This window comes from Dehalococcoidales bacterium, from assembly GCA_028716225.1.
GTDB lineage: Bacteria > Chloroflexota > Dehalococcoidia > Dehalococcoidales > UBA5760 > UBA5760.
In genome coordinates, this window is record JAQUQE010000004.1 from 57,672 (window position 1) to 115,342 (window position 57,671).

Genomic DNA, 57,671 nt, shown 5'->3' on the forward strand with positions numbered 1-57,671 from the left:
GCGTGATATTGATCCGACACCCGGTTACCGTCTCTGACGTCGAGCAATCCATCATAATCATAAGAGAATCATATACATAACGAGGAGGAATACCTTGACCAACTCAGATACCCCGGGGAGAGTTGACAGCAAAAACATCCTGTCTTCCAACGGACAGGCTCCCGATGAGCCCGCCCTGCCGGGGCAAGGTTACCGGATGGCATTCAACTTCAACTCCGCACTGTTTAAGGTCCTGGTAGACTATCTCAAGCCGGAAGAGAAAGAGATGATCCTGGATTTGGGCTGCAGCCGAGGCTACTATGTTAAAGCAATGGAGGACTATACCAGCGGCGTAATCGGTGTGGATATCAGCGAAGACTCCTTGAGGAATGCGGTTACCGCCAGGGTGGAGTATGGGGATATTACCAATCTTGACTTTGCCGAAGGCAGTTTTGACAAGGTCTATTCACTGCACACGATTGAACACCTGCCGGATCTGGAGCGGTTCTTTTCCGAGGTCGCCAGAGTCCTCAGGCCGGGGGGGACCGCTATTATTATCTATCCCTGGGAGCTCTTCCGGGGAATGCAGGCTATCGGCGCTGCGATAAGGCAATACCGGAACCCGCTGCTGGCGAGGAGGATACACCTGCACAGATTGACGCCAAATATTATCAAGAGACTTATTGCCGGTACGCCTCTTGCCCACCGGCAAAGCAAGCTCGTTTTTGCTATGGGTATTCAGTACATGACGATACTGACCAGGACATCTTAGGTCTCCTGCCCCATAGCCTCTGCTAACAGCCTGCTGCTTCCCCCACCGGCTCACTTCTCTTCGATGGTTATCCTTATGATGACATCACCCTGCTCGATCTGCTGCAGGACATCCATCCCATCGATGAGCTGGCCGAATACCGAGTGCTTGCCGTCGAGGCCATGCTGTGGGGTCAAGGTAATGAAAAACTGGCAGCCGTTGGTATCCGCACCGGAATTGGCCATTGACAGGGCGCCGGCAAGATGAGTATGCTCGCTGAACTCGTCGGCAAAGGAGTAACCGGGGTTACCCCTCCCCGTACCGGTGGGGTCACCCCCCTGAATGACGAAGTCCGGTACGACACGGTGAAATGTGGTCCCGTCATAGAACCCGTCATTGGCGAGAAAGACGAAGTTGTTTACCGTATTGGGGACATCGCTGGCAAATAGCTCTAGGACCATGTTCCCACGCCCGGTTTCGATGGTGGCAATATACTCCTTGCCGGTATCAATCACCATCGCCGGTGGTGCCGAGTAGGTCTTCGGTTTTGCCGCCGGTCCCGGCGTTGTGTCGGACGCCTGACTGGCACACGATACCAGAAAAAGCGCACCGGCAGCCATAACGGCGATTGCTACTTGGGATATTCTGGTTTTTGTCATCACAGCATCTCCAAGACGTTCATTAGCTAGTATTTTAACCCATCCTTTAATCGTCACGCAATTACGCAATTTTCTTGCATCCACCGAAATGAAAGCGGCTAGACTTATGTTAGCTTAGTACAACCGCCGGTATTTGCCAGCCGACACTCTTTGTGCTAAATTATATTCATCCGCGTGGGGCTGTAGCTCAATTGGGAGAGCGTTTGACTGGCAGTCAAAAGGTAGGGGGTTCGAATCCCCCCAGCTCCATTTTTCTTTTGGTGAACTTTAGTGTTCTGCAGTTGCTAAAAAGCGTTCAAGCAGTTGCCTGTTAGCTTCAGCCCTGATATTTCTTTATGGCCAGAACTCATGCTTCTATTCAAACTGATGCCTATAATGCTTACAATTGGGGGAATAATTTGGAACTATCATCACCACATTTTCAACGTAACATTAGAATCAGATCACACAACACCTTTCTTAATGAAGTTACTATTCTCTTAAGGAGGCTTGAATTATGGAATTTTTTGACCTTATGAGTATCTCACACCGCTATATGGAGATATTAAACCCTTCTACGTCTGAAAAAATCATCAAACTTGGTAAAATACTCAAATTGAAAAAAGGAAACCGGGTCATTGACTTCGGTTGTGGTTGTGCTGAGCCTCTCGCTCTCTGGGCTGAGGAATTCGGTATCGTTGGTATCGGCGTGGATATATCCGAAGATTTCTGCGACCGGGCCAGGAAAAAGCTAGTCATGAGAGGGCTGTCGGATCAAATCGAAATCGTTTGCTCCCCTGCGGCTGACTACGTATTTGAAGAAGGGGCTTTCGATGCCGCAACATGTATCGGGGCAACGTTTGTTTTTGGCGGTTACCAGCATTCGATCCAGGAAATGAAGCGGGCTGTTCGTCAGAATGGACGCCTTGGTATCGGAGAAACCCACTGGCTTAGCAATCAGGTACATCCGGAATATGCCCAAAAGCAGACAACAACCCACACAGAAGCGGAACTAGCTAAATTTACCCGGGATGAAGGCTTTGAACTCGAATACATCATCCGTGCCAGCAACGACGACTGGGATAGGTACTATTCGGATAATTGGTATGGACTGATACGTTGGCTCGAGGAAAATCCCACCCACCCTGACCATGAACAGGTATTCAAGCATTTCCGTACTGACCAGGATGATTATTTACAGTTCCAACGCCAATATATGGGTTGGGCTATGTACTGCATCGCCCCCATCAAATCTCATTCGATTGGTAAATAGGAGCTTATAACAGAAATATGAGGCTACTCAATTAAGTGAAAACTTAACTTGAAATCCTTTAGAGGTCCAACTATTGATACCCCAGCTCCACCAAGGGGTACGATAGACAGAACTTCGACTACCCCTCTTTCTTTCCATTCCTCAATAGTACATAGCGGAGTACATGTCTGTACGGAATTTCCATTAGCTATTTTATGAAGACAATTACTCTAGAAACCGCCTGGTTTTACATTCTTTATTCTTAATATAGTCCTGATATAGTCCTGGCGTTATCTAAGAGCCCCCTGATCATCACGAGAAGAAGCTCAACCTTTAGAATTACCTGGACATCCGTTTCACTGAGCAGGCATTTCGCCTGCTCCTTTAGTTACCTTTGCTTCTTCTATAGGCCGGCCCGGATTAAGAAACTCGAATGTCCTACCCCGTACCGTTTCCAGTTGATCGATTAGTACTCGCAAATCCTCTTCCGGGATCTCCCCCAAAATGTCTTGGATGAGCTGCCATCCCAGCGCAGTAGCCTTATCAATGGTCTCTTTACCTTTACTGGTAAGAACTAAACGTACTTCCCTACGGTCACGGCTGCTTCTCACTCTCCTAATAAGTCCATCCCTTTGCATACGATCTAGCAGCATACTAACGGCGTTATTGTTCCGATCCAACCAGTTCGCAATGATGGTAGCCGTAACCGGGCCGTCAGTATATCTCGTCGCCATAAGGACGCCGTTATACTGAGGGGAAATTCCTATTTGCTTGAATACGTTTTCCTCAACTTTCAATACCAGATTGTAGGTTTGGTGCATTAGTAACCATGTCCTGAGCATAGGATTATCAAATCCAAACTTAACCGGCATTTCATATATCTCCGATCGACTATGTCACTATTTGTTCATTCACTAATACATTTTATCACACCTGAATCCCACCACTAAATGCTTTAGCGTTTACCTTGCTTCTGAGGGAATCAGTTTCCCAAATACACCTTCTCCAAGCTGGTGCTCGGGGGATCCTGCCGACCTCTCTGCCCTGTAGTGGTAGCATCACTCAAGATATTTTCCAGGGCTTATCTAGATACGACCATCCGTTTTCCTCCAAGCCTGATCACCCTGACCGGCAATTCGTCTCTATTGGCCAGTTGATGCGCAAGATTCCCACTCATCCCCAGTGCCCCGGCAGCTTCCGGCATTGTCACTGTTAGACTGTCAGTGCTCATTTTGTGAAATTCCCCTGAATTCATTGATTCTTACCCACTACCAATTTGCGGCGAGCCTTCTTAATTTGGTGCGGCATTGGCATTTTTCTTTATTCCTAAGGCACTATAATGATCTCTAGCCAACCGTATGCCTTCACTTTGATTTGTAGTTTCACAAGGTATATGATACGCGTGAAAAGATTTATTAACAGGATAATGTCGCCAACTAAAGTAATGTGATAGGGGGAAAATATGGAAGAGAGAAGATCAGATTTCGAAGAAAAAACCACCAGCATAGTACCTATCGAAGAGATGAACCTGGAAGAATCGCAATTGGCGGAGCAACTATACAGCAGCGCGGGGCTAGGTCCGGTGGTTGAGGCCGGGTTGAAAGACTACGATAATAAGCTGCGCAAAGAGGATAAGTTAATAAGTAAGGTCTTCGGTGCCCGGGGTAGCGACATAAAGAGCTACGGGGAGTCTGTAGCCAAAAGAGTTGCCTTTGCAGTATATACCCTGTTGAACAAGCAGTACGGGGGTAAAGTAGGAGACTTGAGGTCGTACATCATGACACTACAGGAAGAACGGGACCGGGCAAATACCAGGTATGACGACCTAATGGGAAGAGTGGTTGGAATACTGGGAGAGGAATACAAGAATTTAAGAACTGATTCAAAAGAATTCATGGAGAGGCTGACCACAGTACTGGGCGAAGATCTCCAGGAATCAAGGATTGATAAGAAAGAACTGGCGGAGAGACTGGCTGACATAGATGGTCTGAGATTGAAAATAAGGACGCTGGAGGAAGAAAAGGTACAGTTAAACGAAAACCATGAATCGCAGATGACCGCTCTTAGAAAAGAGCATGGCGAGGCAGTGGAAGACCTGAAATCAAATATAGCCGAGCTCGATTCGAAAATAGAAAAGATGGAATCGGAGAAAACGGCTCTGTCAAACGACCTCGGACAGCTGGAAAATAATCATGAGCGACTCAAGAAATCCATCGCGGATCTTGCCGGCTCAGTACCTGATGAAGAGATAGGGAAGAAGCTGAGAGACGAGCTGTATCGTTTTATTCTGGAAGACTCAAAAGTCCCCGATAAAATAATAGGCGGCGTGGGAAAATTCATCGACTTCAAGAAATACCTTGGATTGGCTGCTGATAGAGGGGCTGAAGAGCTAGGCAAGCGCGTGGAGGAAATACTTGGTAGTAACCCGTAGAACATGAAGAGCTCTATTCAACGTGGTTGATTATGTCGACCTGTCAATCACAAAAGGCAGAGCATCAAAGAGATCGATCGAATTCCAACAGATTGTTTTGCTTAACTTGTGCGAGTCTAAGGTTTACAGATACAGACCGAGTGTCTTAGAAGGTTAAAGGTCTTTCGTATCTATAGAAAAAGAGGTATCAATAATCAGAGCTTCAGTTGCCTCTCTTTTACTCTTGTTTTGCATCACCTGACTCATCCACAATATCGCCGGAAGGGATGCACTGTCCGTCACTGTCCAGATGACATATGCCGACAACCTTTTCTACGGGGACCACGAAGGCGATACCCTTGCCCGGTTTATCAAGCTCGGCGGCACGGACGATTTCTTCCAGTATTGCCTCTTTCTTATCGGGGAAGGTTACCGACAAGACGATTTCCTTTTCCGGCTCAATAGGGATACCCATGATCGTCTGCTTCTCACGAATCCCAACCCCACGTCCCAACAGGACAGTACCCCCCTCGGCACCCGCCTTCATGGAGGCGTCTAAAACTGTTTCACCCCAGCCCTTACCCACGATAGTCATGATTAGAGCGATCTCCAATGACATTGATATTACTCCTTTCTCTGCCGATATTCTCGATATTTTAGTACAAGTATTTTTCTTAGTCCACTTTTATAAATAAGTCCCAGTATCAGTATTGATAGTATTGGAGCCAGTGCTATCAAGGCTATCAGGCCAAAGCCGTCGACGATCGGGTCGCGCCCTTCAATTGCGGAGGCAACACCGAGCGCAACCGCCATCAGGAAAGTTACCGCCAGTGGGCCGGTTGCTACACCACCCGCATCAAAAGCAATAGACAAAAATGTCTTATCACTAAGCCACATTAGTCCGATAGCGAGCGCATAGCCGGGGATAATGATGTAGGTCAGGGGAATACCATAGATAATTTTAGCCATTCCTAAAGCGACAAAGGAGGCAACGCCGAGGGCAATGATGAGCAGGATGATATTCTTGCGGATTGAACCGGCTGAGGCCTTCTCGACTTGGTCGCTGAGCACACGGACCGCAGGTTCTCCCCAGGTCGTCAGAAAGCCAAGGGAAAAGCCGATGGGGACAAGAAATGGTTTTACGCTTATCGAGGTAAATGCCTCTCCCAGAGCTTCTCCGGCCGGCAGAAATCCAATATGCACTCCTTGAAGAAAAAGTATCAGGCCTACCGAGGCGATTGCGACGCCCTTTACCAAATTCAGGACGTAACTCCTCGGCAGCTTTAAAACCCGCAATTGAAACACGACGGATAACACCACCAGCGGCGCAAGTGCTCTTAGCACACCGAGAGAAGTCTGTCCTATACCAGTAAACATACTCGACATATCAAAACAGTATAATACCCATTGTCATAACACCGATTATCGGACCAACGGAAGCCAGACCAATCAGTCCGAATCCATCCGATATTGCCGACCTGCCGGCGATAACGGAACTAAATCCTAGTCCCAGCGCCAGGATAATCGGCACCGCCATCGGGCCGGTGGTTACCCCTCCTGAATCAAAGGCGACCGGGACGAACTCACGCGGGGTAAAAAACGACAGCACTATCACAGCAGCATAGCTGATGGTCAAGAGGTATTTCATGGGAAAATTGCGGATAATACGAAGCATGGACATGGATACAAAAAAGGCTACGCCGATAGCGATGATATAGATGAGAAGATTATCCGAAATAGCCCCCTGTGAAACAAGATCGATTTGCTTCGTCAGAACCATTACATCCGGCTCAGCCACCGTAGCGGTGAAACCAACCAGAAAGGCGATACCGATCACCAGCGACAGAGACCCCCGCTTGGGAAGCTCACTACCCACGGCTTCTCCGACGGGTAGAATTCCGATATCAATCCCTACCAAAAAGAGAATCATCCCACCGATAACCATGGCTACGCCACCCAGGAATTGATAAAAAGTATGCAAGGGCATCTGCAGAGGAGTAAACTGAAAGGCTACAATTACCAGCACCAGGGGAAGTATAGCTTTGATAACTTCCAGGGATTTTACCTTGATTGCGCCTGGCATATCTGAACCGCCTTAGGCCAAACGGCCAAGCAAGTTACTTGCTAGGATAGCCGGAGACTTAGCCAGTAATACGGGGGAATGTACTACCCTGCTTTATAGCCTCATATTACAGGTTTTTCATAATTCAATCAATAGATGACTAACCTATCCAGGTTCACAGGTTCTTACCCCTGTAAAACCACCCAGTCTCTAACCGGATCGCCTCATTAGCTCGTCCTGACCTTCCGCCAATTTATGCTACAGCAAATTTCATATTGACAAGCAGCACAACCGGGTATATATTAAGTGTCAAAACTAAACGGGAGGTGATAGTAGATGGATATGACATTACCATTCATTGGAGCGTTGTCTGTCCCACAATTCATACTTGCCATTATCGCTATTGTCTTCGGAATCATCATGCTCATTAAGCCGCAAATAGTTGCGTACCTGGTCGGCATATACCTTATCATATGGGGGGTGCTCTTCTTTATAAGCTGTTAAAATCGGGGGAGTTTAATAATTTCTTATCGCCGTGGGTGTGGTCCTTTTCGGCATAGCCCTTTTCATCTGAAGATGAAAAGTAATGGGCAGCCCCATAGCTCGAGCTAATACTCTGTTAGTGCTGGTGGTCGTTAAAGTGGCGTCAGCCCACCAGTAGGTGTTGTGTTTCGCCACAGATCCTTAGATCCTGTGCTTTCGTCGCCGTTCATCTACACTTGTATATTATTTGTTATACATATAATACGCCAGCCCACCGCGCAGTTTAGGCTCCCCGGCATCGAGTTTAGTACACCAAAGCCGCTTTTTACCGAATTCAGAAACAATTAGGTAGCAGTATTACTACCGGCGAAAGCCAATCGGACCTGACGACAAATTGACAGACTCTGGACCGGGGGCTTAACATCTAAATACAGCCACCAAGTTTAGCAAAGCCGGGTATGTCATGACAGATATTATTAAACCTTTTAAGGTCCTCTTCGCGGCGACCGAGGCCAGCCCCCTGGTCAAGATAGGCGGCCTCGGCGACGTGGCCGGATCATTGCCGAGAATTCTGAGATTGAACGGGCATGACGTCCGGCTGGTGATGCCTCGATACGGCAGTATCAATCTGGAAGGTTATCAGAATACTGCGATCGGTAGCTTCAGACTAACGTTCATGGGTAGGGAAGAAGAGGTCTCTATTACCGAGGTCTTACTCAAGCACGGGACACCCGTCTACCTTATGGGTAACAGCAGATATTTTGACCGGGCCTCTGTATATGGCGACGGAGACGATTCGGAGCGTTTTCTACTCTTCTCAATGGCAGTTCTGGAGATGCCCAGGATACTGAACTGGTGGCCGGATATATTCCACTGTCATGACTGGCATACGGGAGTGGTGCCGGCTATGTTGAGCGGGTCGCTGCGCAGCGACCCTTTTTATTCTTCCTGTGCTTCCGTATTTACCATTCATAACCTGGGTTATCAGGGATGGTTCGATGACAATTTTGCCCGGAGCGCCAATCTTTACGACTATCTGCCGCCTGCAGGCGATCCCATGCGTGAAAAAGCCTACAGCATGCTGGCTCTTGGCATCTATCATAGCGACATTATCTCCACTGTCAGCGAAACCTATGCCAGAGAGATTCTGACCCCCGAGTACGGTATGGGACTTGACCCGCTGCTGCAGCACCGCAGGGACAGTCTTTTCGGCATATTGAACGGCCTGGATTACGGCCAATTCAACCCGGCCAAGGACCCTGCGATAGAAGCACATTACACCGACTACCTTCCCGACCGGAGAGTGAACAACAAGATCGCATTGATGGACAGGGCCGGGCTACCAGCCCGAGGAGATGTTCCATTAGTAGGTATGGTGGGAAGAATCGTTTGGCAGAAAGGCTTCGATATTGCCATAGAGGCCATTAGAACTTCTTTAGCCGAACTCGATATTTATTTCGTGCTGCAGGGCACAGGCGAATGGGGTTACGAAGAACAACTGCGGTCGCTGGAAGCAGAGTACCCCGGCAAAGCCCACATGTTTCTTACCCTTGACTTCTCATTAGCCAACCTTGTCTTTGCCGGTTGTGACATCTTTCTCGCCCCTTCCCGTTACGAACCCTGCGGCCTGGCCGTCCCTATCGCCATGCGTTATGGCGCCGTTCCCACCGTAAGACATACCGGCGGCCTTGCCGAAATAGTGCCAGATTGCTCGCCGGATTTATCGCAGGGACTCGGCTTTGCTTTTCAGGACTATGATACCAAATCACTCCTGGCCGCCATACGACGGGGGCTCGACGCCTTCCGGAATAAGGAAAAATGGCACGGCCTGATAACTCGCGTTATGAAAGCCGACTTCTCATGGGAACACTCCGCACCCAAATACGAAAGACTCTACGAACTGGCCAAGCAACGCAGACTTCAGGCAATCCGGCCGAATTAGAGGCAGGCCGCCGTTTACCTGAAGTCCCGAGCATTAATGAGTATAGCTCTTTCGGTCCTTGTTTCCACATGTTCATCCTGATCACTTTTCTACATGCCCGATGGTCAAGATTCAACCATCGAACAAACTGGTCTAGTCCTACCCCGATAGAGTATAATTCTAACAATATACTCACGTTAAACAAAGGAGAAGTTCCACATGACTACTGCCAAACTACCGGAACGAATCAGCAGGCTCGACGAGCTTGCCAGCAACCTGTGGTGGAGTTGGCACGAGCCGGCACGCAAGTTGTTCCGTATTCTGGATTACTACCGCTGGAAGCTTAGCGGTCACAACCCAATGCGGCAGCTCAACGAGATGTCACCGGATGCCCTGCAGGCAATGGCTCACAATACCGATTTTGTTGCTCTGTATGATTCGGTGCTGAAGGCTTTCGATGCGGATATGGCATACTCGACTCACTGGTTCGCCACCACCCATCCCGAATGGCAGAACGGACCCATTGCCTACTTTTCCATGGAGTTCGCCGTACATAGTTCGCTCCCTATTTATGCCGGTGGTCTGGGGGTACTGGCCGGTGATATCTGTAAAGAAGCCAGTGACCTCGGCCTGCCCTTGACAGCGGTCGGATTCATGTACCCTCAGGGGTATTTCCATCAGCAATTCTGCCTTGACCCCAACAGCTGCCAGACTGAGAACTACCAGAATCTCAACTTCGATGAAGCACCTATCAGCCGGGTGCTCTCTCCCGACGGCAAGCCGTCACTGGCTGAAGTTAAGCTGGGTGATGTTGCCGTCGCCGTCGGAGTGTGGCAGGTACGGGTAGGACGCACCAATATCTATTTACTTGACACCAATCTTATGGAAACGCCGGAGCAATATCGGGAACTCTCCTCACGGCTTTATGTTGCCGACGGTGACTTACGTCTGAAACAGGAGATCGTACTTGGTATCGGCGGGGTACGCATCCTCCGCAAAATGGGTATCAACCCGGCTGTCTGGCATGCCAACGAAGGACACGCCGCTCTGATGATGTTAGAGCGTACCCGTGAAGAGATGACAAAAGGGGCTTCGTTTGAGGATGCCGCAAACAGGGTGCGGGCAGCCACCGTCTTTACCACTCATACGCCCGTGCCGGCCGGTCATGATGCCTTCCCGGTAGAATGGGTGGAGACATACCTGAAAGGATACCTGGAAAATGCGGGCATCGATCGGGGAACCTTCTTACGGATGGGACAGCGTGATGAATCAGCACATCAACCCTTCGACATGACGGTATTCGCACTACGGATGGCTAACCAGCGCTGCGGCGTAAGCCAGCTTCACGGCGAGGTTACCCGACGGATGTGGCAGGTGCTCTGGCCACAGGTTCCCGAAGAGCAGGTGCCCATATCGTATATCACCAACGGGATACACGTACCAACATGGGTTGCGCCGGAAATAAAATCGCTGTACGAAAAGTACCTGGGATTGGAATGGATGGAGGAACAGGATGATGCCAGGTTGTGGGAACGCATCTCCGATATTCCGGACGGCGAACTCTGGGCAGTTCGCCTGTACCTGAAGCGTAAAATGTTGCGTGCTATCCAGCGGCGTATACGGAGTCGATGGTTGAAGGATGATGTGCCCTGGAAACAAATCATGGCTCTGGGTGTACTGCTCGATTCCGAAGCGCTCACCATCGGCTTTGCCCGCCGTTTCACGGAATACAAACGGCCGGCATTGGTCTTCCGGGACATCGAACGGTTAAAGCGACTGATTAACAACAGACTTTTTCCCGTTCAGATTGTATTCGCCGGCAAGTCCCACCCGGCTGATTTACCATCCAAGCACCTTCTGCATCAGGTTTATACCATAGCTACGGAAAGGGATTTTGAGGGTCGAATTGCTTTTGTGGAAGACTATGATATGCACATGGCCCACTATCTGGTGCAGGGAGTAGATATCTGGCTGAATACCCCGCGCCGGCTGCGAGAGGCCTCCGGTACCAGCGGGATGAAGGCGGCGTTGAACGGGGTGCTTAATCTGAGTGTTGCTGATGGCTGGTGGCACGAGGGGTACAACGGTTCTAACGGATGGGTGCTTGGCGACAGTACGGCAAGACCGGAGCCGAATGATGAGGATACCATGGATGCCGAGGCGTTCTATCATCTCCTGGAAACAGAAATCGTACCTCTCTACTACTCCCGGGATTCCAAAGGTATCCCCAGGGGCTGGATACACATGGTTAAGAAGTCAGTTAGCTCTACCGTACCCGCTTTTTGCACCCGGCGGATGATCAAGGAATATGCCGACCGAATGTATAAGCCAGCTTTTCAGTCGATGATAGGCACAAAACCACGCTAGGCATCAGTTAGCAGGACGTTCAGCATCTCAGTAATGCTTACCAAACGGAAGCGGTATCCATGAGAAAAGGCGAGGTTGATCTCACTGTTTAAGAAAACTACCCGACGGCTGCGGGAATAAGTCTGCTCAGGTCGTCAATCTAGCTAACCCTTATCGAGAGCTGCTGCCCGATAGAGATAAACAGATCGGACCATCCTTTGGCTTTCCCTTCTCCCCGAGATGCCCTTTCCCGAAATGCAGGGTAGGTATCCCGGATCATTTTATGGTACAGGTTCTGAACCTGCCACAGGTTTGTTTCAAAGGGAAACGATCGGGAAAGAGCCAGCGCCGCCTTGAGATTCTCCATTCTCTCCGTGTCGCTGGGATCGGATACCAAGTGATTCATCGTTTTCACCAGATTCTGCTCGAACAAACGGGACAGTCCCTCTGTATCAAGATCAATGTCCCATAGCTGACTATCATCCAGAAGAAAACTGACCCGTTCCACATCGATGATATCATTCGCCAGCGCCTGGCGCAGGTCGGTATTCAATATGAACCCGGATGTGGTACGAAGGGCCTCGGGCATTGGATTGCCGAGGTCGGCCAGGAAGCGCATTAACGGATAGTAGGTTTCATGCAGTTGGCGATACGATGATTCGACGTCAGCCAGCATGTTCTCCAGAATACGATCCAAAACACAGCGCTGCTCGTCGCGGAAGAGTGATTTTATAGAGTAGGTTGATCCTCCGAAGTGTTTGTCCAGAAGACGGGCGACTCCGGAGAAATCGGCAGCAACACAGGTCTCGGTTATCTCCCGGATCATGTCCCGATAAGCCTTCTCGCCTTGATAATCCCGTATGCCGGCATTGATATTATGTCCGCCGAGATGAAGAACACCGAACGTAAGCCGTTTAGTATCCTTGCTGATCACAGAACTTATCGCTGCCCTTCCTGCCACCAGCCGGGTTTTGCCGCAATCAGTAGTCTGATAGTCTTCCCTGTCTACATCGTAGCAGTAGATCCTGGTGTGCTTTCCATAATCCTCGAACAGTGAGCTGATGGCATAATGAGCACCAACCCTGGTAAGATTCACCATTGCCGTTTTCACTAACTTATCGTAGATGAGGCGACCATCACCATATTTGGGGATGTTGCTCCTGGCCAGTTCCAGATGTGCCAGAAAATTCGGCTCGGTATGATCACCAAACAATTCTTCCGCCAGCTGAACCGCCCGTCCGGCGTATTGGATCACCTGTACCGTCTCGATACCGGACAGCTCGTCAAAGAACCACCCGCAGCTGGTGTACATGAGCATGGCATGGCGTTGAAGCTCAATCATTTTAAGAACCGTTACCGACTCCGTATCGTCCAGTTTACGTGTACCATGCCTCTCCAGGAAGCTCTGGATATTATCCGATGAGCGGTTAAGGACTACCTCGATATAGGCGTCACGGGCTGCCCAGGGGTCTTTCAATAATTCCCGTGCTCTCTCCTCATATTTAGCAGCCAGCGTATCACGCAACCAGTCCAGTGCCTCCCGCAGCGGGGCCCGCCAGGATTGCTTCCATCCCGGATTTCTCCCTGCGTTGCACCCGCAGTCGCTACGCCAACGTTCTACCCCATGCCGGCAGCTCCAGGAAGTATTCTCATTAATCTCAACCTCATCGGTAGGAGGGCATTTCTCCAGGTATTCACCATAGTTGGTGATACGGGCAAGGCCACTACCCTCAATATGATTTAAAGCATAAGCCAACGCCATATCACCGAAGCGGTGATGGTGGCCATAAGTCTCCCCATCGGTAGCAATGTGAACCAACTGGGGCCGGCTGTATCCTTCACGCAAGGAACCGGCAAGGCGAGACGCAAAACTGTCACCGCTTTTAAGGAGGTCCTCAAAGGCAACACTACGGGCAACCGGACCGTCGTAGAAGAAAAGGTTCAGCTTCCGCCCCGAGGGCAGGTTAAGCTGATAAGGCATCGTGGGGTCGATACTGGCATCATTAACCTGATGCCAGGTATCGGTACCAATACGGCGCACGCGACTGGCCTGATGGGGAGCCAGGATAGTAAAGATGATGCCCTGTTCAGCCAGGATATCTAGTGTTTCCAAGTCGACAGCGGTTTCCGGAAGCCACATTCCCTCGGGGTGTCTTCCGAAACGGTGCTCGAAGTCCCTGATGCCCCAGATTACCTGTGTGATCTTGTCACAACGGCTGGCCAAGGGCATAATCATATGGTTATAGGCTTGAGCGATGGCTGATCCATGCCCGGAAAAAGCGCTCTGGCTCTCCCGGTCGGCATCCAAAATAGCCTGATATGTATCCGGCGCGTTTGCCTGCATCCACATCAGTAAGGTTGGCCCGAAGTCAAAGCTGATTTTAGCATAGTTGTTCACTATATCAGTAATATACTTGTCCTTATCCAGAATGCGCGAGACCGCGTTGGGTGCGTAGCACTCCGCCGTAACCCTTTCGTTCCAATCATGGTAGGGGTAAGCGGAATCCTGCATTTCCACATACTCCAGCCAGGCATTCTCTCGCGGCGGCTGGTAGAAGTGGCCATGAATACAGATATAGCGATCCATATTACTCTCCTTCGAGAAAAGAAGTACCCCCAGGGACTGGGTGATCCCCCAAACAGAACCCTGTGATCACTTATCTTTACTTCCTGCTTTTGAAGTAGACCATAGCGAGTGGAGGCAACGTGATCCTGATAGCATAGGGACGACCATGAACTGAAGACCGATGTGCCCTTAAGCTTTCCGGATTATCCTGCCCGCTACCGCCGTACTCGCCGCTATCGCTGTTCAGTAACTCCTTCCAAAAGCCACCGCGCGGCACACCCACCTGGTAATCCTGATATGTAACCGGAGTAAAATTACCGACGACCAGCAATATATCATCAGTCGATTTTCCCTTGCGTACAAAACTGATGACACTCTGCAGAGCAGCGCCGGCATCGATCCACTCAAAGCCGGCAGGATCACAGTCCGATTCGTAAAGTGCGGGCTCAGCCCGGTATAATCTATTTAACGCCTTCACCCAGCTATGGATACCACCATGGCGCCGGTAATCAAGGAAATGCCAGTCGATACTGCCGTCATGATCCCATTCCCGCCATTGTCCCAGTTCTGCTCCCATAAAGAGCAGCTTCTTCCCCGGCTGTCCATACATATATGCCAGCAGCAATCTCAGATTGGCTAACTTCTGCCAGTCGTCACCGGGCATCTTCCCAACCAGAGAACCCTTACCGTGAACCACTTCGTCATGGGATAAAGGTAGAACGAAGTTCTCGTTAAAAGCATAAATCATGCGAAAGGTTAAAGCGTTGTGGTGGTATTTTCGGTGGATCGGATCTCTCGACATATATTCAAGAGTATCGTGCATCCAGCCCATATCCCACTTCAGACCGAATCCCAGACCCCCCAGATAGGTCGGACGCGATACCATCGGCCAGGCAGTAGAATCCTCAGCAATTGTCTGCACATCGGGATAATTTGCGTACACCTCCTCATTCAACCTGCGCAGGAAGGCAATCGCTTCGAGGTTCTCCCGACCCCCATATTTGTTAGGAATCCATTCCCCTTCCTTGCGGGAATAATCCAGATAGAGCATCGAAGCAACCGCATCGACACGCAAGCCATCAACATGATATTTATCCAGCCAAAACAGAGCGCTGCTAATGAGAAAGCTCCGCACTTCAGCACGCCCGTAGTTGAAGATATAGCTTGTCCAGTCATGATGGAACCCCTTCCTGGGGTCCGCGTGCTCGTAAAGGTGAGTTCCATCGAAGAGTCCCAGTCCATGCTCATCAGTAGGAAAATGCGAAGGGACCCAGTCTAGAATTACCCCGATCCCGTGTTGATGAAGATAGTCAACCAGGTACATAAAGTCCTGCGGGGTGCCATAGCGACTGGATGGTGCGAAATAACCGGTCGTCTGATATCCCCAGGAACCGAAGAAAGGGTGCTCCATAACCGGAAGAAACTCGACGTGAGTGAAGCCCATTTGCCGAACATAGTCAGTAAGCTGAACCGCCAGCTCTCGATAGGAAAGGGAGCGATAGCCTTCTCCGGGCACCCTTTTCCAGGAACCCAGGTGTACCTCGTAGATAGCAATTGCACTGTCGAGCGCATTGCGATTACCACGCTGTGCCATCCACTCACCGTCGCCCCAGTCGTATTCAAGGTTCCAGACTATGGATGCCGTTTTGGGAGCTATTTCACTATAGACGGCGAAGGGATCGGCCTTTTCTCTACTGCGCCCACCGTAGCGAGGGGTGATATGGTACTTATACAGGGCACCCTTACCGACGCCGGGAATAAACGCCTCCCATATGCCTGACTGGCCCCGCGGCCGTAACGGACTACCCGCGCCGTCCCAGCCATTGAAGTTGCCGATTACAGACACCCCTCTGGCATCAGGAGCCCACACTGAAAAATAGGTACCTTTTTGCTCATTAACGGTGATGGGATATGCTCCCAGCTTATGATACAAGCGGAAGTGATTACCCTCATTAAAAAGATAAAGGTCGTCTTCCGTGAGGAGTGTTATTTGTGATGCCTTTAAGGGGGGTCCCAGTTTCAAGTCAGGGTTCTGCCCCCGATTACTACCGTACGAAACCTCTTTCTTCGCCATTACCGGTATTTCCTCCGCTTACGGAGCTGGCCTATAGTTAGTAGTGTATCAACTACCTGAGGCAATTGGCAAAACTGCCCGAGAGCGTATCGTGCTCGGCGCCGCCAGTTCGGATGTTCTCCCGTGGTACCGGGTATGTTCTGTGGTTGTGTCTCGAGCCAAAGGTCTTCCAGATTAACAATAACTATCCGGGCCTTACTGGCAGCTAAAAATGACAGACTGGACTTGATAATGGCGTAGATATCATCCTCCGGACCGCAAAGCCACCCGCTATCCTTCAAAACAGAGAGCAGAGCCTCTTTCATTCGCAGTAGCTTGTCCTGCTCCGAGTTTACACCTGCGCTGTCCAGCAGTCCGAGTCTTCTACGTTCTTCGATATCCAGACCCTGCCATAGTGAGGCAAATGGCGGCATATCATGTGTGTTAAGGCTGGTTACCGCACCGGAGGAAACCGGATGCAGCCCTTTCGGCGAATCAGCAGCAAGCTCGTAATGTAATATATACATACGGGAGAAGTTGTGCCTACCCATGGCGGGCCGGATATATGATGGCACCGTACCCAGGTCTTCACCGACGATGATTACCCGGTTTCGATGCGATTCCAGCGATAGTATCGCATAGAACTCCTCGGCCCGGTAACGTACATATACTCCCTGCCCGGCCTCTATACCCCGTGGGATGCAGAAAAGCCGATGCAAACCCATCACATGGTCGATACGAAGGACTCCGGCATACCTGAGGTTATGGCGTAGACAGGCAACTATATAACGGTAACCCTCCTCTCGGATTCTCTGCGGGTGCAGGGGAGGGAACCCCCAGTTCTGCCCGTTGGTAAAAACATTGTCCGGAGGCGCGCCAACCGAGGCGCCTGAAACGAAAGTGTTCTGGTTGTACCACACATCATAACTGTCGGGATGGACCCCGACAGGCAGGTCCAGATAAAGCTTCAAGTTCTTATCCTGGATCTTCCCTGCAATATGTTGAATCTGCTGATGGGCCAGCCACTGCACATATAGATGATAACGTCTGTTTTCTTCGTCATAGTCGTTATCTCTGATAACACCGCTGCGCAGTGGTTCCGGCCAAAATCGCCACGAAGTACCCTGTCTCTCCATAGCGGCACGAAACCGGGCATAGCTCTCGACTATCGGATTAGTATCGACAAAGTGCTGAAAATCACCGAGGCGACCGGATGACTCAGTAAAAAAGAAGCGGCAGAGTTCCTCCAGTACGGTACGCTTCAGCGCCATCTGGCGGCGGTAGTCAACCAGAGGCAGCCTGCGCAGGGCGGTAATCTCTTTCTCAAACACAGCCGACTTTAGTATCGCCTGTGCCGATGAACATCTAGGGAGCTCAGGTATCCTGTTGACGTCCAGGTAGAATTCATTCCATAGCTGCCGACTGGCAGGAAGATAAGGACTGGGTTCGCAAATACCATCCAGAAACGTGGCTAAAAGAGGCAAAGTGGCTACGACATCCCCCCCCATTTCAGCCAGCCATTCTACAAGTGCTTCTAAATCGGAGTAATCACCCCCTCCCCAACCTTTATCCCTGTATAGGGCATACAGAGGCAGGAAGGCTCCCCACATCCCGGAATTGTCCTTACCTCCAGGAACATAGGACTGGCGGGGTGCCGAGACTATCAAGGACTCGGCATGATTGCCCTCCAGATATATCGTGAACCGGTGGTATCCCCAGGGTAACCTTACCGGCACACCAAGCTGTTTGACAACATAGCCGACTCCCTCTATCTCCGAGTGATCCAGCACGGGCATCTCGGTTCCAGACTGGCGCCAGTTCACTTCCTCACCCCCCTCCAGATCTATATGACAATCAAGAAGAGCCCCTGCGAGAGACGAGGGAATCCTGATCCTGATTGAGAACGGGGTGTCATCCCAGGCTATTAAGACCGGCTCTACTATCCGCTGCCAAAGCTCCTGGCATCGCTGCCGCAGCGCGAACGGGACATCCTGTAGACCGGTGATAGGCACCCCCAGAGACCGAAGCACCGTCAGCAGGGATTCCACAGGCGCATGCTGCCTGCGGCGTTTCACATCATAATAAGCCGACTGTATACCGTATAGACCGGCGAGATGGTGCAGTGATCGACTACCAGTGGAGGGCGTCATTCTTTAGGCTTCTTCCTCTCTGGTATGACTGATTCATCGGTTGGCTCTAACATCTGCAATATACCCCGCAGCGGTAAGCCCACCCATTTGGGACGATTATTCAACTCGTAGTTTAGCTCATAAATAGTCTTATCCAGAAGATAGGTATCCATGATAACTTTCATATCCTCGCGATTTTGGGGTATTATCAACGTATCTGCCATCAGGTCCAGATAGGACTTTACATACGTCGCCGATACACAAAGGTACCAGGCATGCGCCCACTTCTCCAGCAGTGGTATATCCTCAGGCCTGACTACTGTCGACGCTTGGCCCTGCAGGGCAACGTAAGCAGCATAGTGAAATGAACGTACCATCCCGGCGACATCACGGAGAGGAGAACGTTTTATCTTACGCTCTCCCAGGCGCCGAGCCGACTCACCTTCAAAGTCGATAATAACAAAATCATCACCGGTATACAGCACATGTCCCAGATGGTAGTTGCCGTGGCACCGGATGCGCATACCGTCAATCTTATGCCTGGTAATTTCCTTGAAACGACCGATAATGGCATTCTCCAGCCGGAGAACCCTCTCAGCATCCATCTTTGTTTCTTCAGGAAGATACTGAAGGCGCCGGGACAACAGCCATAAAACCTTTTTGGCAAAACCCCTCATACCATGGTAAAGAGAGCGCTGGTAGGTTAGGGAGAAGGGTTCGGGGACAAAGTCCTGACCCTCCAGGGCGGAAGCCAGTGTCAGGTGAAGTTCGGCAGTGCGCTGGCCCAGTAGTTGCGCCGAAACCAGATAAGCCCCGATTGTATCGGTGATCAAGGAAGGCATCTCTTGGCCGGTAACATCCAGCAGAGAGCCTCGGGAGAGCGCCGGTATTTCTCCAGCCGGATGCAAAAGAGCCGACTCGAAGTAACGCCCCAGAGAATCCATAGTATACTGCCACGCATCACCCTCGTTAGTGACGTATTTATGAAACACCCCCAATGTGACCGGTTTACCACGACTGGTATGGTACTCAATAAAGCCGGCAACTGGCGGAGTGTTATCAAAACGCTCGGTCTCGGTAAGGAAGCGCCCGATCTCCAGTTCGGGACTAATGCCTTCTTCCAGACGCCGAAACATCTTAAGCTTGAGTCGTTCGCCATAAACCACCGAAGTGTTAGTATGCTCCCCCTTGACTAGGCGTGACTCCAGGACTTCTCCTGACGCCCCGCGTATCCTTCGAAATACTTTTGGAATACGAAAGGCGATAGCCTCTCCCCTATCGCTTTTGAACCGACGGCGCCAGTCCACTGCATTGAGCAAGGCGTCACGAAAATCAGGGTTAATCAAAGCATCGTAAATGACCCCTTTTTCTTCGAACTCTTTCTCCTTACGTTTTAACTGAGCCACTACGGCCTGGGGAAATTCGGCAACTACTCTGCCGGCATTTTCCCCCCAAGCCAGGGCAACCGGCAGAAAATAGGTCTCGGGTTCTCCTTCGTAGTACTCTACCTGGAACATAAAGCAGTACCCCGTAGTAGTTCTCCCGGGTACCTTAATCACGTCCTGTATTTGCCCCGACCGGGCGTAGCGAGACTTGCCAGCAAACCAATGGCGCTGCCTTACGTAGCGTAATAAAACTGTTTCTAAAGGCATCTGCTGACCACTTTTATATAGATCCGAGAAATCCCTGCTCAAGGTAAGCGTTGTCACCGGAACACCTTCTCTTGAAACACTCAGATCAATCTGCTCAGGGCGAACCGACCGCAGGGAAAACCAGTAGAAGGCGTACGGGCTTAAGGTGATCGGATACAAGGCTCCTTCAATTAAGGGGAATTCCGTTTGCCCGAACATCTCGGTAGGTACTTTGCCGATGAATTCGGAGAGATTAAGCCCGGTATGCTGCGACAACCGGGAGAGATTTGCCACCACCAGAATAGTCTCATCCCCGTAACAGCGTAGAAAGGCCAGCACTCTACGATTTTCCGGTTGCAGGAACTGCAGATTACCCCGGCTGAAAGCCCTGAATCGCTTTCGCAGGGCGATCAGCCGTTTCATCCACCACAGGAGAGAGTCCTGGTTATTTTGTTGTGCCTCCACATTGATAGCTTCGTAATGATATTCAGGATCAATATTAACCGGAAGATACAGCCGTTGCGGATTGGTGCGAGAGAAACCGGCGTTCCGGTCTGCGCTCCACTGCATCGGGGTACGGACGCCATCCCGATCACCCAGGTAGAAATTATCACCCATGCCGATTTCATCGCCATAATAAATAATCGGCGCCCCGGGCAGGGAAAAGAGAAGGCCGTTCATCAACTCTATTTTCTTACGGTCGTTGTTGAGCAGTGGCGCCAGACGGCGACGAATACCGAGGTTAATCCGGGCCTGGGTATCGTACGCATAAACCCGATACATATAGTCTCTCTCTTCGTCGGTAACCATCTCCAGAGTCAGCTCATCGTGATTACGGAGAAAAAGACCCCACTGGCAGTTCTCGGGAACAGACGGCGTATTTTGAAGAATATCAACAATAGGGAAACGGTCTTCCATACGAATGGCCATAAACATCCGGGGCATGAGGGGAAAATGGTAGGCCATATGGCACTCGTTTCCCTCACCGAAGTAGGCAACGGCATCCTCCGCCCACTGATTCGCCTCAGCCAGCAACATTCGGTTTGTATGCTTTTGATCTATTTGCTGACGCAATTCTTTGAGAAAAGCATGCGTCTCCGGCAGGTTCTCGCAATTAGTACCTTCCCGTTCGTACAGATACGGTACCGCATCCAAACGAATTCCGGAGACCCCCAGGCTGAGCCAGAAGTCAATCGCCTTAAACATGGCCTGACGCACCAGGGGGTTGTCATAATTGAGATCCGGCTGGTGTGAGTAGAAACGATGCCAGTAGTAGGCTTCTGCCACCGGGTCCCAGGCCCAGTTCGATGACTCGAAATCCTTGAATATGATACGGGCATCCTTGTATTTGTTCCAGGTATCGCTCCAAACATAGAAATCACGCTTTTCGTTACCCGGTGCCGCCTTACGGGCTCGCTGGAACCACGGGTGCTGGTCTGAAGTGTGGTTAAGCACTAGCTCGTTAATAATGCGCAGGCCGCGATAATTAGCTTCTCTGAGCAGTATCCTGAAATCACGAAGTGTACCGTAATTAGGGTGGATATTGGTGTAGTCCGATACGTCGTAACCATCATCCTTGAACGGAGAGGGGTAGAAAGGAAGAAGCCAGATGGCAGTGACTCCCAGGTCCTGAAGATAGTCGATTTTCTCGGTTAACCCCGGGAAATCGCCGATACCATCTCCGTTACTGTCGTAAAAGGCGCGGACATGCAGTTCGTAGATGATTGCATCCTTATACCATAGCGGGTCAGCATCTCGCCAGAAATACTTCGAATCACCGGCTTCCATAACAACACCACACGGATATATTACTTCGACATTTTATTCCCTTACCCACCCTTTATCAAGACCCGAGGCTACTGACTTGACGTCGACACATTGATAGCGAGTTCCGCCAGACGGGTCAAATTGACAAATCCTGCCTTTAACATTATCATCTTAATATTATGGCAAAGACAATCGCAGAGATAAACGAGAAGATAAGAGAGGGTAAGGCGGTAGTGGTTACCGCCGAAGAGATAATCGATATCGTCAAGGAGAAGGGCACCAGAAAGGCAGCCGATGAGGTGGATGTAGTTACTACCGGTACCTTCGGTCCGATGTGTTCCTCCGGAGCCTACATTAACATCGGGCACTCCAAGCCGAGGATAAAGCTGGGGGGCGGGCGGACCTACCTTAATGATGTTCCGGCTTACACCGGGTTGGCTGCGGTAGACCTTTATATCGGGGCCGGCGCTATTCCTGATGACGACCCCAAGAACAGGTCCTATCCCGGTGATTTCAACTACGGCGGCGGGCATGTCATCGAAGAACTGGTAGCCGGTAAGGACATCAAACTGATAGCCACCGCCTATGGTACGGACTGCTACCCCCGGAAAAAGCTGGAGACATGGATAAACATCCAGGACCTTAACGAAGCCGTACTGTTCAATATCCGCAATGCCTATCAGAACTATAATGTGGCGGTGAACCTCTCGGACAAGACGATTTACACCTACATGGGGGTACTGAAACCCAACCTGGCTAACGCCAATTTTTGCAGTGCCGGACAGCTCTCCCCGCTGCTCAACGACCCGTACTACAAGACCATCGGCATCGGTACCAGGATATTCTTGGGCGGCGGTACCGGCTTTATCGCCTGGCAGGGCACACAGCATAACCCCAATGTACTCCGCTCGGACAACGGGACCCCGAGAAGAGGGGCCGGCGCCCTGGCCGTAATCGGCGATCTGAAGCAGATGAATCCGCGCTGGCTGGTCGGGACAAGCATGATGGGGTACGGCTGTAACTTAACGGTGGGGATAGGAGTACCCATCCCGATACTCTCTGAGGAAATCCTGCGCTACACGGCAGTGAGTGATGAGGAAATCTTCGCCGCCGTAGTAGACTACTCAGAGGCATATCCAAACCTGAAGCCGGATATCCTGGCCGAGGTCAGTTACGCCCAGCTAAAGAGCGGCACGATAGTAATCCGGGGGGAGAAAGTACCGACCGCTTCGCTGTCCAGCTACTCGAGAGCGGTAGAGATTGCCGATACTCTCAAGGAATGGATACTGAATGGGGAGTTCCTGCTGACCGAACCGGTAGCCCCCTTACCCGGGGTAGGCTCGGATGTGAACTGCAAGCCGCTTCCAGAACGCCCGATAATAGAATAACGGCTGCGGTCACCGGAGACCGGGAGGTTAATTTTTGTGCCGGGTTATGTTAAAATAGGGACTGCGTAGGAGTGTAGCTCAGTTTGGTAGAGCAGCGGTCTCCAAAACCGCCGGTCGGGGGTTCGAGTCCTCCCACTCCTGCCAGATTTAGGCCGAGGTGGCGGAATTGGCAGACGCGCTAGCTTGAGGGGCTAGTGAGCGCAAGCTCGTGGGAGTTCAAATCTCCCCCTTGGCACCAGGAATCCGGCTCTACTACCGGGAAAAAGAGAGGGGGGAAGGGCTCCGGTATATTTTGAACATGCGGAAGTAGTTCAGCGGTAGAATGCTTCCTTGCCAAGGAAGAGGTCGCGAGTTCGAATCTCGTCTTCCGCTCCAATAGAATAAAGCTGTGGGGCGACGTAGCCAAGAGGATAAGGCGGCGGTCTGCAAAACCGCTATTCACCGGTTCGAATCCGGTCGTCGCCTCCAAATTTTTGCCGGGGCGGCGGAACTAGCAGACACAACGTAATTATGATAGTTAGCTCTGAGATTGACCGATACTGACCAAAATAATCGTCATTTAAGATTAGTGCGTTGGAATGTTATTCCATGTGAGCGTCAAGGAAGCGGTCAATACCGGGAGGGGAGCGGTAAGCTTCTCTAGAGATAATGACTTACCCCTGCGGTGGCATCTGGCTATTGCCTCGTAGGGCTTCCCACCGCTCTTCACCCAAACACTGTCGGGCTGAAGCGCACCATTCAATACAAGAAGACACTTGCTCCTGGTAAACGTACTGGCCGCATTGCTTGCATTTAATCCTGAGCTCGTCGGAAAACATCTCGACTTCATTACCGCAATTCGGGCACTTGTAAATTGCAGCCCTCAGATTCCTCATATCCTGTCCCGGGCATTTGCCGATCACGATTAATACCTCCCGCTACTTGTATTCTCCTCTTCAACTATCCTTGATCATAACCAGCATCATCTTAAATCTTTCGACCGCTTTAAGGGCATGAGGCCTGTTAGCCGGCATGATAACCGCTTCACCTGCTCCCATCCGAATGCTTCGGCCGCCGATAGTAATGTCAGCTTCACCATCGATCATATAGACCAAGGCATCGAAAGGAGCGGTATGCTCGCTCAATCCCTGCCCTTTGTCGAAAGCGAACAAGGTGACCGATCCCGCATTCCGTCCGATTATTGTCCGGCTTACTACCGTGCCGCTCTGGTAGTCGACCAGAGCGGCTATTTGTGCCGATTCAGCTATCAAAACATCCCCAGGGTTATTTTCTATGTCCATAGGGTTACTAACCTCCTCAGTCGGAATCATAGACTCTCTGATTACCCTAACATAGCCTTCATATCAGCCTCCGGAGTCGATATCGGTTTCAGATTGAATTTTTCAACCAGGACGCTGAGCACGGTGGGAGATACGAAGGCCGGTAGCGAAGGACCCAGATAGATGTTCCTGATGCCAAGTGAAAGGAGAGTAAGTAAGATACAGACTGCCTTCTGCTCGTACCAGGATAAAACCAGTGAAAGAGGCAATTCGTTAACACCGCAATCGAAGGCTTTAGCCAATGCCACAGCTACTTGAATGGCCGAGTAGGCATCGTTGCACTGCCCCATGTCAAGTAACCGGGGCAGACCGGAAATTTCACCGATTTTAAGATCATTGAAGCGGAACTTACCGCAGGCAAGTGTCAGCACTACCGTATTGTCTGGAGTTTGCTTCACGAACTCCGTATAGTAGTTGCGTCCCGGTTTAGCACCATCACAACCACCAACGAGGAATATGTGTTTGAGAGATCCTGATTTCACCGCCCCAATGACCTTATCAGCTACTCCCATCACGGTATTTCTGGCAAAGCCGGTCATCAACTCGGTGCCTCCATTGATTCCAGTGAACTGCTTGTCTTCATCCCAGCCACCCAGCTCAAGCGCCTTTTCAATAACGGGAGTGAAATCTTTCTTGCCATCCTTGTCAGGTATATGTTTCAACCCCGGATAACCGACCACCGACGTGGTGAAAATATTCCCGGCATAAGACTCTCTGGGCGGCATGATACAGTTGGTAGTATAAAGAATCGGCGCGGGGAGATTATCGAACTCCTTCTGCTGGTTCTGCCAGGCAGTTCCGTAATTACCCTTCAGGTGGGAATACTTCTTCAGTTCCGGGTAGCCGTGGGCAGGCAACATCTCTCCATGGGTATAGATGTTAATACCCTTTCCCTCCGTCTGCTCCAAAAGTTGCTTCAGATCCAGCAGATCGTGACCGGTCACCACGATAAACGGCCCTTTTCCCACTTTCATACTCACTTTGGTAGGTACGGGATGACCATAGGCTGAAGTATTGGCTTCATCCAGCAGGGCCATGCACTTGAGGTTAACCTGCCCGAATTCCATGATCAAAGACAACCACTCATCTACGCTATGGTCTTCCCCGACGGCCCGCATGCCCTTGTAGAGCCAGGCGGTAACCTCCGGATCATCCTTACCCAGTATATGAGCATGCCAGGCATAGGCGGCCATGCCTCTCAACCCGAAAAGCAGTGTCGAGCGAAGCGAAACGATATCGGTATCTCCATGGAAGAGTTTAGCCGGGTCGAAATCTGCGGCACCACCCAGTTTCTCCTTTGCTGCTTCCACTCGAATTTTGAGTTCAGCAATGCGCACCGGGTCGAAGTTAACATTAGTCAGGGTAGCGAAAAGTCCCTGCATCATCAGTTCATCTGCTTCTTTGCCCGGTGTTTTCCCTGCGGCGACACGTGCCAGACCTACCAGGGCGCAAACCAGCTCATCATGCTTATTGGCTACCTCAGGTTTCTTACCACAGACGCCCGCTTTGGTACAGCCCGTGCCTTTGGCTGTCTGCTCGCACTGGAAACAAAACATGTCAGTCATTCGATTACCTCCTACTTGATTCTGGCAGCAAATTATTTGCGCTGCTAAATATAATATAATACAATGACGACGTGAAAGCGGTAACGTAGGTTACCAAAAAGAAGTTTTTCAATGTATTTGGAATGGATTGATACCTTGAAGTCCGCTTTGCTGTTTCGCGGCATCGGCAGCGATTCTTTAAATATCATGCTCGATTGCCTAAAGCCGACTGTACGCCGGACCAAACAGCGTGAGATTATCGTAGCTTACGGTCAGCCGTTTCAGGGTATCGGGATTATCGCCAGCGGCAAGGTGGCTCTTAGCAAAGAAACGTATTCCGGTAATCGCATTATCATGGAGATACTAGAAGCCGGCGATGTTTTCGGAGAAGTGGTGGCCTTTTCAGACCGCAGAATCTGGCCGATGACCGTTATCGCACAGGAAGATTGTGTCTTACTTTTTCTCCCGCCGGATAAGATAACCGGTGCCTGCTCAAATATCTGTTCTTCTCACAGTACCCTGATTATAAACATGCTGCGAATCTTATCCAACCGGGCTGCAATGTTGGATAAGAAGATAGAGCACATTTCATCCAAGAATATCAGAGGTAGAATCAGCAGCTATTTGCTGGATATCTACCTCCAGTCGGGTAATAAGGAACTCACGCTCACGATGAAAAGGCACGAGCTCGCGGACTATCTCAACATACCCCGGCCTTCTTTATCCCGAGAAATGGGTTCGATGCGTGATGACGGGATCATTGAATTTGAAGGCTCACATGTTACCGTCAAGAATGTACTGAAACTGGAGAAGTCAATCCAGTAATTTCCCATCGCCAACTGTGGCCTAAGACCAGTAACTGCTGCAATGCTGATACCAGTGTGGTTTCTTCCCAAACAAAAGTGAATCAAAGGGCGCCTCGATTGCTGAGGCGCCCTTTTCAAGCATCTTCATCTAAAGGCTAAATTAGTCTTCAAATGCCTGGCTTACCTTCCAGACTTTCCAAACGTTGCCCACCAACTCCGGACCCGGCTTCAGTGTCGGCTTACCGGGCTTCCAGCCCGAAGGAGTGGCTTCTGTTCCCTTGGAATTCCGTACCAGTTGGAACGCTTTGATTTGCCGGATAGATTCACTAACATTTCTGCCCACCGGAGGTGTTAACACTTCGAATCCCTGTATATTGCCATCGGGATCGATGATGAACCTGCCTCTCGTTTCGACGCCGCTATCCTCGTCGTATATGCCATACAATTTTCCTATACTGCCGTCCTGATCGGATAACATCGCGAACGGAATGTCCTTGTTAATCATCTTGGAAAGTTCATGTTCATTCCACATCTTATGTACAAAGACACTGTCCACACTGACCGACAGTACTTCTACACCCAGGTCTTGCAGTTCGGCATACTTTTCAGCAACTGCTGAAACTTCCGTCGCTCAGACAAAGGTGAAGTCACCCGGGTAGAAGCACAGCAATACCCATTTCCCTTTATATTCGGAGAGACTGGTATTCATGAACTTGCCTTTGTAGAAAGCGGGGGCGGTAAAATCGGGGGCTGGTTTTCCTACCTTTACCATCGCTTGTTTCGCCTCCTTTACATTCAACTCGGTATTAGGAGCAGTCTCAAGAGTCGGCTTCTTAATAGGTGGCCTCTGGCATCCTGGCTTAAACTCTTCAGGCATAAGCAAACCTCCTTACTGACAACTATATATTATTATACTATTTTTTCGGGCCGTTGTGTGGTAAATAAGACAAAATGATTGGGGTAGTGAATGAGCCATGCTACAGCTTATGAGCACCTCAAGCCAAAGGTGCTTCGGAAGCTCTGGGCCATACATCGGTAGCGTTTACAACGGGCACCTATTCTCATATAATATCTGGTATACAAGATCATGGCGTTACCGGACGACGTGATTCCCGTAGCAGTTCGACGTCAAACCTGACATAACGCTGGAGTCCTCATCGTAATGCCGGGGTGGCGGAATTGGCAGACGCAGCGGACTTAAAATCCGCCGGAGCAATCCTTGTGGGTTCGAGTCCCACCCCCGGCACCAGCTACAAAGCGGTAAGCAACTAGTAACAATTCCCTCAAACCTGGGTACGGTGGTCCTGTTTCCCACTCCGTAGCGTTCTACAATGACTATTTAAGCCCTGCCGCCTCGGTAATCGGGTAAATTTTATTACAGGACAGGATATTGCCCGTTTCCTGGACAACCTGGAGTCAGGTTAGTTAGCTGCCATGACGGCTTGAAGCCTTTTAAATCACCAATCTCTTCAGGAAACCTGTATACCGGCGGCGAGACATGATATGTTAGCCCTGTATTTGCTTACCAGTTATCCGGGTGATGTCAATTCTGATTACGTTTACAGTGGCAAGTGACGTTTTTCCGAATGTGAAATCCCCTTTATCGTAGTGGTTCATTATTATATTAAGACCATGTGACTTTTTTTCATCATCCAAAATATGGGCCTTGCCAAATCCAATTACACTCCGATATTTCATGGAGCAATCACAGGGAGTCTCTGCCCTAGTAAACTCCAAATCAATCGCCATTTCAAAGCAAACCTTAGGGTTCTTATTTATGATATCAATCTTCCGTCCATCAAGCCTGCTGTGAAAATAGAGCTTGCCCCTTTCGTAACCGAAACAGACTGGCACTACGTATGGTTCGTCACCATCGGCAAGACCAATATGGCAAACCATGGCCCTCTCGATTATTTTCTCAATTTCGCTGATATCATCAAACTTCCTATTGCCCAAGATCACCCCCACGATTTTTGTTAAGTATAAACGAAGGTCGCAGCCATAAACAACCGCTACGATATCAACTATGGTGTGCCCTCACCATCTCGTAACATCACCATACCCCACGAATCCCACACAACCCAAAGTAAATGAAAAGATATGGCCCTACTTACTGAATTAGAAAAAGAGGAGCAGGTTAGGATATACCGTGTACGAAGAGAAACCGGCTAACCCGCTCCGGTGTCATGCTGACTCTGTTGCTTACGGCGCTGCTGCCGGGCCGCAATGTATATCAAAACAATGCCTAAAGCGATTGCGGTTAGTATCTTAGCCGGTCTCGGTATATCCATGTTCATAAAGAAAACGATGGCATAGATACCGGATAGGGCACAAAGCCCGTACATGACTAAATGTATGCTTAGCTGCTTTCCCTTGACTGCTCTCCAGATCAGCCAGCCGACAAAACCGGCAGCTAATATTATCGCCAGGGCAATAAACATCTAAATCACCGACCTCTCTCTTCGAAATACTTGCCCAACGCACCGAAAAGACCTACCAGCAGAAGGAGACAACCCAATTTACCAGGCTCAGAGAGGTATTTCACATATTCCCACGCCAGATAACCTAGTCCGGCAATAGCAGAGACTGTCCCGACAATATAGAGGATATATATTTTTATCTGTTCCCCCACTGCTATTTCACCTCGTAATATTCCGGCTTGTAGTACGGACTTTCCTGCGGATTATAGAAGCTTACTATTATCCTTCGCTCAACGTCTCCGCGATTGACCCGCACGGTATAATCATAGGACTGTCCGGCTATCGGGTCAACGATTCCGAGGTCTTCGCTCGATAGTACCCACTCCATTCTTGTCTCTCCGAACGGCTTAACCGATACATCCTGAGATAACAAGTCAACGATCTTTTCATTACCCTTCCATAGCGAGGCCTGAACATCAGCCGAATAGGATGCAGATTTGTGGTTTTCAATTACATACTCGAAGGATATATCCTGGCTCCAGTCCGCACCTATGCAACAGTATGAGTATTTGTCTCCCTCGCTTCCAACGGGGCGCTCCGGAGTGTAATATTCACCGGAGCCTTTATGCAGCCAGTAATCCGCCTCTATGGTTTGAGGAGGATACTCCCCTACAGATATATGAAAGGTGTCATAGACACCCAGATAGCCATCCACTATGAATATGGCAATCAGCCCGGCAAAGCAAGCTATGGCAAGATATAGGAATCGACGCTTCGGTTTCTTCTTCATGTATTTAGAGTCCCGGCCCTCCCAAAATGGCTATTAATCTTATTTATTACTACACTCCCCATACCAAGCAGGTTATTGTTGCACACGACCTACTGCAAGTGTAGTGATTGTAGACCCGCCCGAGGAGGTTGTCAATACCTTTTTCGATTGAATCGGCAGCGGCAGGTGTTGCTGATATATGTCAACAGAAGTATGGGCACCCTTGGAGCGAAGAAATGACAGGCTTCAACGCTCTCACCTATCAGGTTATCGCGGTTAGAAGATACATTGGGCTAACGCCACGGCTTATCGGAAAATCTCGGCAGATTAGTACGTATGATATGCCACCCAGAAAACGCCCGGGCAATTTATCTTACTTCTTGCGCGCCATCACCGAGCGGACTGCGGCCTCGATACCATCAGCAGTCAGCCCGTATCTCTCGAGAAGCTCTCTATCCTTACCTGACCGGGCATAGGTGTCTTTGATGGCAACGAACTCCAGCGGCACCGGCTGATGTCTGCCCGTCACCTGAGCCACCTCGCTGCCCAGCCCGCCGTGTTCCAGGTGCTCCTCGGCGGTAACGATGGCCCCGGTCTCACGGGCCGCCTTGATAATAGCCTCTTCATCGATAGGCTTAAGGGTAGACATATTAAGAACACGGCAGTCAACACCCTGCTGCTCCAACCTCTCAGCAGCTTCCAGAGCGGCCGATACCATAATACCGATGGCGATTATAGTGACGTCCTGCCCCGGCTTCATAGTTGCCGCCTTACCCAGTCTGAAGCGGTAGTCTTCACCGAAGACCAGCGGCAGTTTCGGCCGGCCCAGTCTGATGTAGAACGGCCCGCAGCAGGATACCGCCGCCCTCACCGCCTGGGCGGTCTCAACAGCATCGGCAGGAACAATAACGGTAAAACCGGGTAGCGCACCGATTAAGGCCAGGTCCTCGATAGACTGGTGCGATGTGCCGTCCTCCCCGACGCTGATGCCCCCGTGAGTAACCACCAGCTTGACGTTAAATCCCGGCTGGGCAATCGACATACGCACCTGATCGAAACAGCGTCCCGGTACAAATACGGCAAAGGTACTGGCAAAGGGCATTTTACCCGAAGCGGCCAGTCCGGCGGCAATACCAACCATATTCTGCTCGGCGATGCCGCAGTCAAAAAAGCGGCCGGGGAACTCACTGGCGAAGAAATGGGTCATCGTCGACTTGGACAGATCGGCGTCCAGCACGACAATGTCCGGGTTCTCTCTACCCAGCTCAACCAGGGTCTTACCATAGGTCTCCCTTAAGGAGACGAGCTCGGACACTTCTATTCCAGCTCCTTCAGTGCCATTGCTACCTCGGCGGCATTAGGGGCTTTGCCGTGAAAATCGACCTGGTTCTCCATAAAGCTGACCCCCTTACCCTTGACGGTACGGGCAATAATAACTGACGGTTGCCCCTTGACCGACCGCACCTGCTCAAAGGCGGCGTCAAGCCCGGCAAGGTCATGCCCGTCAACACTGACGGTATGCCAGCCGAAAGCCCGCCATTTCTCGACAAACGGAGCCAAGTTCATAATATCACGGTTCCAGCCGTCAAGCTGCAGGCCGTTATTGTCCACAATAGCCACCAGGTTATCTGTCTTGAAATGGGCCGCCGCCATAGCCGCTTCCCACACCTGACCCTCATCGCACTCCCCGTCCCCAACCAGAACGTAGACCCGGTAGTCTTTTGAGTCGAGACGACCGGCCAGGGCGACGCCAACGGCAAAGGACAACCCCTGCCCCAGAGCGCCGGCGGTCATCTCTACTCCGGGAATCAGCCGGCAGTCGGTGTGGCCCTGGAGACGGCTTTCCAGCTTTCTTAAGGTGAGCAGCTCTTCAACCGGGAAGTACCCGCATTCAGCGAGGGTGGCATAGAGCAGCGGGGCGGCATGGCCCTTGCTCAAGACGAACCTGTCCCGATCCGGCCAGCAGGGGTCAAGCGGCTTATGCCTGAGCACGCGGAAATAGAGGGCGGTAACAATCTCTACGGCAGATAGAGAGCCGCCGGGGTGACCGCTGCCCGCTTCACCTATCATTGAAATGATGTGGCGGCGCAGCCTTTTCGCCACGGTCTTCATATCTTCCGGTGAGAGCGACGAAAAAACCCCGGCTTTTATCTTATCCGCCGAGGTTCTCGATTTACTACTTGGTTCCGACAATTACGGCAACACCCCCGAGAGTCTGGCCTATTATACTATGGCCGGCAACGCCAAGTCTATCGATTGCGCCGGGCGCCTTACCCGGCCCCGGTAGGACCACTTAGACATCTGAATTGAATTCTTGCTACGATTTCTTCTATAATTACCCTTGGTGTGAGTAGTGAGCAAGCTGATAGATAAACTAAACCGGACGGCAAACGGCGGCCCACAGGCCATCGGATTCCGGGCCAGACAGGCATCCCCGCCCAAGCCAGGGATGCTGCTGATTGCCATTTTAACCCCGGCTGATGCCGGCGAAGCAGTTGACCGTATCGGTGATGCCGATGCCGGGCTGCTGTCTATTTCCAGAACTAAGGCTGATGCCAGGGCTCTCCGGGAATGCTCCCAGGCTGTACCCGGTATACCCTGGGGCGTCTGGCTGAAAGACGCTGGGAGAGGTAAAACAGACCTGAAAGGGATCGACTGCGACTTCATCGTTTTCCCAGCCAGCACACCGCTGAGGGACATTCAGGATACCAAAGCAGGCAAGATACTGGAGGTTAACGCGTCGATAAGCGAAGGCCTGCTGAGAACGATTAACAAACTGCCGCTGGATGCGGTACTCATTGTTGACGGCCAGAGTAACAGCTCACTGCTTACCTGGCAGTACTTGATGCTCGTCCGGCACTTCGCCGCCTCGCTGGTGAAGCCCTTGCTGATCCCGGTGCCGGCAAAAGTAACCGCTACCGAGCTTGGGGCGTTGTGGGAGGCCGGAGCGGACGGCGTAATAGTGGCAGTGGGTAATGGACAGCCGGCAGAGGCATTAAGTGAACTCAGGAGAGCGGTTGATAAGCTGGCCCTCCCGGCACGGCGCCGGCAGGATACGGTTAAGGCCCTACTGCCTCGGATTACCGGGAAAATCTTGAGCGAAGAGAGTGAGGAGGGGGAGGAAGAAGAAGAAGAAGGGGAGGAGGAGTAAGGAACTGGCTTTAAGAAGGTTGCCCGTCCAGCAGGCTCTTTATCAGTCTGAGTTCATCTCTAATCAGCCTGGGGATCAGGAAGTTTTTCGCAACGATTCTCTTACCCTCTTCACCTAACCTGTGACACACCTCCGGATGGTACAGAAGGAATACTATCTTCTCAGCGCATTCCTCAATGCTGTTTACCAGGTAGTTGCTAAGTCCACCGGTCATCTGCAGGGGTATGCCCCCGGCATTACCGGCTACCACCGGAGTTTCTTTCCATAACGCCTCGGCTACCACCAGCCCGAACCCCTCTCTGATCGATTTCTGAACGACAACGTCGCTAGCCCGCTGAAAGGCGTTGACCTCCATATTACCCATCCCGGTCAGGTTGGAATAGATGAACATATCATCATCCTTATTGGCTTCGGTATTGATAGCGGCATACATATCCCCGGACTCAGGGTCATCCTGAGCAAAGCTACCTATCATAGCCAGCTGCAACCCCGGCACCTTTTTCTTAGCCAGCCGGTAGGCGGCTATGGTACCGAAGGGGTCTTTCCAACGGTCGAAGCGGGATACCTGGGTAATGATAGGACGGCTACGATCGAAACCGAGGTTCTCCAGCAGTTCCCGGCACAGTTCCCGATCGATAAACATATTCTTCGAGGTAAAGGCACAAATCGCCGGCGCCATAGTAGCAATCCTGGCTAGACGGAGGTCTTTCGGGACGAACTCCCCGGTGGTAAAGACGGCAGCATCATACCCTTCAATATACGGGCGCAGGAAGTTCCACACCATAGCATCTGGCTGCGAGCTATCGACATGGCAGCGCCATATCCATTTGGCACTGTTGTGCTCGGGCAGGAAATGACGCAGGGCGGCCGGCTGAGGGTCGTTGATAATAAAGACATCATAGTCGGCGTCCAGCTCGCGGGCGTTAGCCAGATTATTGGCCAGATAAGCCCTTCTGATGCTCTCCTTTTTAATCGCTTCAAAAGGAGCACCCTGCAGAGCATTATGCAGTCCCTTGGTAATGGTAAAGAACCGTTGGTCGCCACGTATCACCTGCCAGTCGGCATTAATACCTAAGCCCCGTAACAGCGGAATGAAAGAGACCAAGAGTTCGGCTACGCCGCCACCGAAGGGAGTTGAATTGATATGGCACAGACGCAGTCCCTTTAGCTCTTCCCCCAGACTGACAACTTCATCGATGAGCTCCCGGTGACAGACACGGCGATACCTGTCAATATCAGATATCCCCAGGGAGATTTTATGCAGCATTTCCAATACCCCTGCGTGCTGTGCAGATACAAAGTGTGGCCGGGGATATCACCCTAACGCTGCGACAGTTGCCAGGACTTTCCTTCTGTGGTAATCGCCGGAGCCACTACCATCTCAGCCTGATGCATTTCCTGCATATTCAAAGCACCGCAGACACCCATCGCGGTTCGGATTGCCCCGACCAGGTTCTGGCTGCCATCGGTAACCGAGGTAGGGCCAAAGAGGATCTGTTCCACTGAACCGGTGGTGCCGACCTTTATCCGGGTACCCCTGGGCAACGCCGGGTGCGGATGGGACATACCCCAGTGATAACCCCGCCCCGGAGCTTCTTTAGCCTGAGCCAGGATAGACCCCAGCATTACCGCATCGGCTCCGGCCGCCAGGGCTTTGCACAAATCTCCGCCTTTGCGAAAACCCCCGTCGGTGATTATCGGCACATACCGGCCGGACTCACGCTGGTACTCGTCCCTGGCAGCAGCACAGTCCATAGTGGCTGTTATCTGAGGAACACCGATACCGAGCACTTCCCTGGTAGTGCAGGCAGCGCCCGGCCCGATACCAACCAGTACCCCGGAGATTCCCGTTCTCATCAGCTCCAGGGTTGCATTGTAACTGACACAGTTACCCACGACAACAGGCAGCGTTATTGCTTCACAAAGCTCGGAAAAGACCAGCCCGCGATAGCTTTTTGAGACGTGTTTGGCAGTGGTAACCGTGGACTGGACAAAAAGGACGTCGGCTCCGGCTTCAGCAACTATAGGAGCAAAGCGCTTGGCGTTGGCCGGCATTACCGACACAGCGCATACCGCCCCTGCTTCCTTAATCCCCCTTATTCGTTCACCGATAAGGTTCTCCTTTACCGGCTGGGAGTAGATCTTCTGGAGCAGAGCGGTTACCTCGGTATTCGATGCCCGAGTGATTTCGCCAAGAATATCATCCGGGTTATCGTAACGAGTCTGTACACCCTCCAGGTGGAGAACGGCCAGACCACCGAGCTTGCTCATCAGAATAGCGGATTTGACATCGGTCACCGCATCCATCGCTGAAGCGATGATGGGAATAGAAAAGGTGAGGTTCCCTATCTTGAAATCTATGTTTGTCTGGTCGGGATTGATGGTTACCTCTCCGGGCACTATCGCTACTTCATCAAATCCGTAGGCACGCCGTAGCTGTTTAAACTGGGCAGAAGCCATATTACCATCCTTTCTTAAAGAGAAACTATACCAAAGAGAGCAATTCAAAGTCAAGGAACTATAACCGCAGGCACCTTGCCGGGCCGGGTTTGCGATTCGCCGGGCAGGCAGAGGGTGATCAACTGATTCAACAGACCGTCCGGTAGTCGAGTTTATGCCGTGGATGGGGGACCTTTGTTCCTGGTATGTGTATTATAAAGGATATCAAAGGGAAATAACAGATTTGGTAGCCGATGATATACACCGGTGTGGACGGGTGATCAAGTCTCGGTTTATAATATCTAGGCTGAGGAAGATAATAGGCGATGCCGGTTCTTTACCTGGTGGCGACACCGATTGGTAACCTTGAAGATATTTCCCTGCGTGCCCTGCGTACCCTGAGGGAAGTGAATCTGATTGCGGCTGAGGATACCCGCCGGACGAAGCAGCTTCTCACCAAATATGATATTAAGACATCGCTAACAAGCTATCACGAGCATAATAAGAAGGCCAAGCTGGATTACCTGCTGGAACGTCTCGGCAGTGAAGATGTGGCCCTTGTTTCCGACGCCGGGATGCCGGGGATGTCCGACCCCGGCTATGAGTTGGTCGTAGCGGCCAGTGAGCGGGGTGTCCCGGTGGTGCCCGTTCCCGGACCTTCGGCGGTCATCACGGCGCTGGCTGTCTCAGGACTACCAGTACAGAGGTTTATCTATCTGGGCTTTCTGCCTCGCCGGGCGAGCAGCCGGGTTAAGCTTCTGGAGTCGGTGGCTGGTGAATGCGGCAGCATCGTCGTCCTGGAAACACCTCATCGGCTGAGGGCCAGCCTGAACGATATCAGACTCGCTCTGGGAGACAGAAGGATAGCCGCTTGCCGTGAACTGACCAAGGTATATGAAGAAGTCTTCCGGGGTACGATAAGCGAGGCGATAGAACACTTCACCCAGCCGAAGGGAGAGTTTACCCTGGTCATTGCCGGCAGGGATGAAGAGGACAAACCACAGTTGACCACTGAGATCGAAGAACAGCTAAGCGGTATGCGTCAGTCCGGAATAAGGGCCAGAGAAGCGATAACCAGAACAGCCTCGGAGACGGGACTGTCACGGAAGGAGCTTTATCGTGCCTGGCTTAAGCTGCCCTGAGTCTCCGGAATAGCGTAGAATTATATCACTGAACCGAGGAGGAATGATAAAATGCGTCGGGGTTGTATCTCTCTGGGCGATGTCCGGTGCGATGATTGTCAGCGTATTATTTCCCACTCCGGACATTATCTCATCATTGAAGAGGAAGGCAGCATGAAGCGTCTCTGTCAGCATTGCAGCCTGGACAAAGGCTATGCCCACTACAAAGAAGAGAAGGGGGAGCGGGTACTGACCTTCTTTTCGGAGTGAGATTTAAACCGCTCTGGTTTTTGGCTGGTATTAATAAGGAGTGCTGCCGGATGGCAGTAAATTCAGTTTTTTAAGCAAGGGAGAGCCTATGGGTGAGAGAATTTTTATCGGGGTTGCCTGGCCCTACGCCAACGGTTCATTACACCTTGGTCAGGTTGCCGGGGCATATCTACCTCCGGATATATTTGCCCGCTACCACCGTATGAAAGGCAACCAGGTCTTAATGGTATCAGGGTCTGACCAGCACGGCACACCCATAACCCTCCGGGCAGAGCGGGAAGGCGTCGAACCGGGAGCTATTGCCACCCGGTACCACCAGGAATTTATCGAATCGTGGCAGAAGCTGGGGATTTCGTTTGACCTTTTTACTTCGACCGGCACGGCGAACCATACCCGGGCAGTACAGGAGATCTTCCTCACACTTCTTGATAATGGCTACATCTACCGGGGTATCGTTTCCCAGCCCTTTTGCCCCCGCTGTCAACGCTTCCTGACCGACCGCTATATCGGGGGCACTTGCCCCTACTGCCAGTCGGAAAAGGCCCGTGGCGACCAGTGTGATGATTGCGGCAAACCATTGAATGCCGCTGAGCTTGTTCAACCACGGTGTTCCTTCTGCGGCGAAGCTCCCGAGTTCAGAGACTCGGAGCATTTCTTCCTCAAACTATCCGCATTCCAGAACAGGCTGCTGGAATGGGTGAAGAAGAAGGACTACTGGCGGCAGAACGTCCGTAACTTTACCCTGAGCTACCTGGAGGGCGGGCTAAACGATAGGGCGATTACCCGTGATATCGAATGGGGAGTACCACTGCCGCTACCGGGATTTGAAGGCAAGCGTATCTATGTCTGGTTCGAGGCCGTCATCGGGTACCTTTCGGCAACGAAAGAGTGGGCCCAGCTCGGTGGTAACGAGGAGAAGTGGCGCGATTTCTGGCAGGGTGACGAGGCTAAGGGCTACTACTTCATCGGTAAAGACAACATCGCTTTCCATACTATTATCTGGCCGGCGATGTTGATGGGCTGCGGAAACCTGAATCTGCCCTACGATGTGCCGGCTAACGAGTTCCTGACTATTGAGGGGAAGAAGCTTTCTACCAGCCGGAACTGGGCGGTGTGGCTGCCTGACTACCTGTCGCGCTATGACCCCGACCCGCTGCGTTACCTGTTATCCGTCAGTATGCCAGAGACCAACGATACCGATTTCTCCTGGAGCGAGTTAATCCGGCGTAACAATGATGAGCTGGTGGCGACCTACGGGAACCTGGTACACCGGGTGCTTACTTTCACCTACCGTAAATTCGACGGCTGTGTGCCGGAGCCCGGGGAACTTGATGACACAAGTAATAACATGATGAGAGAAGCGGAGATTACTATCGGAAAGGTGGAGGAGCTTATCTCAGAGTGCCACTTCAAAGAAGCGGTAAAGTCAGCGATGTCCTTAGCCCAGGAAGCTAATCGCTACCTGGATATGAAATCTCCCTGGAAGGTAATCAAAGATGACCGGCAAGCGGCTGCCACCGCCCTGTATGTTGCTACCACCGTTATCTCATGCTTGAGAACGGTTTTATATCCCTTCCTGCCCTTCAGCTCCCAAAAGCTGCACGAATATCTTGGCTTTACCGGCAGCGTCGGGGACGACGGCTGGCGGCTGCATGTCCCCGCACCGGGGCAGAAGCTGCTTCCACCCGAGGCACTGTTCTCCAAGCTGGATGAAGAACTAGCGGAAGAGGAGAGCAACCGCTTGCGCCAGAGTTCCGCTAGCCAGTAGGGCTTATTGGATTAGCAAGGAGCTTTTACCATAGGAGGGATTGTTGTCGTTAGATAAAATCTATGCGCCTATCCGGGAAGACCTGGGTAAGATAGAGGACGGGCTACGCTCAATCTATCAGGATAGCCCCCCCCGGATTTCTGAGCTGTTGGCGCATAGCCTGGGAGCTAGCGGCAAGAGGGTTCGCCCGGCCCTGGTCCTCTTATCGGGTAAGTCCTTTAGCTACAACCTCGAGTGTCTTTTACCTATGGCACTCGCTGTTGAGGTCCTGCATACGGCCACCCTGGTCCATGATGATGCTATCGATAATTCTCCGGAACGCCGCGGCCGTGCCACGATTAACAAGCTGTGGGGCGAGGACAAAGCAATACTACTCGGTGACTATCTGCTGGCTAAGGCCGAGGAGCTTGCCGCCGCTGCGGAAAACCTGCCGTTAATCAGACTCTTCGCCCGGACCATAAAGAATATCGCCAGCGGCGAGCTGCATCAGTCTTTCGATGCGTTCAGGCTTGAGCAGACCAGACAGCAGTATTTAGAGAGGATTTCGGGAAAGACCGCCTCCCTGCTCTGCCTGGCTACCGAGTCAGGTGCCATCTTGGGCCAGGCACCGCCGGAAATGGTTACCGCACTAAGGGAATACGGATACAACCTTGGCATCGCCTTTCAGATTGTGGATGATATCCTGGACTTCATCGGCGATGAGAAGGAGATGGGCAAACCGGTAGGTTCAGACCTGACAGAGGGGACGCTCACCCTGCCGGCGATGCTGATTCTCGAGCATCATCCCGATGACAACCCGGTAAGGAGGCTGTTTCAGAATGAAGGCGACAGGCAGGAGAATATCAGACGGGCAATAGAGCTGTTTCGCGACTCGCCGCTCGTTGAGGAATGTTACCGGATCGCAGCAGAATATCAATCTAAATGCTGCCTCAGTCTCAAGGTGCTGCCTGACAATGCCAGCCGTCGTTCTCTTCAAGCACTGGCGGAGTATGTGCTAGCCCGGAAGAAATAGTTACTGCTTAACCCTTTTATTTCTCCCCATCGGTCCAGACACTACCGTCGAGATAGGTCTCCCTTTTGGCAGTGGGCAGCTTCTCCTTGAAGCAGTCGATAACATACTGGCAAGCAGCAAAACCCTCCCTGCGGTGGGCACTGGCTATGGCTACCACCAGATTGATATCGCCTACCTTCAGCCTGCCTGTTCTGTGACAGATGGCGATAGCATTGAGCTGCCACTTTTTATTCGTTTCGTCTGCTATCTCCTCCAGCCGGCTTGCCGCCCTACCGTCAATGTCGCGATATTCCACAGAGGCAACTTCTTTGCCCCGTGAACTTTCCCGAATCAGACCGACATAAGTAACGACACCGCCGCTACTTTCACCCTTAACCCGGTTGATGATAACCTCCGGCGATATAGGCCCTACTGTAATCTCTACCATGCCGTGACTATCTCCCAAATTATCGTATTACAGCCTTGATATCAGGGAATTCTTTTTACCCGAGATGCCAAGACAGCCTTATCTATTGCTAATCAAGCGTAGCCGGGGCCGTTTTGGGCAGGATATCGAGGGGTATCACCGGCGCTTTCTTTATCCCCGGCTTGGCTTTAGCCGTAGCCTTTTCCTGTCTAGGGGCGGCTTCCGTCCTGGCCTTCCTTACCGGCGTAGCGACGGTCTTGCTGAGCAAAGCCTCGAGCTCCTCACCCTCCAGAGTCTCCTTAGCGATGAGCTCTTCGGCAATCTTTATCAGTTTCGGCTTGTTCTTGGTTAGAATCTTCCTGGCTACCTGATAAGCATGATCAATGATTTGATGGACCTCATCATCAATCTCTTCAGCCACCTTCTCACTGTAGTTCCTCTGTTCGGCAATTTCACGACCAAGGAAGATTAGCTCCTCCTTGTGACCGAAGGTTCGCGGGCCCAGTTTATCACTCATTCCATAATCGGTAACCATCTTGCGGGCGATTACCGTAGCACGCTCGATATCGTCGTAAGCACCGGTGGTCATTTCATCGAAGATTAGTTTTTCTGCCGTATGACCGGCGAGAAGGGTGGCCAGCATATCGTTAAACTGAGAGCGTGTCATCAGGTAGCGATCCTCTGCAGGCAGCTGCCGGGTGTGGCCGAGCGACATACCGCGTGCCACTATCGATATTTTATGCACCGGGTCAGCGTTGGGCAGCATCTTGGCAACGAAGGCATGTCCGGCCTCGTGATAGGCAGTGATTTCTTTTTCCTTGGGGCTTATTCTGCGACTCTTTCTCTCCGGACCGGCGATTACCCGGTCGATGGACTCCTCGAGCTCATTCATGCAAATGGTCTCATTACCCCGACGGGCCGCCAGAATAGCCGACTCATTAACCAGATTGGCAAGGTCGGCACCGCTGAAGCCGGCAGTCTGTTTCGCCAGCACTTCGAGGCTGACTGTTTCCGCCAACGGCTTGCCATTGGTATGAACCTTCAGGATCGCAGTCCGTCCGTTAATATCAGGTCGGTCCATGACTACCCGGCGGTCAAAGCGCCCCGGACGCAACAGGGCCGGGTCAAGTATATCGGGCCGGTTGGTGGCAGCGAGAATGATCACATTGGTATTGGTGTCAAAGCCGTCCATCTCGGTTAGAATCTGGTTAAGGGTCTGTTCCCTTTCGTCGTGACCACCACCAAGTCCGGCACCGCGGTGACGGCCCACGGCATCGATTTCATCAATGAAAATAATGCAGGGCGTATTGCGTTTTGCTTGCTCAAAGAGATCTCGCACTCTGGAGGCACCAACGCCAACAAACATCTCCACGAACTCGCTGCCGCTGATTGAATAAAAAGGTACTCTGGCCTCACCGGCGATGGCCCGTGCCAGCAGCGTTTTTCCGGTACCGGGCGGCCCTATCAGCAAGAGCCCTCTCGGAATACGAGCGCCCAGTTTCTGGAACTTCTCGCGCGACCTGAGGAAATCGACAACCTCACGAACCTCCTGCTTCGCTTCATCTGCCCCGGCGACATCGTCAAAGGTTACTGTCGGAGTGTTAGTGGCCAGCAGCCGGGCCCGGCTGCGACCAAAGTTCATTGCCTGGCTGTTAGCACCCTGCGCCCGGCGGAACAGGAAGAACAACAGACCACCAAAAATGATTAGGGGAAGGAAATTCAGCACCATACTGCCCCAGTTAATGCCTGATGGAGTTACTTCCCAGTCTACTCCTTCCAGGTTAAGGCCCAGTTCCCTGAGGTCAACCAGGCTCAGGGCTCCGATTACCGCTTTTAGCTCCGTGCCGCTAGTGCTGGTAATCAGTAATGCCTCGCCATCCACGACAATCTTCTCAATCTCCCCGTTCTGGGACATAGCAATCGCTTCTTCTGTACTGATTTCCTCCGGTTTATCATCTGCCATCGGTAAGAAAGAGAAAAGGGCTATTGCAACGCCCAGCATAACTATGAATATTATCAGGTTACGGTTTAAGCCAAAGTTCATTCTGTGTCCTGCCTTATGGTCAGCTATCCTTTTTCACTACCTGATAAGCCAACCTCAGGTTCATTATACCAGAAATAGCCGTAAACAGGGAAACCAAGCGGTTTGCCTCATTTCTATCACTATGGCCGGTTTTATCCTGCCGGCTCTTGCCCAAGTAATCATTCCGTCTGGAGCAGTCTGCTATAAGTCTCCTGCAGTAGAAGGGCATCTGACTCCAGGTTGGGACTTTCGCAGATGACCAACCCCTTGATGCCATAGTCCCTGAAAGCACGCAGAAGTTCGACATAATCCAGGTCAGACTCTTTCAGATTCAGGTGATTCAATTCGCCCTTCTTCCCGTAGGCAATACCAGAGATGTGGATATGCATATTTCCCAGGGCAGTTTGCCCCAAACGTTCTTTGACCTGTTCCAGGATAGTGCAAAACTCGGGGTAGGAATTAGACTCCCCCGTCCGGGCATGCCAGTGGGCAAAGTCCAGGCAGGGAGCCAGCCCTTCCAATTCACTGCTTAGCTCAAATATTTCGTCCATTGTTCCGAACTGAGCAACCCTACCCATAACCTCCGGTCTGATTAAGACCCGATTATTCTCACTCTTCAACCGATCCAGGGTTTCTTTCAGGTATTTCTTGACAGTCTGATAGACCTCACCAGGAGGGTTACCTAGGTAAAAAGCGGGATGGAAGACAACGCTTTCCGCCCCGCAGAGAGCGGCAATGCGTGCTGTTGCCAGTAGCCGCTGCTGGCTGGCTTTTATCTTTGCCAGCTCGTGGGCGTTAAGATTAATGAAGTAGGGAGCATGGGCGGACAGCCTTATCCCCGCTTTAGCGGCTGTCTCGGCAACCTGGTAGGCAGTCGCTTCACTCATCTTGACCCCCCGAACGAATTCCATCTCCATACAACCGAGCCCAAGCTCAGCGGATCGCTCGATTCCGCAGACCGCAGACCGCAGGCTGGTGCTGTGAGGAATACCGGCAGTACCAAAAAGCAACCCCGCCATCTATTTCCATCTCCCTCTTGATTATCCCGAATATGATGGTATAGTATATCACAACCGCAATTAATTAACGGAAAGGGGATCAGGCATACTTGTACCGAGCAATCGGCAGATAAAGGGCTTGATAAAATGGAATAAATTAGATACACTAATGGTAGTTGTACCCTGGTGATTCCCAGGGTTTTATTTTAGCTAACATAACAACTTACTTTTCAACTCAAAGCAAGAAAGATAAAAGGAGTGCCTCGAGATTTGACAGGTGAGTTGGAGGAGGTCAGTGTGACTGAGAATTTTGATATCCTTCGTTCTCGATTGGAGAGCGAGCGTGAACGCTTAAACCGTGAACTGGAGCAGATGGAGGCCAACGCTCTGGTTACGGATGAGAGGCGTGAGGGTAGTCCTTTCGGCAAAAGAGAGGAGGAGGCTACCGAAACCGCTGAGCTAGAGACCAGGTTAGAGATGGAGAAGCGTACCAAGGACCAGTTGATGGCGGTTGAGAACGCCCTCGATAAGTTTGCAAAAGGAACCTACGGCTTGTGTGAGGTTTGTGGTAACCCGATACCCCTGGCCCGATTGGAGGCGCTTCCTGAGGCAAGGCTGTGTTTGGATTGTAAGGCTGGTCAAGCAAAGAGTGCGAAAGGTTAGTAATCTTCGGGGTGAGCGGTGGCAGAATATCGCCTTTTCCCTTATCGCTCTGTCGCTGGTACTCGCAGATCAGTTCAGCAAAGCGTGGGTAAGGTCTAACATAGCCGTGGGGCAATCAGTGCCGGAGGGGGCTTTTCTCCACATAACCCATACCCAGAATACCGGCGCTGCTTTCGGCATCTTCCAGGGTCATGCTCCTTCTCTAACGGTAGTCAGCTTTATCGGTGCCGGTATCATTCTGGTCTATACCTTCTATCTGTGCCGCCGTTTTACCTTCTTGAATAACATCATAAGCAAGGGAGCCCTGGGTGCAATGCTCGGCGGTACGGTGGGAAACCTGATCGACCGAATGACTCTGGGCTATGTTACCGACTTTATCGGTGTCGGTACCTTTCCCACCTATAACATCTCCGATGCATCGATAACCGGCGGTGTCGGTGTCTTTGCTGGCTCTTTGATATATCTCCTGGTCAAAGAGAAGCAAGAAGCAGACAGGAGAAACGAGGCGGACTGCCATCAGATTTGAGGACTATCAACATATCCGGAACGATCAACGAAACCCGCTAAAGAAAGGATCGGTTGCAATTCTGCCAGTATACAGGGACCGATCCGGCTGGCGATTAAGTTTTCTTCAAGACGCTACTCCTTTACCTATTCCCGGTAGAAGCTGGTATACTTAGTGAAAGTGTGCCGTTTTGTTGATGAACCGTGTTGAGTAAAGAATCTCGCTTTGCCGCCAGTGAACCGGGTTTACGCCTCGACAGGTATATTGTTGAGAAATGCCCCGGGATTTCCCGGACCCAGGCACAGAATCTCATTACCGAGGGGCTGGTCACGGTCAATAACCACCTGGCTAAGGCCGGAACTAAGCTCGACGTTGGTGATAGAGTAAATATCACCCTGCCCCCTTCTCCCCAACCCCCGCTGCCTGAAGCCATCCCGCTCGATATTATCTATCAGGATGATGATCTCCTGGTCGTCGACAAGCCGGTTGGACTGACGGTCCACCCGGCACCGGGACACCAGAGCCACACCCTGGTTAACGCCATCCTCAACCATGTTCCCAAACTGCCTGAGAGCGATTTGCTGCGGCCGGGAATCGTACACCGGCTGGATAAGGACGCCTCGGGGGTTATGGTGGTAGCTAAGAATAGCCGGGCCCAGCTTGATCTAATCGGTCAGTTTAAGACCCGTTCGGTGGCGAAAGCCTACCGGGTGCTTGTCAAAGGGCAGCTCACTCCGGATAACGGGGTCATCGAAGCACCTATCGGTCGTGACCCACGTAACCGGAAGAGGATGGCAGTGGTGGCAGAAGGTAAAGGCAGGGAGGCGCGCACTCACTATCATGTTATCCGGCACCTGGCAGGTTACACTCTGATTGAGGTGAGGCCGGAGACCGGCCGTACCCATCAAATCCGGGTCCACCTCTCCACAATCGGTTATCCGGTAGCTGGTGATAGAGTCTACGGTTCGAGGACTGACCCGTTGCCGCGGCTTTTTCTCCACGCCTGCCGGCTGGGTTTTAAGCTGCCTTCCACCGGCGAGTACGTTGAGTTCACCTCCAACCTGCCGCCCGAACTGGAGCGGGTGCTGGAGGATATCGGCTGAAATCTTGACACCTAAAGTGCTAGAATACTAAGAGTTTTGATAACAGCGAAATGAGAGTTTTCAGATGACCAAACAAGTTAGAGTACGTTTTGCTCCCAGCCCCACCGGCTACCCCCACGTCGGCAATATCAGGACCGCCCTGTTCAACTGGCTCTTTGCCCGCCATAGCGGGGGCAAGTTCATTGTCCGCATCGAGGATACCGATGTCGCCCGCAAGGTTGATGACGCTCTGGAGGCCATTCTGGAAGGTCTTAAGTGGTTGGGGCTTGACTGGGATGAAGGCCCCGAGGTAAAGGGGGACTACGGACCATATTTTCAATCACAGCGTCTCAGTTTATACCGTGAGGCAGCCGAGCGTTTGATCAGGCAAGGGGATGCCTATTACTGCTACTGCTCCTCCCAGCGCCTCAAAGAGATGCGAGAAGAGCAAGCCAGGCGCAAGCAGCCGCCGGGATACGACCGGCGCTGTCGGAATTTAAGCGAGGCGGAGCGGGCGCAGAAAGAGGCGGAGGGGATTACGCCGGTAGTCCGCTTCAAGACCCCGCTCGAGGGAAGCACCAGGTTCAACGACCTCATCTGGGGCGAGGTAGTGTTTGACCACAGCACCATCGACGACCTGGTGCTGCTTAAGTCGGACGGCTATCCAACCTATCACCTTGCCAATGTGGTCGATGACCATCTGATGGAGATAAGCCATGTCCTGCGGGCTGAGGAATGGCTGTCCAGTACTCCCCGCCACCTCCTGATGTATCAGGCCCTGGGCTTCGAGCCACCGCAGTTCGCCCATCTGCCCATGATATTAGGGAATGACCGTGCCAAATTGAGTAAAAGACACGGTTCGGTCTCGATAACCGAGTACCGTGAACAGGGCTATCTGCCCGAGACAATGCTCAACTTCCTCGCTCTGCTGGGATGGTCTCTCGACGACAAGACCGAGATATTCTCCCGTGCCGAGCTGATCGCCAGTTTTTCCCTGGATAGGATCAGCCGTACCGGGGCTATTTTCAACCAGGACAAGCTCAACTGGATGAACGGGGCATATATCCGCAGCCTGAGCCTCGAAGACTTTACCCGACGGGCGCTGCCATTCCTAGAAAAAGGCCTGCCCGACAAGGTCAGGCGGCCGTTATCTATCAAATATGTCAGGCAGGTTATGCCCCTCGTCCAGGAGCGAGCCCGCACCCTGGCCGAGATCCCGGAGCTGACCGACTTCTTCTTCACCGATGAGCTGGACTATGAGCCCGGCCTCTTGATAGTCAAGAAGATGAACCGGGAGTCATCCATCCAGGCGCTGTTAGCAGTCAGGAACAGGCTTGAGCACCGGCAAACCTTTGATACCACGTCTCTGGAGACGGTGCTCAGGCCGCTGGCTGACGAGATGGGGCTGAAGACAGGGCAACTCTTCGGTACGCTGAGAGTAGCTATTACCGGGCGGATGGTGGCGCCGCCACTTTTTGAAACAATGGCAGTCCTGGGTAAGGAGCGTTCGATGGACCGGGTTAGCGCCGCTTTGAGCAAGCTGCGCAGCCTATGACATCTCCTACCAGATAGAACAAGGGGGTTATGACTTGAAGACTATTGCTATTTCGGGCAGCCCGAGAAAAAACGGAAACACGGAGTTCTTAAGCCGGCACGCTTTGAAGGCAATCGAAGAGGAGGGAATAGCGACCGAGCTTATCAGCCTGGCCGGTCTGGACATAAAACCCTGCAACGGCTGTTATGCCTGCAAAAAAGAGGAGTCATGCCCTATTGATGACGACCTATGGCCAGTATATACCAGGATGAAGGAGGCGGATGCGATCATACTTGCCTCGCCGGTCTACTTCGGTTCGGCGACAGCCCAGATCAAGGCGCTCATGGAAAGGACCGGTTATATCACCTATTGGAACGGCCGGGCTTTTGAGGGTAAGGTGGGCGGCCCCCTGGTGGTGGCGCGCCGGGCGGGCAAGAACTTTACCCTGGCCCAGTTGACCTTCTGGTTTCAGGTCATGGGGTGTTTTGTACCCGGTTCTACATACTGGAATGTTGCCTTCGGCAGTCACGAGAAGGGTAACGTGGAGCAGGACGAAGAAGGCATGAGAACAGCCTGGAACTTTGGCAAGAACGTTGCTTTCCTGCTGAAGAAGGTAAAGGGTTAACCTGCTTTGCCATGGGAAAGTACCCGCTCAAGAAGTATCCCGTAGTCGGCGCCTGCTGCCTCGACTGCGGTCTGTGTCCGAGATATTACACCGAGGGTTCCTCAAGGTGTCCCGGTTGTTGCGGACCGGGCTTTGAGCAGAAGCACCCGTCCTGCGGCTTTATCATCTGCTGCGTAAAGCAGAAAAGTCTTGAGACATGCGCCGAGTGCAGCGACTGGAGAGATTGCGAGAGGGTAGCCGGGATTCTCGGTTCGACCAGGCATCAGGACTCCTTCATCTCCTACCAGCCGGTTGTGGCCAACTTTGCCTTCATTGAGAAGAATGGCATCAGGGAATTCGTGCGGCGGGAAAATGAAAAACAGGAAATTCTCCGCTATCTCCTGGCTAACTACGACGAAGGCCGCTCCAAGAGCTTCTATTGCACCGGCTGCCAGGTGTTACCTCCGGACAGGCTGAGAGAAGCCGTATCAGGGATAGAAACGGGAATAGCCGGGGGTAGCGGAATCAAAGAAAAGGCCAAGGCTATCAGGACGGCAATTATCCATCTAGCCGATACCCTAAAGATCGATTTGGGGTTGAGGAAGTGAGGGGTGGTTAGACAGTGGAACCGGGTTATATTGCTCTCTACCATTCCGGTGAGCTTGAGCACCGAGCCCGGAGACTTGAGACACGGCTGGCTTCCTGTGACATCTGCCCCCGGGAGTGCCGGGTCAACCGGCTCAATGAAGAGACGGGTTTTTGCCACTCCGGTCTGCTGCCCATAGTATCCTCATTCTGTGCCCACCATGGAGAGGAGCCGGCCATTTCCGGAAGCCGGGGCTCGGGAACGATATTCTTTGGCAACTGCAATCTAAGGTGCGTTTACTGCCAGAACTACCAGATAAGCCAGGACTGGCAAAAGCAGAGATCCAACGAAGTAGACTATCACACTCTCGCCGAGAACATGCTCTATCTCCAGGACGAGATTGGCTGCCACAACATCAATCTCGTTTCTCCGTCGCACTTCGTGCCGCAGATAGTCCGTGCGCTTACGGAGGCAGTGCCGATGGGCCTTAAACTGCCACTGGTCTACAACACCAACGGCTACGACTCTGTTAAGACCCTGGAGGAGCTTAGCGGTATTGTCAGCATCTACCTGCCGGACCTAAAATACGCTTCCGATGCCTACGCCAGTCAGCTCTCGGAGGCTCCGGACTACGTCGCCCGGTCCCGTCAGGCCATCAAGGAGATGTACCGGCAGGTCGGCGGGCTCGTCACGGATAAGTCCGGGCTGGCGCAGCAGGGGCTAATCGTCCGCCACCTTATCCTGCCCAACGGACTGTCCGGCAGCCGGGACTCGCTTACCTGGCTGGCCAAGGAGACCTCCAGACGGGTTGCCATCAGTGCTATGTCGCAATATCACCCCGTACACCGGGCTGATCAGTTTCTCCTCCTCTCACGCAGCATATCGCCGTCCGAATACCAGGAGGTGCTCGATATAATGGAGGAGCTGGGGCTTAAGAAGGGTTGGACACAGAATATGGACGCTCATGAAGACTATTTCCCCGACTTTGAACGCGAGGGACATCCGTTCCTATGATCGATACGGCGGGTCAGAGTGGTTGAAGCACGCCTCGGTTTACCTTTTGCGCTTGGTGAAGGCAAAACGTATTTTTAGACCGTTACGTTTTTCGTCCTTCCTATTGACATTACTGATGAAGGTCTTCAGGTCGGGAAGCTGTTTCTCAGTCATTGTGATTTCCTTTTCTGTAGGTTGCGTAATCTGAAATTAATTGTAGCATATCCCCGAAGGTGAGGCCAAATCCGGTTTAGGTTATCCGTCTTTATCCATCCCGTGAAAACATCCGCCCTCCCTCTTGTCTTGAGTTTGGCACCCGGGGCAGAAGTAGGTGCCGCGGTTGCGAACGGTTATCCGCTCAACAGGAGTGCCGCAGACCGGGCAGAGCTTACCGCCAAGACGGTGGGCGACCCGGAACTGAAAGTGGGCGGTGCCCTCTTCACCACCAGGGCGGTAGTAGGTATCCACGCTGGCCCCTTTATGGTCAATCGCCGCCGAGAGCACCTCTCTGATGCTCCGATATAGCCTGCTCACTTCTGCCATAGTCAGGCTACCCCCCGGTCTTAAGGGGTGGATTCCGGCGGAAAACAGTGACTCATCGGCATACATATTACCGATACCGGCGATCAGATCCTGCTCCAGGAGCAGCGCCTTTATCGGTGCCTTGCGGTTTGCCAACAGCTCAGCCAAGAGATCAGGAGTAAAGACATCCTCCAGTGGTTCAGCCCCGAGCTTCGTCTCGAGGTTGACTAAGTCCCGGGTAAGCCACATCACCCCGAACTTACGCGGGTCGCGGAAGTGTATGTCCAAATTACCGTCCAGGTGGATTATGGCACGGACAAACTTTTCCGGGTCAGCCAGGACCGGCTTCAGCAGCAGGGACCCGGTCATTCTGAGATGGATAATCAGCATCGTGCCGCTACCAAGGTGAAAGATGAGATATTTGCCGCGCCGGCTCAGTCGGGTTATCTCCTGCCCGATAAGGCAGGAGCGGAATTCCTCTACCGAAGGCCTAAGGACTATCCCCTCCCAGTTAAGAGTAATACCGGTAACACGACGTCCGATAACATGGGGGATAAGCTCATTCTTTACCGTTTCTACTTCAGGAAGCTCAGGCACTTTCCTTCTCCATCTCTCCCCAGTTGCTACCGGCTTTAATATCCACCTTGAGCGGCACATCGAGCGCCATAGCGGTAGACATCACCTGCGGCACAAGCCGACGCATTATATCCATCTCCTCACCGGGTACCTCAAAGATAAGCTCGTCGTGAACCTGAAGCAGCATCTTGCTCTTCAGCCGGTGATTAACCATCTCCCGGTAGAGATTGACCATAGCCACCTTTATAATGTCGGCCGACGTACCCTGTACCGGCATGTTAATTGCCATCCGTTCAGCGGCTTCTCTCACCTGTCGATTAGATGACTTGATTTCAGGTATAAAGCGTTTCCTGCCCAGCAAAGTCTGGACATAGCCCAGTTCCCTCGTCTGCTTCTTGGTCGACTCGAGATAATCCATTACCCCGGGATACTTTTCAAAGTATGAGGTGATGAACTGTGCCGCCTCCTGCCGGGACAGCTCGGTTGCCTGCTCCAGTCCGTAATCGCTCATACCGTAGATGACCCCGAAGTTGACCGTCTTGGCCAGACGACGCATATCCGGCGTTACCCCCGAGGCATCCACTCCGAAGAGCTGAGATGCGGTGGCGGTGTGGATATCCTCATCCCGGCTGAAGGCTCGCAGCAGCCCCGCATCACGGGACAGGTGGGCCAAAGCACGAAGGTCAATCTGGGAATAATCACCGGCCAGAAGGTAAGAGCCGGATGGGGCAATAAAGGCTTGCCTTATCTCTCTACCCACTTCACCGCGGACCGGGATATTCTGCAGGTTGGGTTCATTGGACGAGAGCCGCCCCGTCGCCGTCCTCGTCTGGTTGAAGCTGGTGTGCACCCGGCCTGTCTCCGGGTTTACCAAGGTCGGCAGAGCATCAACGTATGTGGACTTGAGCTTGGCTAACTGGCGGTAGTCCAGTATATACTCTATTACCGGGTGGACGCCACGCAGTCCCTCCAGTACGGAAGCGTCGGTAGAATAGCCGCTCTTTGTCTTCCTCGCCGGCGGCAGCTTCAGCTCCTCAAAAAGTACGGCGCTCAACTGCTGGGATGAGTTTATGTTGAAATGGTGTCCGACGCCGTTATAGATGTCCTTCTCCAGCCCGATTAATCGCTCGCCGAGGCGGTGGGACATCTTCCTGAGCCGTCCCACATCCACGGCAATCCCGTTCATCTCCATACTGACCAGTACAGGTATTAGCGGCATCTCGACCTCAGAGAAAAGCTGCCACAGACCCTGCCGCTGCAACTCCGGGCGCAGCAGTTCTGCCATCCGTCCGGTGATGTCAGCATCAGCGCAGGCATAATCGGCGGCTTTACTCACTTCAACGCTTGACATAGGAATCTGCTTGCTTCCCGAGCCGATAAGGTCGGTAATCGGAGTCATCTCTATGCCCAGACGGCCGAAGGCGAGGGTTTTCAAGCCCAGGGATTTCTCACCAAGCAGATAGGCAGCTACCATGGTATCGAATGTCAGGTTAGCTACCTCTACTCCGTGCCTGGCCAGTACTATGATATCGTACTTACCGTTGTGGGCAATCTTAGCTTTGGAGCCGTCCGCCAGTACCGGCTCAAGTCCGCTAATTACCTGCTCGATGGGAAGCTGTTCCATCTGTCCCAGGCCAAGATGGCCGACCGGGATATAGCAGGCCTCGGCCGGGGCCAGCGAGACAGAGATACCCACCAGTTGGGCGGACATCGAATTTAAGCTGGTTGTCTCCGTATCAAAAGTAAATGATTCGGCTTGCGAGAGGCGGCCTAGAAGTTCGTTCAACGCCCGGCCGCTATTGACGATGTGATAGGCTGGCTCAGCCGGGAGCTTGCTTTCGGTTTGTACAAGCACTTCGGAAGTCGCCTCTCTCTCCTCCGCATCGGGCAGTTTGGGTAGGAGGCTGAAAAACTCCAGCTTGCGGAAAAGCTCGGTTACCTGCTGGCGGTCGTAACGGTCGACCCGGCATTCGTCAAGGTTTAGGGTAAATGGTGCATCGGTAATAATAGTGGCAAGCTCCTTACTCTGTCGGGCGATGGCTTCGTTCTGTTTCAACAGGGATTGGAGTTTGGGCGGGCTTACCCGGTCAATACGAGCGTATATCTCTTCCACGCTACCGAACTGATCGATAAGCCTGACAGCCGTCTTCTCACCGATGCCGGGGACGCCGGGGATATTGTCGGACGGGTCACCCTTTAACCCTTTCAGATCAGTGATATGCCCAGGACTGACGCCGTACTTCTCAATTACCGCCGCCTCATCGTAGAGCATGGTATCTCCGAAGGACCGCTTCGGGGCAAATACCTTTACTCTCGGCGATACCAGCTGCATAGCATCGGCATCACCGGTAACGACGATTGTCTCGAAATCCTGCTCGCTTGCCTGATGACTGAGAGTGCCCAGGGCGTCATCCGCTTCATAACCCTCAAGCTCAAAGACGGGAATACTAAAGGTCTTTACCAGTTCCCTTACCCTATCCATCTGGCCGACCAGCTCCTCCGGGGTGGCCGGGCGGTGCGCCTTGTACTGATCGAAGAGCTGATGTCTGAAGGTAGGGGCTTTCTTATCAAAAGCAATGGCACAGTGGGTAGGTTTTAGCTCGCTTATTGCTTTCAGCAGAATCAGGGCAAAGCCGTAAACGGCACCCACCGTCTCACCGGTCTTGCTTACGGTCAGCGGGGGAAGGGCATGGAAGGCACGGTGAACCAGAGCATTACCGTCAAATAGCACCAGAAGTCTTTTCTCCATAGCCTCATTATAGCAGAGCAGGGTTGATTTGAGTTAGCGGATTTAATAAAACCCACCCCCGATTTCCCGATGCTGGAACGACACCGAGTCATGAATCATCGAACATTGTCTTAGCAGGGATATCTGATGTAAAATCTTAATTCCCTTAGTGTTATCATGTAAGAGGTGACATGCCGTGTTTTCCACAAAGACCGGGGCCGCCCGGCTTTTAATTACTGTCGTCATCGGCCTGATAGTGCTGAAGGCAGTGGCCGCCTGGCTCAGCGGCAGTCTCAGTATCCTTGCCCAGGCTACCGATAGCCTGCTCGACCTGGTGGCCGGGATAGTCACCTTCTTAGCCCTCCGCATTGCAGCCAAGCCGGCCGATGAGGAACACCCCTACGGACACGGCAAGTGGGAAGATGTGGCCGGTATGGTTCAGGGTATCCTGATCACGGTTGCCGGCGGCCTGATAATCTATGCATCGGTACAGCGGATACGGACCGGCGCTGCCATTGAGATGGCTGGAGCCGGCATAGTGGCAATGGCCATCTCCGTAGCAGTAAGTATCTTCCTGTCCCGCCACCTGTTAAAGGTGGCCAGGAATACCGGGTCGGTAGCCCTGGAGGCTAACGCCAACAATATCGCCGCCGATATCTACTCGGCGCTGGCAGTGCTGGCCGGATTGTTGGCAGTGAGACTGACCAACCTCAGCTACATTGACTCTGCCGTGGCTATCGGAGTAGCCGCCTACATCATCCGGCTGGGTTACCGCTCAATATCCAGGTCTCTGGCAATACTGGTTGATACCAAGCTATCAGCAGAGCATGAGGAGGTGATAGAGGCCTGTCTGAGAAAACACAGCGTGGATGTGGCAGGGTTTCATAAGCTGCGGACGCGCCACTCGGGAAGCCAGCATTATATAGACCTTCACCTGGTAGTTAATAAAGCCCTCAGCTTAGAGCAGGCTCACGACATCTGTGACCGAATTGAGGAAGAGATACAGGGCAGGCTTCATGGTACCAACGTAACCATTCATCTCGAACCGTGCGACGGCAGATGCGAGCAGTGCCATACGGTCTGCTCCAGGAATGATGCCGGTGCCAGCCGGCTGATCGAATAGTGAGCAACGCGCAGGTCATATAGAACCAGTTCTTGCTCCCGTGTGGAAGGCTTCGCCTAGCGTAATAGATTGAGTGCGAAAAGAATTATTGCCCCTAGAACAAGCAGCACCGTTCCGCCTACCGGCTTGGAGTACTTCACATAGCGGTCGCTAAATCTGGAGTTGATGGCAAAGGCGGCTCCTCCGAAGATAATACGGAGAGCGAACAATTCTCTCCATCCTGTTCATAGTCCTCTTTCTGGACTCTTCACCCTGAATCTCACAGACAATAGCCCCCTTGGTTCTTATAAATTCCATTATATTCAGTATTCCACCGCCGAGGGCAACTAGTCCAACCGCTATCGTTACCAGCCTTACCGTTACCCCCAACTCCATCATAACTCAATCACTCATATTCCGGATATCACCGGGATTAGCGTTATCTTAATCCCATCTATCCTGTATGTCAGGTAAGGGTATACCTTCCTTGAAGCCAATCTGAGGCTTCTGCTATAATCTCGATGTGATAATTGATTTCCACACCCATGTCTTCTCACCCCGGATAAAGAAAAACCGCGCCAGGTATATTGATGCCGACCCGTCGTTCGCCCTTCTTTACGCCAAGAAGGAAGCTAAGCTTGCCACCACCGATGAACTCATTATCAGAATGGATGAAGACGGGGTTGATATGTCAGTCATCTTGAATATCGGCTGGACGACCCATGAGCTTTGTGTCGAGACCAACGACTACATTCTAGAGTCAATCGCCCGCTATCCCGACCGTCTGATTGGTTTCGCATCTGTGCAGCCGCAGTCCACCGAAGCTGCCATTGCTGAAATCGAGCGCTGTGCCAAAAGCGGGATAAAGGGGATTGGGGAACTCAGGCCGGATATGCAGCTAATCGACCCAGGCGATGCGGCGGTGATGAGGCCGTTTGTTGAAACCATGGTAAAGCATAAGCTAATATTACTCACTCATTCCTCTGAACCGATCGGTCACCAATACCCGGGTAAGGGAAGCGTTACTCCGGAGATACTCTATTACCTGATTGAAAACTATCCCGAACTGACCGTAGTCTGTGCCCACTGGGGCGGGGGGCTACCCTTCTACGCCCTGATGCCTGAGGTAAAGCAGGCAATGGGGAATGTCTTCTTTGACACAGCGGCTTCGCCATACCTGTACCTTCCTCAGATATATCATCAGGTCAGCCAGCTCGTCGGCAGCGATCGGATTCTATTCGGAAGCGATTACCCTCTGCTGGCACCCAGCCGCCTGCTGAATGAGATTGACTCCCTGGGCCTGCCCGAAGAAACCAGAGGACTTATCCTCTCCGGAAATGCCCGCAGGCTACTCGACATCAAAAGTAAAAATGAGTAGGGCTTAGGTTTGGAGCAGATTCGCTCTTTTATTGCGATTGAACTACCCGGCGACCTGAAGTTACAACTGGAACACCTTGAGGAACAACTGAAAGCGAGTAAGCAGCCATGGGTAAAATGGGTCAGTCCGGGCAGTATTCACCTGACGCTGAAGTTCCTCGATAGCGTACCTGTTGATAAGACCGGCGAAATAACCGGGGCGATAGCAGAGGCAGTACGGGGAATTACCCCCTTTCAACTTAAGTTTGAAGGGCTGGGGGTCTTTCCCAATCTCAGAATGGCTCAGGTAGCCTGGGTAGGAGTAAGCGGAGAAGCTGAAAAACTCAAGCGACTTCAAGGACAGATTGACACCAGCCTGTCCCGGCTAGGGTTTACTCCTGAGTCACGGCCCTTCACACCGCACCTGACCATAGCCCGCATCAGAAGTCAGGCATCACCTGACGAAAGGATCCGCTTCGGGCAGCTTATCGCCGACACCAAATTCACCGCTTGCAGCATCGGGGTAGACGGCATCAGTCTGATGAAAAGCCAGTTGAGCAGGGAAGGGGCTATCTACAGCCGGATTAGCCTGACCAAGCTGGCAAAATGATACGAGCGACTGTTGTAAACCAACAACCGTCCAGTGTATACTGAATAAGATTAATTTCGGTTGGGAGGTGGACTTAATGGACCAAGTTTACTGGCCTAAATGTCAAAAGTGCCAGAATGGAGACCTGGTACCCCTGTCTGATTTTGGCAGTCAAGGAGCAGCTATCCACTACAAAGCCTGGGTTTGTACCAATCCTGATTGCGGTTTTAACCTGAAAATCAGGAATGGCGACGTATATATTAACGAGCCTATCATGAGCGGAGCGACCCACAATACCCGGTCCCACTAAATGCTGGAATAATCAATTCCTGAATCCGGATTACGGACTGTAGGTGGCAGCTGTGCTTTCTCAAGCAGCTAAACTCAAAAGGGTAGCGCTTGACTTGCTTTTCCCTAAGTGGTGTGTAGGCTGCGGCAAAGAGGGTAGCTTCATCTGCGATTCCTGCTTCCAGTCGCTGCTACGGATCATGCCGCCGCTTTGCCCGCGCTGCGGCAAGCCCCAAGCCAGCGGAATACTTTGCGCCAACTGTGTTAGCTGGCCGGCGGCAATAGATGGCATTCGTTCCCCCTTTCAATTCCACGGGGTGATGCGTAAGGCCATTCACCAGCTAAAATACGGAAACCTCAGAGCTATATCCGAGCCGTTGGCAGGACTGCTAAGCAACTGCCTCACCAACCATCGCTTGCCATCAGAGGTCCTGGTCCCGGTACCGCTGCACTCAAAGAGACTGAGGGAACGCGGTTACAATCAGTCCGGGCTGCTGACCCGGGAACTGGCTAAACTGACCGGACTGCCGGTAGTAGATGGGTGTCTTATCCGGGAGAGGCTGGCTCCTCCTCAGGCCAAGACACAAAACGTTAAAGAACGTAGAGATAATGTGGCCGACGCCTTTACCTGCCGGGACCATCGGCTGAAGGGCAGTCAGGTATTGCTCGTAGATGATGTCACCACATCGGGAGCCACCCTTGATTCCTGTGCCGCAGCGTTGAAAGATGCCGGGGCCGCATCGGTCTGGGGGCTGGTTCTGGCAATAGAGATTTAGCAGCATGGATAAAAGTGGATAATACTATTATTGTATCGGGAGTTTAAAGATATGGAGTTAATAATAACCGCTAAGAATATGGAGATATCGCCGGAGGTACGCAGCTATATCGAGCGAAAACTGGGTAAGCTAGAACGTTATTTACCCGATGCCGCCGAGGTAAGGGTAGAAATCTTCGAAGAAAAGACTAAGTCCCCCCAGCAGCACTTTGTGGTGCAGGCAACAGTAAACGGTAGCGGCACCAAGCTCCGCAGTGAAGAAAGAGCGGCTGACCTGTTCACCGCTATCAACCGGGTAGTTGCCGTGACAAACCGGCAGATAACGCACCATAAGGAGAAACGGGAT

The 57,671-nt window shown here is 52.0% G+C and carries 53 protein-coding genes and 6 tRNA genes (1 of these 59 only partly in view); 31 read left to right on the plus strand and 28 right to left on the minus strand.

Annotated elements, in window-relative coordinates; all coding sequences use genetic code 11:
* The first annotated feature begins 94 nt into the window (after positions 1-94).
* Positions 95-751, plus strand: a complete 657-nt coding sequence (locus PHI12_03875) for a class I SAM-dependent methyltransferase (GenBank protein MDD5509934.1) — start codon at positions 95-97, stop codon at positions 749-751.
* 50 nt (positions 752-801) lie between these two features.
* On the opposite strand, the gene PHI12_03880 is transcribed toward PHI12_03875, so the two are convergent.
* Positions 802-1,389, minus strand: coding sequence for a peptidylprolyl isomerase (locus PHI12_03880; GenBank protein ID MDD5509935.1), 588 nt, complete (start codon positions 1,387-1,389; stop codon positions 802-804).
* Between the two features lie 176 nt (positions 1,390-1,565).
* On the opposite strand from PHI12_03880, the gene PHI12_03885 reads away from it, so the two are divergent.
* Positions 1,566-1,638: transfer RNA gene (locus PHI12_03885), tRNA-Ala, on the plus strand.
* A gap of 247 nt (positions 1,639-1,885) precedes the next feature.
* Positions 1,886-2,641, plus strand: coding sequence for a class I SAM-dependent methyltransferase (locus tag PHI12_03890; protein MDD5509936.1), 756 nt, complete (start codon positions 1,886-1,888; stop codon positions 2,639-2,641).
* Positions 2,642-2,976: 335 nt separating this feature from the next.
* On the opposite strand, the gene PHI12_03895 is transcribed toward PHI12_03890, so the two are convergent.
* Both PHI12_03895 and PHI12_03900 read right to left on the minus strand, forming a co-directional pair.
* On the minus strand, positions 2,977-3,492 hold the full coding sequence (locus tag PHI12_03895) for a MarR family winged helix-turn-helix transcriptional regulator (GenBank protein ID MDD5509937.1): 516 nt from the start codon (positions 3,490-3,492) through the stop codon (positions 2,977-2,979).
* Positions 3,493-3,701: 209 nt separating this feature from the next.
* Positions 3,702-3,851, minus strand: coding sequence for a hypothetical protein (locus PHI12_03900; protein MDD5509938.1), 150 nt, complete (start codon positions 3,849-3,851; stop codon positions 3,702-3,704).
* A 231-nt stretch (positions 3,852-4,082) separates the two neighbouring features.
* Between PHI12_03900 and PHI12_03905 the strand changes: the two genes are divergently transcribed.
* Entirely contained in the window at positions 4,083-5,051 is a 969-nt protein-coding gene (locus tag PHI12_03905) for a hypothetical protein (protein MDD5509939.1), read from the plus strand.
* Positions 5,052-5,268: 217 nt separating this feature from the next.
* Here PHI12_03905 and PHI12_03910 read toward each other — a convergent pair whose 3' ends face one another.
* From PHI12_03910 to PHI12_03920, 3 genes are read right to left on the minus strand one after another with little or no spacing between them, the layout of a single operon-like run.
* Complete coding sequence (locus tag PHI12_03910) at positions 5,269-5,649, minus strand: P-II family nitrogen regulator (protein MDD5509940.1); 381 nt, start codon at positions 5,647-5,649, stop codon at positions 5,269-5,271.
* 5 nt (positions 5,650-5,654) lie between these two features.
* Positions 5,655-6,407, minus strand: a complete 753-nt coding sequence (locus PHI12_03915) for a DUF1538 domain-containing protein (protein MDD5509941.1) — start codon at positions 6,405-6,407, stop codon at positions 5,655-5,657.
* Positions 6,408-6,417: 10 nt separating this feature from the next.
* Complete coding sequence (locus PHI12_03920) at positions 6,418-7,113, minus strand: DUF1538 domain-containing protein (protein MDD5509942.1); 696 nt, start codon at positions 7,111-7,113, stop codon at positions 6,418-6,420.
* A gap of 925 nt (positions 7,114-8,038) precedes the next feature.
* Between PHI12_03920 and PHI12_03925 the strand changes: the two genes are divergently transcribed.
* Positions 8,039-9,517: a glycogen/starch synthase gene (locus PHI12_03925; protein ID MDD5509943.1), complete on the plus strand. Its 1,479-nt coding sequence runs from the start codon at positions 8,039-8,041 to the stop codon at positions 9,515-9,517.
* A 198-nt stretch (positions 9,518-9,715) separates the two neighbouring features.
* The gene (glgP, locus tag PHI12_03930; GenBank protein MDD5509944.1) at positions 9,716-11,863 is read left to right on the plus strand and encodes an alpha-glucan family phosphorylase; all 2,148 of its coding nucleotides are present in this window, start codon (positions 9,716-9,718) and stop codon (positions 11,861-11,863) included.
* Positions 11,864-12,002: 139 nt separating this feature from the next.
* On the opposite strand, the gene PHI12_03935 is transcribed toward glgP, so the two are convergent.
* The 4 genes from PHI12_03935 to treS form a co-directional block, all read right to left on the minus strand.
* Entirely contained in the window at positions 12,003-14,429 is a 2,427-nt protein-coding gene (locus PHI12_03935) for a DUF3536 domain-containing protein (GenBank protein ID MDD5509945.1), read from the minus strand.
* A gap of 76 nt (positions 14,430-14,505) precedes the next feature.
* Positions 14,506-16,482 carry a 1,4-alpha-glucan branching protein GlgB gene (gene glgB, locus PHI12_03940; protein ID MDD5509946.1) on the minus strand — a complete coding sequence of 659 codons (1,977 nt, stop codon included), beginning with the start codon at positions 16,480-16,482 and terminating at the stop codon, positions 14,506-14,508.
* A complete protein-coding gene (gene malQ / locus PHI12_03945; protein ID MDD5509947.1) occupies positions 16,482-18,611 on the minus strand; it encodes a 4-alpha-glucanotransferase in 2,130 nt (709 codons plus the stop codon). The genes glgB and malQ overlap by 1 nt, the downstream gene beginning before the upstream one ends.
* Positions 18,608-22,009, minus strand: a complete 3,402-nt coding sequence (gene treS / locus PHI12_03950; protein ID MDD5509948.1) for a maltose alpha-D-glucosyltransferase — start codon at positions 22,007-22,009, stop codon at positions 18,608-18,610. Before treS ends, malQ begins: the two co-directional genes overlap by 4 nt.
* Positions 22,010-22,167: 158 nt before the next feature.
* Between treS and PHI12_03955 the strand changes: the two genes are divergently transcribed.
* From PHI12_03955 to PHI12_03975, 5 genes are all read left to right on the plus strand, one after another.
* Complete coding sequence (locus PHI12_03955; protein ID MDD5509949.1) at positions 22,168-23,376, plus strand: homocysteine biosynthesis protein; 1,209 nt, start codon at positions 22,168-22,170, stop codon at positions 23,374-23,376.
* Between the two features lie 67 nt (positions 23,377-23,443).
* Positions 23,444-23,520, plus strand: a tRNA-Trp gene (locus tag PHI12_03960).
* A 7-nt stretch (positions 23,521-23,527) separates the two neighbouring features.
* A tRNA-Leu gene (locus PHI12_03965) sits at positions 23,528-23,614 on the plus strand.
* A gap of 62 nt (positions 23,615-23,676) precedes the next feature.
* Positions 23,677-23,751 (plus strand) — tRNA-Gly (locus PHI12_03970).
* A 17-nt stretch (positions 23,752-23,768) separates the two neighbouring features.
* A tRNA-Cys gene (locus PHI12_03975) sits at positions 23,769-23,844 on the plus strand.
* 185 nt (positions 23,845-24,029) lie between these two features.
* Here PHI12_03975 and PHI12_03980 read toward each other — a convergent pair.
* The 3 genes from PHI12_03980 to hcp are packed head-to-tail and all read right to left on the minus strand — an operon-like array spanning position 24,030 to position 26,260.
* Entirely contained in the window at positions 24,030-24,278 is a 249-nt protein-coding gene (locus PHI12_03980) for a hypothetical protein (protein MDD5509950.1), read from the minus strand.
* 33 nt (positions 24,279-24,311) lie between these two features.
* A complete protein-coding gene (locus PHI12_03985; GenBank protein MDD5509951.1) occupies positions 24,312-24,656 on the minus strand; it encodes a cupin domain-containing protein in 345 nt (114 codons plus the stop codon).
* Between the two features lie 41 nt (positions 24,657-24,697).
* Positions 24,698-26,260 carry a hydroxylamine reductase gene (hcp, locus tag PHI12_03990; GenBank protein ID MDD5509952.1) on the minus strand — a complete coding sequence of 521 codons (1,563 nt, stop codon included), beginning with the start codon at positions 26,258-26,260 and terminating at the stop codon, positions 24,698-24,700.
* Positions 26,261-26,371: 111 nt separating this feature from the next.
* Here hcp and PHI12_03995 point away from each other — a divergent pair, with 111 nt between their 5' ends.
* Positions 26,372-27,064 carry a Crp/Fnr family transcriptional regulator gene (locus PHI12_03995; protein ID MDD5509953.1) on the plus strand — a complete coding sequence of 231 codons (693 nt, stop codon included), beginning with the start codon at positions 26,372-26,374 and terminating at the stop codon, positions 27,062-27,064.
* A gap of 141 nt (positions 27,065-27,205) precedes the next feature.
* Here the strand turns inward: PHI12_03995 and prxU are convergent, their stop codons facing one another.
* Complete coding sequence (prxU, locus tag PHI12_04000) at positions 27,206-27,922, minus strand: thioredoxin-dependent peroxiredoxin (protein MDD5509954.1); 717 nt, start codon at positions 27,920-27,922, stop codon at positions 27,206-27,208.
* Between the two features lie 287 nt (positions 27,923-28,209).
* On the opposite strand from prxU, the gene PHI12_04005 reads away from it, so the two are divergent.
* Positions 28,210-28,294, plus strand: a tRNA-Leu gene (locus PHI12_04005).
* 257 nt (positions 28,295-28,551) lie between these two features.
* Here PHI12_04005 and PHI12_04010 read toward each other — a convergent pair.
* The 6 genes from PHI12_04010 to PHI12_04035 form a co-directional block, all read right to left on the minus strand.
* Positions 28,552-29,001, minus strand: a complete 450-nt coding sequence (locus PHI12_04010; GenBank protein MDD5509955.1) for a pyridoxamine 5'-phosphate oxidase family protein — start codon at positions 28,999-29,001, stop codon at positions 28,552-28,554.
* 212 nt (positions 29,002-29,213) lie between these two features.
* A complete protein-coding gene (locus PHI12_04015) occupies positions 29,214-29,486 on the minus strand; it encodes a hypothetical protein (protein MDD5509956.1) in 273 nt (90 codons plus the stop codon).
* Positions 29,487-29,491: 5 nt separating this feature from the next.
* Positions 29,492-29,677, minus strand: a complete 186-nt coding sequence (locus PHI12_04020) for a hypothetical protein (protein MDD5509957.1) — start codon at positions 29,675-29,677, stop codon at positions 29,492-29,494.
* Positions 29,678-29,679: 2 nt separating this feature from the next.
* Positions 29,680-30,255, minus strand: a complete 576-nt coding sequence (locus tag PHI12_04025) for a hypothetical protein (GenBank protein MDD5509958.1) — start codon at positions 30,253-30,255, stop codon at positions 29,680-29,682.
* Between the two features lie 352 nt (positions 30,256-30,607).
* On the minus strand, positions 30,608-31,549 hold the full coding sequence (locus PHI12_04030; protein ID MDD5509959.1) for a transketolase family protein: 942 nt from the start codon (positions 31,547-31,549) through the stop codon (positions 30,608-30,610).
* A gap of 2 nt (positions 31,550-31,551) precedes the next feature.
* Positions 31,552-32,427 carry a transketolase gene (locus PHI12_04035; GenBank protein MDD5509960.1) on the minus strand — a complete coding sequence of 292 codons (876 nt, stop codon included), beginning with the start codon at positions 32,425-32,427 and terminating at the stop codon, positions 31,552-31,554.
* Positions 32,428-32,587: 160 nt separating this feature from the next.
* On the opposite strand from PHI12_04035, the gene PHI12_04040 reads away from it, so the two are divergent.
* Positions 32,588-33,385, plus strand: a complete 798-nt coding sequence (locus PHI12_04040; protein MDD5509961.1) for a hypothetical protein — start codon at positions 32,588-32,590, stop codon at positions 33,383-33,385.
* A 10-nt stretch (positions 33,386-33,395) separates the two neighbouring features.
* On the opposite strand, the gene PHI12_04045 is transcribed toward PHI12_04040, so the two are convergent.
* Both PHI12_04045 and PHI12_04050 read right to left on the minus strand, forming a co-directional pair.
* Positions 33,396-34,652 (minus strand): glycosyltransferase, encoded by a 1,257-nt coding sequence (locus tag PHI12_04045; protein ID MDD5509962.1) that lies wholly within the window; start codon positions 34,650-34,652, stop codon positions 33,396-33,398.
* A gap of 53 nt (positions 34,653-34,705) precedes the next feature.
* Entirely contained in the window at positions 34,706-35,845 is a 1,140-nt protein-coding gene (locus tag PHI12_04050) for a GuaB3 family IMP dehydrogenase-related protein (GenBank protein MDD5509963.1), read from the minus strand.
* A 305-nt stretch (positions 35,846-36,150) separates the two neighbouring features.
* Between PHI12_04050 and rsmI the strand changes: the two genes are divergently transcribed.
* The 4 genes from rsmI (at position 36,151) to PHI12_04070 (ending at position 39,995) form a co-directional block, all read left to right on the plus strand.
* Entirely contained in the window at positions 36,151-36,966 is an 816-nt protein-coding gene (gene rsmI, locus PHI12_04055) for a 16S rRNA (cytidine(1402)-2'-O)-methyltransferase (GenBank protein MDD5509964.1), read from the plus strand.
* Positions 36,967-37,017: 51 nt separating this feature from the next.
* Positions 37,018-37,215, plus strand: a complete 198-nt coding sequence (locus PHI12_04060; protein MDD5509965.1) for a hypothetical protein — start codon at positions 37,018-37,020, stop codon at positions 37,213-37,215.
* 88 nt (positions 37,216-37,303) lie between these two features.
* Positions 37,304-38,983 (plus strand): methionine--tRNA ligase, encoded by a 1,680-nt coding sequence (metG, locus tag PHI12_04065; protein MDD5509966.1) that lies wholly within the window; start codon positions 37,304-37,306, stop codon positions 38,981-38,983.
* Positions 38,984-39,026: 43 nt separating this feature from the next.
* On the plus strand, positions 39,027-39,995 hold the full coding sequence (locus tag PHI12_04070) for a polyprenyl synthetase family protein (GenBank protein ID MDD5509967.1): 969 nt from the start codon (positions 39,027-39,029) through the stop codon (positions 39,993-39,995).
* Between the two features lie 16 nt (positions 39,996-40,011).
* Here the strand turns inward: PHI12_04070 and PHI12_04075 are convergent, their stop codons facing one another.
* From PHI12_04075 to PHI12_04085, 3 genes are all read right to left on the minus strand, one after another.
* A complete protein-coding gene (locus PHI12_04075) occupies positions 40,012-40,422 on the minus strand; it encodes a molybdenum cofactor biosynthesis protein MoaE (protein MDD5509968.1) in 411 nt (136 codons plus the stop codon).
* A gap of 88 nt (positions 40,423-40,510) precedes the next feature.
* On the minus strand, positions 40,511-42,445 hold the full coding sequence (gene ftsH, locus PHI12_04080; GenBank protein MDD5509969.1) for an ATP-dependent zinc metalloprotease FtsH: 1,935 nt from the start codon (positions 42,443-42,445) through the stop codon (positions 40,511-40,513).
* A 158-nt stretch (positions 42,446-42,603) separates the two neighbouring features.
* A complete protein-coding gene (locus PHI12_04085) occupies positions 42,604-43,443 on the minus strand; it encodes a TIM barrel protein (GenBank protein ID MDD5509970.1) in 840 nt (279 codons plus the stop codon).
* 276 nt (positions 43,444-43,719) lie between these two features.
* Here PHI12_04085 and PHI12_04090 point away from each other — a divergent pair, with 276 nt between their 5' ends.
* The 7 genes from PHI12_04090 to PHI12_04120 all read left to right on the plus strand — a co-directional run bounded on the left by PHI12_04090 (position 43,720) and on the right by PHI12_04120 (position 49,410).
* The gene (locus PHI12_04090; protein ID MDD5509971.1) at positions 43,720-44,085 is read left to right on the plus strand and encodes a TraR/DksA C4-type zinc finger protein; all 366 of its coding nucleotides are present in this window, start codon (positions 43,720-43,722) and stop codon (positions 44,083-44,085) included.
* Positions 44,072-44,611, plus strand: coding sequence for a signal peptidase II (gene lspA, locus PHI12_04095; GenBank protein MDD5509972.1), 540 nt, complete (start codon positions 44,072-44,074; stop codon positions 44,609-44,611). The genes PHI12_04090 and lspA overlap by 14 nt, the downstream gene beginning before the upstream one ends.
* A gap of 185 nt (positions 44,612-44,796) precedes the next feature.
* Positions 44,797-45,693: an RluA family pseudouridine synthase gene (locus PHI12_04100; GenBank protein ID MDD5509973.1), complete on the plus strand. Its 897-nt coding sequence runs from the start codon at positions 44,797-44,799 to the stop codon at positions 45,691-45,693.
* Between the two features lie 64 nt (positions 45,694-45,757).
* The gene (gltX, locus tag PHI12_04105) at positions 45,758-47,227 is read left to right on the plus strand and encodes a glutamate--tRNA ligase (GenBank protein ID MDD5509974.1); all 1,470 of its coding nucleotides are present in this window, start codon (positions 45,758-45,760) and stop codon (positions 47,225-47,227) included.
* 34 nt (positions 47,228-47,261) lie between these two features.
* Positions 47,262-47,831, plus strand: coding sequence for a flavodoxin family protein (locus PHI12_04110; GenBank protein ID MDD5509975.1), 570 nt, complete (start codon positions 47,262-47,264; stop codon positions 47,829-47,831).
* Positions 47,832-47,842: 11 nt separating this feature from the next.
* Positions 47,843-48,418, plus strand: a complete 576-nt coding sequence (locus PHI12_04115) for a DUF3795 domain-containing protein (GenBank protein ID MDD5509976.1) — start codon at positions 47,843-47,845, stop codon at positions 48,416-48,418.
* A gap of 14 nt (positions 48,419-48,432) precedes the next feature.
* Positions 48,433-49,410: a radical SAM protein gene (locus tag PHI12_04120; protein ID MDD5509977.1), complete on the plus strand. Its 978-nt coding sequence runs from the start codon at positions 48,433-48,435 to the stop codon at positions 49,408-49,410.
* Between the two features lie 234 nt (positions 49,411-49,644).
* Here the strand turns inward: PHI12_04120 and mutM are convergent, their stop codons facing one another.
* Positions 49,645-50,508 (minus strand): bifunctional DNA-formamidopyrimidine glycosylase/DNA-(apurinic or apyrimidinic site) lyase, encoded by an 864-nt coding sequence (gene mutM / locus PHI12_04125; GenBank protein MDD5509978.1) that lies wholly within the window; start codon positions 50,506-50,508, stop codon positions 49,645-49,647.
* Positions 50,501-53,236, minus strand: a complete 2,736-nt coding sequence (gene polA, locus PHI12_04130) for a DNA polymerase I (protein ID MDD5509979.1) — start codon at positions 53,234-53,236, stop codon at positions 50,501-50,503. Before polA ends, mutM begins: the two co-directional genes overlap by 8 nt.
* A gap of 175 nt (positions 53,237-53,411) precedes the next feature.
* Here polA and PHI12_04135 point away from each other — a divergent pair, with 175 nt between their 5' ends.
* Positions 53,412-54,338, plus strand: a complete 927-nt coding sequence (locus tag PHI12_04135) for a cation diffusion facilitator family transporter (protein MDD5509980.1) — start codon at positions 53,412-53,414, stop codon at positions 54,336-54,338.
* Between the two features lie 150 nt (positions 54,339-54,488).
* Here the strand turns inward: PHI12_04135 and PHI12_04140 are convergent, their stop codons facing one another.
* Entirely contained in the window at positions 54,489-54,716 is a 228-nt protein-coding gene (locus PHI12_04140) for a hypothetical protein (GenBank protein ID MDD5509981.1), read from the minus strand.
* A gap of 124 nt (positions 54,717-54,840) precedes the next feature.
* On the opposite strand from PHI12_04140, the gene PHI12_04145 reads away from it, so the two are divergent.
* The 5 genes from PHI12_04145 to raiA form a co-directional block, all read left to right on the plus strand.
* On the plus strand, positions 54,841-55,695 hold the full coding sequence (locus PHI12_04145) for an amidohydrolase family protein (protein MDD5509982.1): 855 nt from the start codon (positions 54,841-54,843) through the stop codon (positions 55,693-55,695).
* A gap of 9 nt (positions 55,696-55,704) precedes the next feature.
* A complete protein-coding gene (gene thpR / locus PHI12_04150) occupies positions 55,705-56,283 on the plus strand; it encodes an RNA 2',3'-cyclic phosphodiesterase (protein ID MDD5509983.1) in 579 nt (192 codons plus the stop codon).
* 76 nt (positions 56,284-56,359) lie between these two features.
* Entirely contained in the window at positions 56,360-56,572 is a 213-nt protein-coding gene (locus tag PHI12_04155; GenBank protein MDD5509984.1) for a hypothetical protein, read from the plus strand.
* A 52-nt stretch (positions 56,573-56,624) separates the two neighbouring features.
* The gene (locus PHI12_04160; GenBank protein MDD5509985.1) at positions 56,625-57,326 is read left to right on the plus strand and encodes a ComF family protein; all 702 of its coding nucleotides are present in this window, start codon (positions 56,625-56,627) and stop codon (positions 57,324-57,326) included.
* Positions 57,327-57,377: 51 nt separating this feature from the next.
* A protein-coding gene (raiA, locus tag PHI12_04165) for a ribosome-associated translation inhibitor RaiA (protein MDD5509986.1) crosses the window boundary here: on the plus strand, positions 57,378-57,671 show its 5' portion. The gene runs 252 nt beyond the window's last position; only the first 294 of its 546 coding nucleotides appear in the window; its start codon is at positions 57,378-57,380; its stop codon lies beyond the right edge, outside the window.

Excerpts from the sequence above, each read along its gene's own strand:
- PHI12_03925 (MDD5509943.1), top strand. The coding sequence starts at position 8,039 with ATGACAGATATTATTAAACCTTTTAAGGTCCTCTTCGCGGCGACCGAG.
- PHI12_03920 (MDD5509942.1), bottom strand. The coding sequence starts at position 7,113 with ATGCCAGGCGCAATCAAGGTAAAATCCCTGGAAGTTATCAAAGCTATA.
- PHI12_04140 (MDD5509981.1), bottom strand. The coding sequence starts at position 54,716 with ATGATGGAGTTGGGGGTAACGGTAAGGCTGGTAACGATAGCGGTTGGA.
- PHI12_04060 (MDD5509965.1), top strand. The coding sequence starts at position 37,018 with ATGCGTCGGGGTTGTATCTCTCTGGGCGATGTCCGGTGCGATGATTGT.
- PHI12_03905 (MDD5509939.1), top strand. The coding sequence starts at position 4,083 with ATGGAAGAGAGAAGATCAGATTTCGAAGAAAAAACCACCAGCATAGTA.
- PHI12_04025 (MDD5509958.1), bottom strand. The coding sequence starts at position 30,255 with ATGAAGAAGAAACCGAAGCGTCGATTCCTATATCTTGCCATAGCTTGC.
- gltX (MDD5509974.1), top strand. The coding sequence starts at position 45,758 with ATGACCAAACAAGTTAGAGTACGTTTTGCTCCCAGCCCCACCGGCTAC.
- rsmI (MDD5509964.1), top strand. The coding sequence starts at position 36,151 with ATGCCGGTTCTTTACCTGGTGGCGACACCGATTGGTAACCTTGAAGAT.
- treS (MDD5509948.1), bottom strand. The coding sequence starts at position 22,009 with ATGGAAGCCGGTGATTCGAAGTATTTCTGGCGAGATGCTGACCCGCTA.
- PHI12_03955 (MDD5509949.1), top strand. The coding sequence starts at position 22,168 with ATGGCAAAGACAATCGCAGAGATAAACGAGAAGATAAGAGAGGGTAAG.
- PHI12_04155 (MDD5509984.1), top strand. The coding sequence starts at position 56,360 with ATGGACCAAGTTTACTGGCCTAAATGTCAAAAGTGCCAGAATGGAGAC.
- polA (MDD5509979.1), bottom strand. The coding sequence starts at position 53,236 with ATGGAGAAAAGACTTCTGGTGCTATTTGACGGTAATGCTCTGGTTCAC.
- PHI12_03880 (MDD5509935.1), bottom strand. The coding sequence starts at position 1,389 with ATGACAAAAACCAGAATATCCCAAGTAGCAATCGCCGTTATGGCTGCC.
- PHI12_03900 (MDD5509938.1), bottom strand. The coding sequence starts at position 3,851 with ATGAGCACTGACAGTCTAACAGTGACAATGCCGGAAGCTGCCGGGGCA.
- glgB (MDD5509946.1), bottom strand. The coding sequence starts at position 16,482 with ATGGCGAAGAAAGAGGTTTCGTACGGTAGTAATCGGGGGCAGAACCCT.
- PHI12_04015 (MDD5509956.1), bottom strand. The coding sequence starts at position 29,486 with ATGTTTATTGCCCTGGCGATAATATTAGCTGCCGGTTTTGTCGGCTGG.
- PHI12_03890 (MDD5509936.1), top strand. The coding sequence starts at position 1,886 with ATGGAATTTTTTGACCTTATGAGTATCTCACACCGCTATATGGAGATA.
- malQ (MDD5509947.1), bottom strand. The coding sequence starts at position 18,611 with ATGACGCCCTCCACTGGTAGTCGATCACTGCACCATCTCGCCGGTCTA.
- PHI12_04115 (MDD5509976.1), top strand. The coding sequence starts at position 47,843 with ATGGGAAAGTACCCGCTCAAGAAGTATCCCGTAGTCGGCGCCTGCTGC.
- PHI12_03935 (MDD5509945.1), bottom strand. The coding sequence starts at position 14,429 with ATGGATCGCTATATCTGTATTCATGGCCACTTCTACCAGCCGCCGCGA.
- PHI12_03995 (MDD5509953.1), top strand. The coding sequence starts at position 26,372 with ATGTATTTGGAATGGATTGATACCTTGAAGTCCGCTTTGCTGTTTCGC.
- glgP (MDD5509944.1), top strand. The coding sequence starts at position 9,716 with ATGACTACTGCCAAACTACCGGAACGAATCAGCAGGCTCGACGAGCTT.
- PHI12_03985 (MDD5509951.1), bottom strand. The coding sequence starts at position 24,656 with ATGGACATAGAAAATAACCCTGGGGATGTTTTGATAGCTGAATCGGCA.
- PHI12_03915 (MDD5509941.1), bottom strand. The coding sequence starts at position 6,407 with ATGTTTACTGGTATAGGACAGACTTCTCTCGGTGTGCTAAGAGCACTT.
- metG (MDD5509966.1), top strand. The coding sequence starts at position 37,304 with ATGGGTGAGAGAATTTTTATCGGGGTTGCCTGGCCCTACGCCAACGGT.
- PHI12_04085 (MDD5509970.1), bottom strand. The coding sequence starts at position 43,443 with ATGGCGGGGTTGCTTTTTGGTACTGCCGGTATTCCTCACAGCACCAGC.
- PHI12_03910 (MDD5509940.1), bottom strand. The coding sequence starts at position 5,649 with ATGTCATTGGAGATCGCTCTAATCATGACTATCGTGGGTAAGGGCTGG.
- PHI12_04075 (MDD5509968.1), bottom strand. The coding sequence starts at position 40,422 with ATGGTAGAGATTACAGTAGGGCCTATATCGCCGGAGGTTATCATCAAC.
- hcp (MDD5509952.1), bottom strand. The coding sequence starts at position 26,260 with ATGACTGACATGTTTTGTTTCCAGTGCGAGCAGACAGCCAAAGGCACG.
- ftsH (MDD5509969.1), bottom strand. The coding sequence starts at position 42,445 with ATGAACTTTGGCTTAAACCGTAACCTGATAATATTCATAGTTATGCTG.
- PHI12_04050 (MDD5509963.1), bottom strand. The coding sequence starts at position 35,845 with ATGGCTTCTGCCCAGTTTAAACAGCTACGGCGTGCCTACGGATTTGAT.
- PHI12_04045 (MDD5509962.1), bottom strand. The coding sequence starts at position 34,652 with ATGCTGCATAAAATCTCCCTGGGGATATCTGATATTGACAGGTATCGC.
- PHI12_03895 (MDD5509937.1), bottom strand. The coding sequence starts at position 3,492 with ATGCCGGTTAAGTTTGGATTTGATAATCCTATGCTCAGGACATGGTTA.